Origin of the sequence: Vibrio diazotrophicus (assembly GCF_038452265.1) — a bacterium.
GTDB lineage: Bacteria > Pseudomonadota > Gammaproteobacteria > Enterobacterales > Vibrionaceae > Vibrio > Vibrio diazotrophicus.
Genome location: NZ_CP151842.1, coordinates 2,710,554 through 2,768,224 on the forward strand (window position 1 = coordinate 2,710,554; position 57,671 = coordinate 2,768,224).

Sequence of the window (57,671 nt, forward strand, 5' to 3'; positions counted from 1 at the left end):
ATGGCTCGGTTACAACCCGAGAATTCACCTTTTGCGTTTCGGTAATAGATCAAGTCAGGAGAAGCATCGATGAATGAACGTAACAGAGCCGTCCGTTCAGCCAGTTCAACCTGTGTTTTTTCACGTTGAAAAACCTCGGTTTCCAAATCCACCATGGCTTCTTCACGTGCTTCTTCCGCTTTTATACGCTCTTCAATCTCTTGATTCAGCTTAACAATGTTCTGCTGGAGCTTTTGGTTCAGCTCTTGATCTCGTGAACGCATGTCTTTGAGCTTGGAAACCAGTTTGGAGAGACGCTGACGTGACTCCTCCAACTGATCGACGACCACGGAAAGGAAATACACAGCCCAAGGGGTGATGATCAGACCAAAGAACACCGATCTCAGAATATCGATATCATCAACATAGCCATTAAGGGCAAGTGTGATACCGACCTGAACGACCACAGCCAGAGCAACTAAAGCAAGCGCCAGTAAAATAGAGAAACGCAAAATACCCAGTTTGACTAGCAGATCCACATAGTACTGGGCGAGATTTTTCATCGGTTTCATTCATAACTCCACAGGAATGAATTAGCCGTAGTCTAGCCTGTTTCGATGCCAAGAGTCAGCCAAAGAAGTTACTCGTCGTTGAAGAATTTGAACTAATCAAGGGTTACTGATAAAAGTCCGACTCTTTTCCGCTGTGATGAGGGAAATTAACGGACAGTTTGATAGTGAAAAGGCTGACCAGTAAGAGAACCTTGCGCCCCCTCTTTATCTAATGCTTTACCAATTTCCGTCATTGCGAGCCAGCGATTCTCACACCACAACGGAGATAGCAAGGTTGGTCGGCGTGCTGCGGAAGAAACACGGTGATAAACCACATTAGGCGGTGTTAAACGAATCATTTCGCTGGCAATAGAAACATACTCTTCCAACGTTGGCGCTTCTAATCTTCCGGCGCGCCATGCCTTAGCCATTGTGCTGCCTTCGACAATATGCAAACCATGCAATTTGATGCCGTCAGTACCCACTTCCACAACTTTTTGCAGGGTTTCAATATTGTCGTCACGGGTCTCTTTTGGCAGGCCAACAATTAAATGAGTACAGACTTTAATCCCCAAAGCTCGTGCTCGCTCAGTGATCTGCGCATAGCATTCGAAATCATGACCTCGATTGATGTGTTTCAAGGTTTGGTTATTCGCGGTTTGTAAGCCAAGTTCCAACCAAATTTCATACCCTTGTTGTACATAGCCTGCGAGCAGATCAAGGACAGCATCAGGAACACAATCCGGTCGAGTTCCAACACATAAGCCGACAATATCGGCAGCTTTTAGTGCCTGTTCGTACATGCTCTTCAAGGTCTGAACTTCAGCATAAGTGCTGGTATACGCCTGAAAATAAGCGAGATATTTACGAGCTCTATGGATTTCACCAGCACGGTCTTTCAACTGTTCTTCAATACTTTGGATTTGCGTCTCTTCATCCGCAAACGAGGCCACATTGCAGAATGTACAGCCCCCACGGCCAATGGTGCCATCACGGTTAGGACAACTGAAACCACCATGTAAAGTCAGCTTGTGTACACGCTCTCCGTAACGCCTTTGGAGATCCTGACCGATGGTATTAACTAACTCGTGTAACTGCATATGGGTACCAAAATAGATGCAAATAGTTCTCAATGCGATCTTTGTAATTAAATTACAAAATCACAAAAAAATGGTAGCCAATTGTAAATATCCAGAACTTGCTAAGACCCAATCAAAATCAATAAACATTCACAAAATAAGCATTTAATACACATTGTTATTCATTTGTTAAAATCATTATGCATTTTGCAACAAAAAAATGACCTAGAAAGTAGAGTTTTCGTTGGAATTTCGTGCAACTAAAATGTAGGATATTTACAGTTTTGCGCTGATTTTGTTTATTTTATTACACAAAACCCTGTGAAACATCTGTGATTATCCAAGCCCACCTATATAAATCACTACAAAAGTGATCAAGAAAAATGGATATCACTATGGATTGTTTTTCTCACAAAATTTTTCCGTGAGAGACCGAAAGGATGCGAACCAACTAGCACTGGTTGGTTTAGATTCATTAAATATAAAAGGACTGGACGCAATGCTATGGCATGCCCTAGGGAAATTGCGTCTGCTTGAACTGGAAGGAAGTATCTATGGTAGATAGACAGCAAAATTCGCAAGGTCTCTATACTCCTGAGCTGGAGCATGATGCATGCGGTATCGGTTTTGTTGCTCACCTAAAGAACCGCAAGTCGCATCACGTTGTGACACAAGCTCTGGATATGCTCGCACGTATGGAACACCGCGGCGGCCAAGGTTGTGACCCATGTAGTGGTGACGGTGCCGGTATTTTATTGCAAAAACCACACGAATTTTTACTCGAAGAAGCGGTAAAGCTTGGTATTAAATTGCCATCTTTCGAAAAGTATGGCGTTGGTGTCATGCTGTTCCCGAAAGACGAGTACAAACGTGCACAATGTCGTGACATTCTTGAACGCAACGCTCGCCGTCTAGATCTAGACGTGATTGGCTACCGCGTTCTGCCAACAGACAATTCAATGTTGGGTGCTGATCCGTTAAGCACCGAACCACAGTTTGAACACGTATTTATTTCAGCAGCACCTGGCGTTACTCCTGAAGAACTTGAGCGCAAGCTTTATGTTCTACGTAACTACACAATACGTGTTTGTCTGGAAAGTGTTTCTAACATCAAAGACGAATTCTACATTAACTCAATGTCTTATAAGACATTGGTTTATAAAGGTCAGTTGACCACAGAGCAAGTACCTCAATATTTCTTGGATTTACAAAATCCATCCATGGTTACTGCTTTGGCACTGGTACACTCACGCTTTTCGACCAACACATTCCCAAGATGGCGTCTGGCTCAGCCTTTCCGCTACATTGCCCACAACGGTGAAATCAACACAGTTCGCGGCAACTTGAACTGGATGAAAGCGCGTGAAGCGATTCTTCAGTCAGACCTATTTACTCAAGTTGAAATCGATATGCTGCTGCCTATCTGTCAGGAAGGCATGTCAGACTCAGCAAACTTTGATATGGCGTTAGAACTGCTTGTTCTTTCAGGCCGTAGCTTGCCACATGCTCTAATGATGATGATCCCTGAAGCATGGCAAGAAAACAAAACCATGGATCCAACTCGCCGTGCGTTCTACCGTTACCATGCAAACATCATGGAACCGTGGGATGGCCCAGCGTCTGTTTGTTTCACCGACGGCGTTCAGGTAGGTGCAACTCTTGACCGTAATGGTCTGCGCCCTTCTCGCTACACAGTGACTAAAGATGACTTCCTTGTGATGGCGTCTGAATCAGGTGTGGTAGAAATCGCACCAGAAAACGTGGAATTCCGTGGTCGTTTGCAACCGGGTCGTATCTTTGTTGCTGACCTAGAGCAAGGTCGCATTATTTCTGATGAAGAAGTAAAAGACAGCATCGCGACAGCTCAACCATACGAGAAATGGGTTGAAGACAACCTACTAAGTCTGAAGAAGCTTCCAGAAGCAGACAACGCACACAGCCAACCAAACCCAGAACGTTTACTGCATCGCCAACAGGCATTCGGTGTCAGCACTGAAGAAGTGAACGACATCATCGTGCCTATGGCAGATGATGGAAAAGAACCTCTTTCTGCAATGGGTGCAGACTGGCCGTTAGCGATTCTTTCGCACCAGTCACAGCATTTATCTAACTACTTTAAGCAGTTATTTGCGCAGGTAACCAACCCGCCGATCGACCCGATCCGTGAGCGTATGGTTATGTCACTCAATACCTATATTGGTAAAGATCAAAACCTGCTTGCTGAATCACCTCAGCACTGCCGTAAAGTGGAACTTGAATCGCCAGTGATTTCTAACGCTGAGTTAGAGAAACTACGTGCGATTGATAACGAGCACTTACAAGCAAAAACACTGGATATCGTATTCCAAGCTAGTGAAGATGCTGGCAAGCTTGAGCGCGCACTGAAACGTATCTGCCAATATGCAGAAGACGCAGTGATCGATGGTTACTCCATCATCCTGTTGACTGACCGAGCAGTGAACTCAAACCATGCTGCAATTCCAGCAATGCTCGCTGTGGGCGCAGTTCACCACCACCTAATTCGTAAAGGTCTTCGTGCACGTTGTGGCATCGTGGTCGAAACGGGTGATGCACGTGAAACTCACCACTTCGCAACGCTACTTGGCTATGGTGCAAACGCAGTTAACCCATACCTAGTATCGGAAACACTGGTTGATCTGCAACGCCGCAAGAAACTGAACCCAGAAACGCCGGTTGAAAAGCTGTTCGACAACTACCGTAAAGCAGTAAACGGCGGCTTATTGAAGATTTTCTCTAAGATGGGGATCTCAACACTTCAGTCATACCACGGCGCACAGATCTTTGAAGCTCTGGGTATCCACAAGTCTGTGGTTGATAAGTACTTCACCGGTACCGTTTCACGTATCCAAGGTTTGACTCTGGATGACATCGCCAAAGAAGTGATCGTTCGTCACCGCGTGGGTTACCCAACTCGCGAAGTGCCAATTCGTATGCTTGATGTGGGCGGTGTTTACCAGTGGAAACAGCGTGGTGAAAAACACCTGTTCAACCCAGAAACCATCAGCCTGTTGCAACAATCGACGCGTAATAAAGATTACGCGCAGTTCAAGCAATACGCTGCAGCGGTTGATAAACAGGGCGATGACGCAGTAACACTACGTAGCCAGCTAGAATTCATTAAGAATCCAGCAGGTTCGATACCGATTGAACAGGTGGAACCTATTGAAAGCATAGTTAAACGCTTTGCAACGGGTGCAATGTCATTCGGTTCTATCTCTCATGAAGCGCACTCAACACTTGCGATTGCGATGAACCGCTTAGGTGCGAAATCCAACTCTGGTGAAGGTGGTGAGGATCCAACTCGTTTTGAACGTAAAGAAAACGGTGATTGGGAACGCTCAGCTATCAAGCAGGTCGCATCAGGTCGCTTCGGTGTAACTTCTTACTATCTGACGAACGCAGAAGAGCTTCAAATCAAGATGGCTCAAGGTGCGAAGCCGGGTGAAGGTGGTCAGCTACCGGGCGATAAAGTCGATGACTGGATCGGTGCAACTCGTCACTCTACTCCAGGGGTTGGTTTGATTTCTCCACCGCCACACCACGATATCTACTCAATCGAAGACTTAGCTCAGCTTATCTTCGACCTGAAGAACGCGAACCGCGCGGGCCGTGTCAACGTGAAGCTAGTTTCAGAAGCGGGTGTTGGTACTATCGCATCGGGCGTTGCGAAAGCAAAAGCTGATGTGGTACTTATCGCTGGTTTCGACGGTGGTACAGGTGCTTCACCAATGTCTTCAATTCGCCACACAGGTCTTCCTTGGGAACTTGGCTTGGCGGAAACTCACCAAACGCTACTGAAGAACGGCCTACGTAACCGTATCGTTGTTCAGGCTGATGGTCAGATGAAAACACCTCGTGACCTTGCAATCGCAACGTTACTAGGTGCTGAAGAATGGGGCGTAGCGACAGCAGCTTTGGTTGTTGAAGGCTGTATCATGATGCGTAAGTGTCATAAGAACACCTGTCCTGTTGGTATCGCAACACAGAACAAAACTCTACGTGAACGCTTTGATGGTCGCGTAGAAGACGTTATCACCTTCTTCCAATACATGGCGCAAGGTTTACGTGAAATCATGGCGGAGCTAGGCTTCCGCACTATCGATGCAATGGTTGGTCAAGGTCAGAAATTGAAACCTCGCCAAGACGTTGCACACTGGAAATATAAGAACCTCGATCTGTCGCCTGTTCTTCACATTGAACAAGCACGTGCAGAAGATGGTATCTACAACCAGACACAGCAAAACCACAACTTAGACAACGTGTTAGACCGCACTTTGATCAAGATTGCTGCTCCTGCGCTTGAGCGCGGTGAAGCAATTCATGCAGAGTTGCCAATCATCAACACTGACCGCTCTGTAGGTACTATGCTGTCGAACGAAATTTCGAAAGTCTACAAAGACCAAGGTCTGCCTAAACCTATGAATGTGAAATTCACAGGCTCTGCGGGTCAGTCATTTGGTGCTTTCCTTGCGAAAGGCGTGACATTCGAAGTGGAAGGCGACGCGAACGACTACTGGGGTAAAGGTCTGTCTGGCGGTACGCTGATTCTTTACCCAGATTCGAAATCGACCATAGTTCCAGAAGACAACATTGTTGTTGGTAACGTGTGTTTCTACGGCGCAACCTCTGGTGAATCTTATATTCGCGGTATGGCAGGCGAACGCTTCTGTGTTCGTAACTCAGGCGCGAAAGTGGTTGTAGAAGGCATTGGTGATCACGGTTGTGAGTACATGACTGGCGGTATCGCGGTTGTTCTTGGTTCTACAGGTCGTAACTTTGCTGCCGGTATGAGTGGCGGTATTGCTTACGTTTGGGACAAGTCTGGTGACTTCAAATCCAAACTGAACTCTGAGCTGGTCGACCTTGATCCTATCGAGCAAGAAGACAGAGAGCTACTACTGGATATGTTGACTAAGCATGTTCAATTCACAGGAAGTGAAGTCGCTAAGTCGTTCCTTGACAACTTTGAAGCAAGCCTAACCTCAATGGTTAAGGTTATGCCGCGTGATTACAAAGCGGTACTTCAGAAGCGTAAGGCACTGGCACAACAGACAGAAGCGGAGGCAGTGTAATGGGTAAGCCTACTGGATTTTTAGAGCATGGTCGTGAGCTTCCGAAAAAGCTTGCACCGGCTGAGCGTATCAAGAACAACAAAGAGTTCGTTCTAAACGAAGAGTTTGGCAGCAAAATTAATACCCAAGCTTCTCGTTGTATGGATTGTGGTGTGCCGTTTTGTCATAACGGCTGCCCTATCGGTAACATCATTCCTGAGTTCAACGATGCGGTTTATCGCGATAGTTGGGAAGAAGCGTGGAACATTTTAAGTTCTACTAATAACTTCCCTGAATTTACAGGTCGTGTTTGCCCTGCTCCATGTGAAAGTGCATGTGTACTGGGCATCAACCAAGATCCAATCACCATCTGTAATATTGAGAAAACCATCGTTGAAACTGCGTATCGTGAAGGTTATGCAAAGCCGAAAACACCACGCTCACGCACGGGTAAAAAGATCGCGATTATCGGTTCAGGCCCTGCGGGCTTAGCTGCGGCAGAGCAGTTGAACAGCGCTGGTCACACAGTGACGGTTTACGAACGTGATGAAAAAGTCGGTGGCTTGTTGCGTTTCGGTATTCCTGATTTCAAACTCAGCATGGAAGTGATTGATCGCAAGATCAATTTGATGGCCGAAGCAGGCGTTCAGTTTGAAGTGAACGCGCATGTGGGTGTGGATATTAACGCTCAACAGCTACGCCAAGAATACGATGCGGTACTGCTAACGGGTGGTTCAACGGTTCCTCGTAATCTGCCGATTCCGGGTCGTGAATTGAATGGCGTGTACTTCGCGATGCAATTCCTAGCTCAGAACAACCGCCGTGCAAACGGTATGGATCTTAAAACTGAAGAGATCCATGCAAAAGGTAAGCACGTAGTGGTTATCGGTGGTGGTGATACTGGCTCTGACTGTGTCGGTACTTCTAACCGTCACGGTGCAGCGAGTATCACTCAGGTTGAGATCATGCCTATGCCGGCAGACAAACGACCTGCCAACATGCCTTGGCCGCAATACCCAATGATTCTTCGCACTTCGACTTCTCATGAAGAAGGCTGTGAGCGTCATTGGAATATCCTGACCAAAGAATTTATCGGCAACGATAAAGGCGAAGTAACAGGTTTACGTGTAGCAGACATCGTGTGGAATGATTCTCGTAACTTTACTGAAGTTGCAGGAAGTGAACGTGTCATTCCTTGTGATATGGCATTCTTGGCAATGGGCTTCTTACACCCAGAACCACATGGCGTTTTGGCTCAACTTGATATTGCCTTAGATGAGCGTGGTAATGTAGCAACCAAAGATTTCGCTACTAACCAAGAAGGTGTATTCGCTGCTGGCGATATGCGTACAGGCCAATCTCTGGTTGTACGTTGTATCAACGAAGGCCGCGAGTGTGCTCGTTCAATCGACGAATACCTAATGGGCAATACCAATCTAGAAGCAAAAGCGGATTCATTAATGCTTTCAGCATAATGATTCATAGTAAAAGGTTTTTACAGTTTGATGCTCTAGAAACCTTTTCTATTCAGATTTAAAATTTCTTATAGACCTTCCATTTGGCTAGCATACACTGCTAGCCTTTTTTATTCTTTTCTCATATCTTGAGATTTATATGTTAAATTTTTGTGATAACAAATAATTTATCATATTGAATTTTATAGACTATTTCAGAGTAATCAGTGGTAAATCGCACTCAAAGATGATTTTAGCCCAACAACTTGACCTTTTTCACAATTAGCTATAGGTTGTGAACTCACTGAAAACAAACTGCTCAAAATTGTTAAATTTTTAGTCAATTCTTAGTAATAAATATCCAAATAATAACAACAACAATATCCAAACAACTTGCAGTGGCAAAAAGCGACAAGTGAATGACCTCCTATGCCCATGAAAATCATCAGTTCTCATGAAAAGGAGCCAAATACCTAGTCAGCAAAGCTGTCACTAAAAGCCGGAAGGGTATATAAGAATAGTTAGTCATTTACTGTCTTGTAGACAGAAGCAAAGGGAGAATTGCAATGGCTCTATACGATCCTAGTCTTGAGAAAGACAACTGTGGATTCGGCTTGATTGCGCACATGGAAGGTCAAGCTAGTCATAAATTGGTTCGCACAGCGATTTCTGCACTCGATCGCATGACACACCGCGGCGGCATCGCAGCCGACGGAAAAACCGGTGATGGTTGTGGTCTTCTACTGCAAAAGCCTGACTCTTATCTGCGTTTAATTGCTGAAGAACAAGGTTGGAACCTTGGTAAGCAATACGCGATTGGTATGGTGTTTCTCAGCCAAGATCCGGTCAAAGCCCAAACGGCTCGTGACGTCATCAATAAAGAGCTATCGAAAGAAACACTAACGGTATCAGGTTGGCGCGTTGTTCCGACCAATCCAAAAGTACTGGGACCAATCGCTAACGATTCTGTTCCAGATATCCAACAGATCTTTATCACGGCACCTGCGGGTTGGCGTGAGCGCGATATTGAGCGTCGTCTGTACATTGCTCGCCGCCGTATCGAAAAACAAATTACTGACGATTCAGATTTCTACATCTGTTCTCTTTCTACACAAGTTATTGTTTACAAAGGCTTGTGTATGCCAGCAGATCTACCACGTTTCTATCTGGATCTTGCTGATTTACGTATGGAATCGGCTATCTGTCTGTTCCACCAGCGTTTTTCTACCAATACTCAGCCTCGTTGGCCTCTGGCTCAACCTTTCCGTTATCTTGCACACAATGGTGAGATCAATACGATTGACGGTAACCGCCAATGGGCTCGTGCGCGCGCATACAAATTTGCCTCGCCACTACTACCCGATCTCAGCACAGCAGCACCATTCGTTAACGAAACAGGCTCTGACTCATCAAGCCTAGATAACATGCTGGACCTTTTCCTTGCAGGCGGTATGGACCTGTTCCGTGCTATGCGTATGCTAGTTCCGCCAGCATGGCAAAATCACCCAGATATGGATGAAGATCTGCGCGCATTCTACGACTTCAACTCGAAACATATGGAACCGTGGGATGGTCCGGCAGGTATCGTACTGTCCGATGGTCGCTACGCCGCATGTAACTTAGACCGTAACGGTCTGCGCCCAGCTCGCTATGTGATCACCAAAGACAAACTGATCACTCTTGCGTCTGAAGTGGGTATCTGGAACTACGCACCTGATGAAGTCGCAGAGAAAGGTCGTGTTGGACCGGGTGAGCTACTGGTTATTGACACGCGCAAAGGCAAATTATGGCAATCAAGCGAGATCGATAACGATCTTAAGAGCCGTCACCCTTACAGTGAGTGGATGAAAAACAACGTCTACAAACTGAAATCTTTTGCTGAACTACCCGATGATCAAGTTGGCGAGCGAAACTTCGATGAGACGCTGCTAAAAACTTATCAGAAGCAGTTTGCCATGACCAACGAAGAAGTGGATCAAATCCTTCGTGTCTTAGGTGATATGGGCCAAGAAGCCGTAGGTTCAATGGGTGATGATACCCCTATGGCGGTACTCTCTTCTAAAGAGCGCTTAATCACTGACTACTTCCGTCAAAAATTTGCACAGGTGACTAACCCCCCTATCGACCCATTACGTGAAAAACACGTGATGTCGCTGGCGACCAGTATCGGTCAAGAGATGAACGTGTTTAACGAGACCGATGGTCACGCTTACCGTGTGACTTTCGACTCTCCGGTTCTGCTCTACTCTGACATGCAGCAGCTACTGACACTGAGTGATCAGCACTACCGCAATACCATTCTGGACATTAACTTCGATCCGCAGCAATCAACATTGCAACAAGCGGTGATCGACTTGTGTGACAAAGCGGTAGAAGTGGTTCGAGATGGTACCGTTCTGCTTGTTATTTCTGACCGAGCACTCACTAAAGATAAGCTGCCTATTCCTGCGGCTATGGCTGTGGGCGCTATCCACGCTCGTCTGGTTGAAGAGAACCTACGTTGTGATGCCAATATCATCGTTGAAACCGCAACGGCACGCGACCCACACCAATTTGCTGTATTAATCGGCTTTGGTGCAACAGCCGTTTATCCGTATCTTGCTTATGAAGTTCTGGGCAAGATGGTCGATGAAGGCGCGATTGATAAAAGCTACCGCGATGTAATGCAGAACTACCAATACGGCATCAACAAAGGTCTGTATAAGATCATGTCGAAAATGGGGATTTCTACTGTTGCATCGTACCGCTGTTCACAGTTGTTTGAAGCGGTAGGTCTACACAGTGATGTCGTCGATCTTTGCTTTAAAGGCGTGAAAACACGCATTCAGGGTGCAAGTTTTGAAGACTTCCAACAAGATCTGTTCAACCTATCACGCAAAGCTTGGGCTACTCGCAAATCAATAGAGCACGGTGGCTTACTCAAGTACGTTCATGGTGGTGAATACCATGCTTACAACCCAGATGTGGTAGGTACTCTGCAAAAAGCCGTGAAGTCCGGCGAAAGCACTGACTATCAAAGTTTTGCTAAACAGGTTAACGAAAGACCAGCGGCGATGCTGCGTGACCTGTTGAAGCTGAAAAAATCAGATAAACCACTACCACTTGAGAAGATTGAACCAGCAACTGAGCTATTCAAACGCTTTGACTCAGCCGCGATGTCTATCGGTGCTCTGAGCCCAGAAGCGCACGAAGCGCTAGCAACGGCGATGAACCGCTTAGGTGGTTTCTCGAACTCTGGTGAAGGTGGTGAAGATCCACGTCGTTTTGGTACAGAACGTAACTCTCGTATTAAGCAGGTCGCTTCTGGTCGTTTTGGCGTAACACCGCACTACTTAACCAATGCGGACGTATTGCAGATCAAAGTCGCTCAAGGTGCGAAACCGGGTGAAGGTGGTCAGCTACCGGGTCATAAAGTAACCGCTGAAATAGCCAAACTTCGTCACTCTGTACAAGGTGTAACCCTGATTTCACCACCACCACACCACGATATTTACTCTATCGAAGACTTGGCACAGCTTATCTTCGACTTGAAGCAAGTGAACCCGAAAGCCTTGGTATCGGTAAAACTGGTTTCTGAACCGGGCGTTGGCACTATCGCGACAGGTGTAGCGAAAGCTTACGCTGACTTAATTACTATCTCAGGATATGACGGTGGTACTGCAGCGAGTCCGCTAACATCAGTCAAATACGCGGGTAGCCCATGGGAACTTGGTCTTGCTGAAACGCAGCAAGCGCTGGTTGCCAACGGTCTTCGTCATAAGATCCGCCTACAAGTCGATGGCGGTTTAAAAACTGGTCTGGATGTGATCAAAGGTGCGATCTTAGGTGCTGAAAGCTTTGGTTTTGGTACCGGCCCTATGGTTGCTATGGGTTGTAAGTTCCTGCGTATCTGTCACCTAAATAACTGTGCAACAGGGGTAGCAACCCAAGACGAAACGCTACGTAGAGACTACTTCAAAGGTCTGCCTGAGATGGTGATCAACTACTTCACAGGCATTGCTGAAGAAGTACGTGGATACTTGGCTGAACTCGGTGTTGAGAAACTAACAGATCTGATTGGTCGTACTGACCTGCTAGAAGCGGTTCAGGGTTTAACAGCGAAACAGAGTAAGTTGGATCTATCCGGCATTCTGGAAGCTCCGGTATCTCCTCAAGGGCTGCCACTAAGCTGCACAGAACCAAATACACCGTTTGATAAAGGCGTTCTCAACCAGAAAATCGTTGAAGATGCGATTGAAGCAGTAGAGAAGCAACAATCCATCGAGCTTTACTACGATGTGATCAACACAGACCGCTCTGTGGGTGCTCGTCTGTCGGGTGAAATCGCTAAACGTTACGGTAACGCAGGTCTTGCTGGCTCACCGATTAAGGTGGTACTAGACGGTACTGCGGGTCAATCTTTCGGTGTGTGGAACGCTGGCGGTGTAGAACTGTATCTCACTGGTGATGCGAACGACTACGTGGGTAAAGGCATGGCTGGCGGTAAGATTGTTATCAAACCGCATTTAGGTACTGCATTTAGCTGTAACGAAGCCACTATTATCGGTAACACCTGTTTATACGGCGCGACAGGCGGAAAACTGTTTGCTGCGGGTAAAGCCGGTGAACGTTTCGCAGTACGTAACTCAGGCACCATCAGCGTGATTGAAGGCGCTGGTGACAATGCTTGTGAATATATGACAGGCGGTATCGTCGCGATTCTTGGCGCAACAGGCGTAAACTTTGGCGCAGGTATGACTGGCGGTTTTGCCTACGTTCTTGATGAGAACGGCGATTTCCAAGGTCGTGTCAACGAGGAATCTGTTGAAGCCTTATCACTGAAAGATCTCTATATCCATCAAGAGCATCTGCGTGGACTTATCGCAGAGCACTTAGAAGAGACAGGTTCTGCTCACGCAGAAAACATTTTAGCGAACTTTGATGAATGGATTCCGAAGTTCTACTTAATCAAACCACAGGCAGCGGATCTACAAACCCTATTGGGTCACCAAAGCCGTAGCGCTGCAGAACTACGTGTTCAAGCACAATAATTGGAAGGAGCCAGATTTATGAGCCAGAACGTATACCAATTTATTGATGTTAACCGTGTTGACCCGGCAAAAAAGCCGCTCAACATCCGTAAAATTGAATTCGTAGAAATTTACGAACCTTTCACTAAGCAGCAGGCGACAGCGCAAGCTGACCGCTGCTTGGATTGTGGTAACCCGTACTGTGAGTGGAAATGTCCGGTTCACAACTACATTCCACAATGGCTGAAACTTGCCAATGAAGGTCGTATTTTGGAAGCCGCTGATCTTGCGCACCAAACCAACAGCTTGCCTGAAGTGTGTGGCCGTGTGTGTCCACAAGACCGCTTATGTGAAGGGTCATGCACTCTGAACGACGATTTCGGCGCGGTGACAATCGGTAATATTGAAAAATACATCACCGATACCGCGTTTGAAATGGGCTGGAAACCGGATATGTCGCACGTTGAGTGGACAGACAAAAAAGTAGCCATCATCGGTGCGGGTCCGGCAGGTCTTGCAGCAGCAGATATTTTAGTACGTAACGGCGTGAAACCTGTGGTGTTTGACCGTTACCCTGAAATTGGTGGCTTGCTGACTTTCGGTATCCCTTCTTTCAAGCTGGAAAAAGGGGTAATGGAAAACCGCCGCCGCGTGTTCACTGAAATGGGCGTTGAGTTCCGCATGAACGTGGAAGTAGGCAAAGATGTTCAGTTGCAAGATCTGATCAACGAATACGATGCTGTGTTCCTTGGTGTAGGTACTTACAAATACATGCGTGCAGGCTTAGAAAACGAAGATGCACAAGGTGTATTTGACGCACTGCCTTTCCTAATTTCAAACACTTACAAAGTGATGGACTTGCCAAGCGATCAACCATTCATCGATATGGCTGATAAAAAAGTGGTCGTTCTTGGCGGTGGTGATACAGCGATGGATTGTGTACGAACTTCAATTCGTCAAAATGCTTCACGCGTTATCTGTGCTTACCGTCGTGATGAAGAAAACATGCCTGGCTCTCGCCGCGAAGTGAAAAACGCGAAAGAAGAAGGTGTGGAATTCATGTTCAACCTTCAACCTCTGGGAATTGAAGTTGATGCGTCTGGTAAAGTAACCGGCGTAAAAGTGGTTCAGACCGCTTTAGGTGAACCTGACGAAGCGGGTCGTCGCCGACCTGAACCAGTAGCAGGGAGTGAACATGTGCTTGAAGCTGATGCTGTCATCATGGCATTTGGTTTCCAACCTCATCAAATGAGCTGGTTAGAACCGCACGGCGTAGAACTGGATCAATGGGGTCGAATCAAAGCCCCTTCAGAGCAGTCATTTAAGTTCCAGACAACGAACGAAAAAATCTTTGCGGGCGGAGATGCCGTTCGAGGCTCAGACCTTGTGGTAACCGCAATCGATGAAGGCCGTAAAGCCGCTGATGGCATTCTCGATTACTTGAATATTTAAGTAATTTGGTTTTGAAAAAAGGATCCCTCTCAACATGGATCCTTTTTTATTTATATAATCGCAAATTATTTTCTGTGACCATTCATAATCCTCTAAAACTAAACAGCGTGAATGAGTCTAATATGTAGAATGACTTTCCCCCGAAGAGCTAGGAGAGTACGATCCAGCTATTGGGGATACGACGAATAGGGTTTGCAGATGTATAAGGTTCTAATTGTTATTCTTTCAACAGTACTATTGAGTGCTTGTAGCAAAGGAGTTCCTCCGATGGTCGATCGCACACATTCTCCTTGTGGCAATAAACCCAATTGCGTTTCCACCGCTGAAACAAGAGAAAAATATAAGCTGGCTCCATTTTTATTACGCTCTGGTGTAACACTGGAGCAGGTTGAACGCGTAGCTTTAACGCTTTCTGGCGCCCAAACCGCAGAGAAAACTGATAACTATCTTCGAATCGAATGCACTTCAAGTATTATGCGTTTTGTTGATGACCTTGAGCTGAAGATTGAAGATGGTCATCTGTTGGTGCGTTCTGAATCTCGCGTTGGTTACAGTGATTTCGGGGTAAACCGTCGTAGAGCTGCCGAACTAAGAGAAAACCTTACCCTAGCAGGGCTGATATTTGAGCCATAGATCTTAGCTGAGTGAGTTGAAATCAGAGTTCAATAAGATAAGCAGTCGAATCTCGATAAATTGCCTAATCTCATGATAAACTTCAGGCAATTTTTACACTTAATAACTTTTAAAAGAGATACTCCATGAAAATTGGCATCATCGGCGCGATGCAACAAGAAGTCGCAATTCTAAAAGACGCTCTTGAGCAATGTCAGGAAGTCAGCAAAGGCGGCTGTACTTATTACTCAGGTAGCATTCACGGCGTTGATGTCGTTTTACTTCAATCTGGTATCGGCAAAGTAGCAGCAGCGATTGGTACAACAATTCTTCTAGACGAATACCAACCAGACGTGGTTATCAACACGGGTTCTGCGGGTGGTTTTGACTCAAGCCTAACTATGGGTGATGTGGTTATTTCAACAGAAGTACGCCATCACGACGCAGACGTAACCGCATTTGGTTATGAAATGGGACAGATGGCAGGTCAGCCTGCAGCATTTGCGGCAGACGAAAAACTGATGGCTGTGGCAGAGAAAGCGCTTGAATCTATCTCTAACGAAACCAACACTGAAAAACATGCTGTACGCGGTTTGATTTGTACTGGCGACGCTTTCGTTTGTACTGCTGAACGACAAGACTTCATTCGTAAACACTTCCCTTCTGTTATTGCAGTTGAAATGGAAGCGTCTGCAATTGCTCAGACGTGTCACCAATTCCAAGTACCATTTGTTGTGGTTCGTGCAATCTCTGACGTAGCTGACAAAGAATCGCCAATGTCATTTGATGAGTTCCTTCCGCTAGCAGCGCAAAGCTCATCAGAAATGGTGCTAAAAATGGTTGAGTTGCTAAAGTAACCAACTCATATCCATGAACGAAATCATTTCGACCGTTTATGCTGAAGGTGCGCTCCTCATTATGTGGGGCGCACTTTTGCTGCATTACATTCTGCCGATTCCGAGAGCTTCTCACCCTGCAATTTTGTGGCACAAGTTTGCTGAAGTTCTCGCTGACAAAGTCAATACCAACAACAATTACTCTCAAAGTATCATTTCCGGCACACTAGCTTGGCTGCTAATGATCATCCCTGCACTGCTGTTCTGTATCGCATTAAAACCTCTTGTCTGGCAGCCGCAACTCTATGAATTAGCACTACTGATCTTGGCTTTAGATTGGCGCAATAACGGCCAACTCGCGAACAAATTAGGTAAGGCCTTGGCAAAAGAGGACAAAGTAGGTGCTCGTAAACTGCTTGAACCTTTTGTGAATAGAGAAACCAGCACCCTATCTACTGTAGGACTGGGCAAGGCAGGTGCTGAGACCATTATTGTAGGTTATGGCCGTAACGTTGCTGCCGTGCTTTTTTGGTATGCTTTATTGGGTGCAACAGGGGCATTTATCTATCGATTAATGGCTGAACTTGCTCGCGCTTGGTCGCCTTCTCGTTCTCAGTTCAATCCTTTTGGATTGCCAATTGTTCGCACTATCGCAATATTAGATTATGTACCATTAAGACTGTTTAGTTTGTTCATTACGTTAGGCAATAACTCGGGTAAAGCTCTGCAAACCATCAAAACTCAGAGCCGTTCTTGGCCACTACCTGGCCCCGCTTGGCTACTCTGCGCAATCGGAGGGAAGCTCGAATTGGCTTTGGGTGGCCCTGCAATCTACGGGGAACAAAAAGTAGTGCGAGCTAAGATAGGTGGTCGTATTGTTCCTTCTGCACTGCACTTGTCTCAAATACATAGCTTGATCGCTTGGCGACTCTTTCTATGGATTTTTATCGAAAGCCTTCTGCTTCTCGTCATTCATAAAGGAATATAAATGCGTTTTTGGTCACTCGCCTTCACTGCTTTACTACTTGCATCACCCACTCAAGCAGACCAATCGGTTCAGCGCATTATCAGCCTAGCTCCACATGCAACAGAGTTAGCCTTTGCCGCTGGTTTGGGCAATAAACTTGTCGGCGCAACGGATTACAGTGATTATCCAGAGGAAGCCAAAAGCATAGAGAGAGTTGCGAACTATCAGGGTATTAAGTTAGAGCGGATCATAGCGCTTAAACCTGATCTGATTATCGCTTGGCCGAAAGGTAACCCCGCTAAAGAGATAGCCAAACTTAAGCAGCTCGGTTTCACGTTTTACAATTCCCAAGTCAATACACTTGACGATATTGCCTCCAATATTGAAGCTCTCAGTCAATACGCAGATGACCCACAACAAGGGAAACAGGCAGCTAAAGCATTCCGTGAACGTTTGAATACACTGACGTCTGAGCTCTCAGGAGCCACACCTGTTCGCTATTTTTATCAACTCAGTGAAAAACCAATCATCACTTTGGCACAAGACAGTTGGCCAAGTGAGGTATTTCGTTTTTGCGGTGGCGAAAACATCTTTGAGAACAGTTCGACACCATATCCTCAAGTTGGGATCGAGCAAGTTCTGGTCGCTCAACCAGATGTTATTTTCACCTCTGCACACGCCATTGCTAACGGAAACATGTGGCTAAGTTGGAAAGATGAAATTCCAGCAGTCAAACAGGGGCATGTTTGGTCTCTCAATTCAGACTGGATCAATCGCTCAACGCCTCGCACACTCAACGCGATTGAAGAAGTTTGTCACTACTTTGAGCAAGTAAGAAACAATTAACAGCTCGATAAAAAAGTCTTACAATCCACCACCTTTCGATAAACCTATTTTTGGTAGCGCATAACATTGGATACCTCATTACTTTATTTAATCGATATGTTTGGTACGGCTATTTTCGCTATTTCAGGCGTATTGCTAGCTGGTCGTTTAAAAATGGATCCTTTCGGTGTCACTGTATTGGCGAGTGTTACAGCTATCGGTGGCGGGACTATCCGAGATATGGCTCTTGGTGCGACACCGGTGTTCTGGATAAAAGATACAACTTATATCTGGGTCATTATCGTTACTTGTATTTTAACCATGCTATTAGTGCGCAGGCCAAAACGTATTCCTTGGTGGGTTCTGCCGGTTTGCGATGCTGTTGGCTTGGCTTTTTTCGTTGGTATCGGTGTTGAAAAGGCACTGATGTACCAAGATTCAGCCGTGATCGCCATCATTATGGGGGTAATTACTGGCTGTGGCGGTGGCATTATCCGCGATGTACTGGCAAGAGAAATCCCAATGGTTCTGCGTAGTGAAGTCTACGCAACCGCATGTATTGTGGGCGGTGTATTCCATACAACCGCATTAGCGATGGGTTATAACAACTCTGTCGCGCTTCTTTCAGGCGTCGCGTCAACGCTGATCATCCGTCTTGGTGCTATCCGCTGGCATTTATCACTGCCAACCTTCGCTCTCACTAAATAGAAATAGAGCCACTCGACGTGGCTCTTGTCAGCTCTCATAGGTTTACATCCAAGATAAACGAACCACTGTCCTCATCAATAATATGAGGATAAACTAACTCAATCGATTCCTAATTCTCATTGGACAAAATATGCTGTTGGAAGGCATTGAAACGCTATTGGTTCTTAGCAAGCAGAAAACGATGAGCCGAACTGGCAGCCAACTGTATATCAGCCAGTCAGCCGTCAGTAAAAGAATTGCCAATTTAGAAAACAAGTTAGGAAAAAAGCTTATAGCTCCTGCTGGGCGACATATAAAGCTGACCGCTGAAGGTCAGCAACTCATCGATAATATTGAGCCAACTTTCAATGAACTCAGAGGTATGATCTATGAGAATCAAGCCCTTGAAGACAACACGCTTATCCGTATTGATTGTTCAGAAACACTAGTGGCAGGCTACTTAACGAAAGTAATGGCGGCATATCGTAAGAAAGATCCCCACTTCACCATTACCACCAACCACACTCCACGTATCGTAGAACATGTTCAATCAGGCAAAGCCACCATAGGTTTTTGTGCTGGGTATCTACCCGGTAATCATGGTCTTATGACTTTTCATTTGTATGATGAGCCATTCTGCATTGTCAGTAAGAACCAACTAACCCATTTGCCAAGTGAGATCATTACCAATGATCTCACCAATACCGCTAACACTTATCAGGCTGCATTTCTAGATAAGTTGGGTATTACACCTGTGATGGAAATGGATTCTTATATGGCGTCTGCCCAGCTCGCACTGGAAGGCGTCGCTCCAGCTTTAGTACCACTTTCTATGATCAATACTCTGCAGATAGATGCGCGTTATTGCTTTAACTTTATCGAACTCACACCGCTAATCCGCCCTATTCACATCTGCCTAAGAGCAACCAACTACCGTACAGAGCGGGTTAAAACATTGATAGAAACCATTGTGAGTGCTGTTCCCACAAAAGCTTAAACGCCATCAGCATAGACATAACAATCACAAGTGGGCGTATCCATTTTTGTCCTTTAGATATGACAACTTTGGCACCAACACGAGCACCAATAAACTGCCCGACAGCCATGACCAAACCTAACTTCCAGATAGGTAACCCAGCAATAACGAAGAATAGCAGCGCTGCGATATTTGATGTGAAGTTAAGAACTTTCGTTCTAGCCGTTGCTTCGACTAAAGTAAAATGACCTAAAACGACAAAACACACAGTGAAAATGGAGCCTGTACCCGGTCCAAAAAATCCATCGTAAAAGCCCACACAGCTTCCGACACTGTAGGCAAATGCAGCTTCTGAAAGCGGTTTTTTACCGGAGTCAGCCTTGGTCTGCGGCGCGAATAGAAAGTAGAGAGAAATCGCAACCAATAGAATGGGAATTAAACTCGTCAAGAATGACGTATCAAACTGTTGTACCAGCAAAGCCCCAGTTGCGGCACCAATAAAAGTACACACAATGGCAAGTCGCATCTCTTTAAGATTAACGATACCACTGCGTACGAAATACATACTGGCAGAGAAGCTACCAAAAGAGCTTTGGAGCTTATTTGTCGCCAAAGCATTGGTTGGAGGAACACCTGCAGCCAAAAGTGCTGGAAGTGTTAATAAGCCACCGCCACCAGCCATCGCATCAATAAAACCTGCTGCGCCAGCAACAAAAAACAAAATGACTAATATATCTAACGAGACTTCCATGACATTCCACAACCAATACGACCGAGTGGCTAAAGTATCACTGAGTAAGTGATTGAAATAGTGAAACAACAGAACACAACCTATTCCAATAATTCATCAATGATATAGATAGTCTTTAATCTTCAAACGTTAGCTTTGCCAAAATACAGGCCTAAAAAAGCCCGCTCAAATGAGCGGGCAATGAGGTTGTCAGATAAACCTTAGGTTTATCAATTTATTATTCATTACGCTAAGCTAGCTTTCACTTTAGCGTGAAGTTCTTGTACTGATGTTACTGATGCTTTCGCGTCAGCAGTGTGAGACATACAGGTTGCGAACGCTGCATTTAGCGTTGTTGTGTAGTTCACTTTCTCAGCCAAAGCACCACGACGTAGTACTTTAGAATCTTCAATAGCTTGACGACCTGATGCTGTGTTCACGATGTAGGTGTATTCATTGTTCTTGATACGGTCCAGAATGTGTGGACGGCCTTCATGAACTTTGTTTACCAAGCGTGGGTTGATACCGGCTTCACCTAGAATCACAGCAGTACCGTGAGTTGCATCTAGTTGGTAACCCAGTTTCACTAGCTTAGAAGCTAGGTCAACAACGCGCTCTTTATCACCTTCACGTACTGAAAGTAGTGCACGACCACCTTCTGGGTAAACAGAGCCACAGCCTAGCTCAGCTTTCGCGTATGCTTCAGCAAATGTTGCACCAACACCCATAACCTCACCAGTAGAGCGCATTTCTGGGCCTAATAGTGGGTCAACGCCAGGGAACTTGTTGAACGGCAGTACCACTTCTTTTACTGAGTAGTATGGTGGGATGATCTCTTTCGTGAAACCTTGTTGCTCAAGAGTTTGACCAGCCATAACACGCGCAGCGATTTTCGCTAGTGGTGCGCCAGTTGCTTTAGATACGAATGGTACTGTACGTGCAGCACGTGGGTTTACTTCGATGAGGTAAACTTCGTTATCTTTCACAGCAAACTGAGTGTTCATCAAACCGCGTACACCAAGTTCGAAAGCCAGTTTCTCTACTTGTTCACGCATCTTGTCCTGAATTTCTTGGCTTAGCGTGTATGCTGGAAGCGAACATGCTGAGTCACCTGAGTGAACACCTGCCTGCTCGATGTGCTCCATGATACCGCCGATAACCACACGCTCACCGTCACAGATAGCATCGATATCCACTTCTGTTGCGTCATCTAGGAAACGGTCAAGTAGAACAGGAGACTCGTTTGACACGCTTACCGCTTCGTTAAAGTAACGACGTAGGTCTTGCTCGTCATATACGATTTCCATCGCACGACCACCCAGTACATATGAAGGACGCACAACGAGTGGGAAGCCGATCTCTTTAGATTTATCAATCGCCTGTTCCATTGTTGTTACTGTTGCGTTTTCAGGCTGTAGCAGGCCTAAACGTTCAACAGCAGCTTGGAAGCGTTCACGGTCTTCTGCACGGTCGATAGCATCTGGGCTAGTACCAATGATAGGCACGCCAGCCGCTTCTAAAGCACGCGCTAGTTTCAGTGGAGTTTGACCACCGTACTGAACGATAACGCCTTTTGGCTTTTCAACACGTACGATTGCTAGTACGTCTTCCAGTGTTACTGGTTCGAAGTACAGACGGTCTGAAGTGTCGTAGTCTGTAGAAACTGTCTCAGGGTTACAGTTAACCATGATAGTTTCGTAGCCATCTTCGCGAAGTGCTAGAGATGCGTGTACACAACAGTAGTCAAATTCGATACCTTGACCGATACGGTTTGGACCGCCGCCAAGAACCATGATCTTGTCTTTATCTGTTGGGTTCGCTTCACACTCTTCATCGTAAGATGAGTACATGTATGCGGTATCTGAAGCAAATTCAGCAGCACAAGTATCCACACGTTTGTAAACTGGGTGAATATCGTACTGGTCACGTAGGCGACGAATTTCGCTTTCAGCAACACCTAGCAGTTTAGACAGACGAGCATCAGCGAAGCCTTTACGCTTCATCTGTTTCAGCACATCTTTAGTCAGACCAGCGAAACCGCCCGCTTTCACTTGCTCTTCCAACTTAACCAGTTCTTCGATTTGAACTAGGAACCAACGGTCAATATTGGTTAGATTGAATACGCCATCAACTGACATACCTGCACGGAATGCGTCTGCGATGTACCAAATACGCTCAGCACCAGCTTCTTTTAGCTCGTGACGGATTTTAGTCAAAGCATCTGGTGCATCTAGGTCAACCATTTCATCCAAGCCGTTCGCACCTACTTCTAGGCCACGAAGTGCTTTTTGTAGCGATTCTTGTTGGTTACGACCGATTGCCATTACCTCACCAACAGACTTCATCTGTGTCGTTAGGCGGCTATTTGCGCCAGCAAATTTCTCGAAGTTAAAGCGAGGAATCTTAGTCACAACGTAGTCGATTGTTGGTTCGAATGATGCTGGTGTTGCACCACCAGTGATGTCATTCATTAGCTCATCAAGAGTGAAGCCAACTGCCAGTTTCGCTGCGATTTTCGCGATTGGGAAACCAGTTGCTTTCGAAGCAAGAGCAGAAGAACGAGATACACGTGGGTTCATCTCGATGATAACCATACGGCCATCTTTCGGGTTGATACCAAACTGAACGTTTGAACCACCAGTCTCTACACCGATTTCACGCAGTACTGCTAGCGATGCATTACGCATTAGCTGGTACTCTTTATCCGTTAGCGTTTGAGCTGGTGCTACCGTGATCGAGTCACCTGTGTGAATACCCATTGGGTCAAAGTTTTCAATCGCACAAACGATGATACAGTTGTCGTTCTTATCACGAACAACTTCCATCTCGTACTCTTTCCAACCAATTAGAGATTCATCGATAAGCAGCTCGTTAGTTGGAGAAAGATCCAAACCACGGCGACAGATTTCTTCGAACTCTTCTTTGTTATAAGCGATACCACCACCAGTACCACCCATAGTGAATGAAGGGCGGATAATACATGGGAAACCAACCATATCTAGGACACGGTAAGCATCTTCCATTGTTTTGGCAGTATCAGCGCGTGGACATTCTAAACCGATAGACTTCATTGCTTTATCAAAGCGAGAACGGTCTTCAGCTTTGTCGATTGCATCTGCAGTCGCACCAATCATCTCTACGCCGAACTCTTTAAGAACGCCATTTGCTTCTAGAGCAAGCGCACAGTTAAGAGCCGTTTGACCACCCATTGTTGGAAGAATCGCATCTGGGCGCTCTTTCTCGATGATCTTACGTACAACTTCCCAGTGGATTGGCTCGATGTATGTTGCATCAGCCATTTCTGGGTCAGTCATGATAGTTGCAGGGTTTGAGTTCACAAGAATAACTCGGTAGCCCTCTTCGCGTAGTGCTTTACACGCTTGAGCGCCAGAGTAGTCAAACTCACAAGCCTGACCGATAACAATTGGACCTGCACCTAAAATAAGAATGCTCTGAATGTCAGTACGTTTTGGCATTATCTACTACTCCAAATTAAGCGCGGTGTTGTTTAATCAATTCAATGAAGTGGTCAAATAGCGGTGCAGCATCGTGCGGACCTGGGCTCGCTTCAGGGTGACCCTGGAAGCTGAATGCCGGTTTGTCCGTACGGTGAATACCTTGCAGAGAACCGTCAAATAGAGACTTGTGCGTTGCACGTAGGTTCTCAGGTAGCGTTGCTTCGTCCGCAGCAAAACCGTGGTTTTGAGAAGTAATCATGACCACATCACGGTCAATATCTTTAACCGGGTGGTTTGCACCATGGTGGCCAAACTTCATTTTTACTGTTTTAGCACCTGAAGCCAACGCTAGGATTTGGTGACCTAAACAGATACCAAATACCGGCAGAGCTTTATCAAGGAACACTTTCGTTGCTTCAATCGCGTAAGTACATGGCTCTGGGTCACCAGGGCCATTCGATAGGAATACGCCATCTGGGTTCATCGCTAGTACTTCTTCAGCTGAAGTTTCTGCAGGTACTACAGTTAAACGACAACCGCGGTCAACTAACATACGTAGGATATTGCGTTTCGCACCAAAATCGTAAGCCACTACATGGTATGGCAACTCACTGTCATCTTTAGGTTCAGGTAGACCACCTTCCAGTGTCCACGAACCTTGTTTCCATTCATACGCTTCTTTCGTCGTTACAACTTTCGCCAAGTCCATGCCTTTAAGGCCTGGGAACTCTTTAGCTTTAACCAACGCAAGAGCTTCATCTAGGTTATCGCCTGCCATAATGCAACCGTTCTGAGCGCCTTTCTCACGTAAAATGCGCGTAAGTTTACGCGTATCGATATCAGCAATACCGACGATATTTTGTGATTTAAGGTAATCAGAAAGAGATTTTTCACTACGGAAGTTAGAAGCGATAAGAGGAAGATCGCGAATCACAAGGCCTTGTGCATGAATTGAAGAAGATTCTTCATCTTCGGTATTAGTGCCGGTATTGCCAATGTGAGGATAAGTTAGTGTAACGATTTGTTGAGAATAGGAAGGATCAGTGAGGATTTCTTGGTACCCCGTCATCGAGGTATTAAAAACGACTTCACCAACGGATGAACCATCTGCCCCAATGGACACTCCGCGGAACACTGTCCCATCTTCTAGGACTAACAGTGCTGATTTACTCAAGACAACCTCCAGAATAAAAATGCATAAAATTTAAATTAAATTGCAAATTTGCCTTCCTGTTCGCGTGAAAATCATGCTCTAGGCTAATTTTGACAAATTGGCGGTATTTTAGAGATCGCTGTGACCTATGTCAACGTTAGCAGATAAATTAAACTCAAATTTATTACCTTAGAGCTAAAAAAGAGCTCTAACCCATCAAAAAAGCATGTTTTACTCATTCAAAAACAACATTTATAGGGCTTTGATTTTAAATTAGACAAAAATAGTTTGTTAATAATCGAAATCAGCGCAAAAAAAAATAAGCAAACGTTAATATCATTTTTTTATTGTCAAAAACAGAGGAAAGTTGGAGAAATCAACCTCAACATGACAAAATCACTTAAAAAGTTAAAGGATAAGCTAAATTATAGGAAAGAAAATTTGATTAGAAAATGTTAGAGAAATTCTTATGCGCCAAGCGAACTTGACGCATAATTATGTAATTACAGTTCATTCAAACCTAGTACATCAGTCATGGTGTAAAAACCTGCTGATTTTTGATTCAACCAAACTGCAGCACGAATAGCACCGTTGGCAAATGTCATTCGATCTGTTGCCTTATGAGTGATCTCTACTCGTTCACCAATATCAGCAAACATAGCAGTGTGTTCACCAATGATGTCACCAGCGCGAATGGTCGCAAATCCGATTTCATCTCTAGTTCGTTCCCCAGTGATACCTTCACGCGCGTACACAGCAACATCATTGAGTTTGTTGCCCATTGCTCCAGCAATGGCTTCACCCATACCAATCGCAGTACCCGATGGAGCATCCACTTTGTGTCGATGGTGCGCTTCGATAATTTCGATATCGCAGTAGTCACCCATTACTTTGGCTGCCTTCTCTAGAAGCTTGAATACTAGGTTCACACCTACACTGTAGTTTGGGGCCATCACAATAGGGATAACTTTCGCGGCTTCATTGATCAGCTCACGCTCTTCATCGGTAAAACCCGTAGTACCAATGATCAGCTTTTTGCCATGCTTCTTACACAGTTCAATATTTGCTAGTGTGCTCGCTGGTGCTGTGAAATCCACGATAACATCGAAGTTATCGACCGCTAATTCCAGATTATCCACCAAAGCGACATCAAATCGACCAACACCACATAACTCACCAACATCCACTCCGACTAGAGAAGACTCAGGACGCTCAGATCCTGCACCCACTGTTGATTCTGAATTATGATGTGCTGCTTTGACCAGATTGCGGCCCATACGTCCAGCTGCGCCTGCAATTGCAATTCTTACCATTGCAAATTTCTCCATTTACTCGTGACTACGCAGTCCTGCATAGTGTTATTCCGATTTACGCTTTTTAAACTACCAACTATCGAGGTTGATAGCTAGCACTTAAGAAAACTCTTTAATAACACGTTCGAGGATTGGAACATTGGCTTCTGGAAACTGGTAATTTACGAGTTCTGCAATGTCTACCCAAAGTCCTTCTTGCCCTTCTTTGCCATATGGTTCTTTGTTGAAGTTGCTGATGACGATGAAGTCAAACTTCAGTGATTTTTCTGGGTAATCGTATTCCAGATGCTCAAACAGATACTGCTCCGTCACTTCAATGCCAATTTCTTCTTCAAGCTCACGAGTCATCGCTTGTTCAACGCTTTCACCTTCTTCAACTTTGCCACCCGGAAATTCCCAGAAACCACCTTTGTGCAAATTGTCTGGGCGTTTAGTGATAAAGATTTGCGATTTATCCTGATTGAAGATAATACCCGCCACGATATGAATTCGTTTCATCTGTGTTCCTTTGTCTTTCTTTACTTAAAAAAAGAGCCGCCTAAGCGACTCTTTTCTATTTATTTTTATTAGGCAATTTTGCCATGGCACTGCTTATACTTCTTGCCTGAACCGCAAGGACAAGGTTCATTACGACCCACTTTACGTTCAGCTTGAGATTCAGACTCTTCACCATTCGCATTGGCGTGCTGAGCTTGACTCATACGAGCCGCTTGCTCTGCTTGAGCACGGCGTTGCTCCTCCATACGCTCAACTTCTTCTTGCTGTTGAACACGTACTTTAGAAAGAATCGCGATCACGTCTGACTTCAGTGATTCTAGAAGCTCTTCGAACAGCTCAAACGATTCACGCTTGTACTCTTGTTTCGGGTTCTTCTGTGCATAGCCACGTAAGTGAATACCTTGACGCAGGTGGTCCATAGCAGCAAGGTGCTCTTTCCACAGTGTATCAAGAGTCTGTAGCATTACAGATTTCTCAAAGTTACGCATCACTGAAGCGCCAACCACTTCTTCTTTGTTCTTATAAACCGTTACCGAGTTTTCAAGAATACGTTCGCGAAGTGCTTCTTCATACAGTTTGTCGTCTTCATCCAACCAAGACTGAATAGGCAGATCAAGATCGAAATCGTGCTTCAAGCGATCTTGTAGACCGGCGATATCCCACATGTCATCAAGTGATTGTGGTGGAATGTATTGATCGATCACTGATGTCATAACGTCAGCACGGTTTTGTTCGATCATTTCACTAATATCGTCCGTGCTCATCAACTCATCACGAAGCTCGTAAACGACGCGACGCTGATCATTGGCAACATCATCATATTCAAGAAGCTGTTTACGAATATCGAAGTTACGACCTTCAACTTTACGTTGAGCTTTTTCAATTGAGCGAGAAAGCATCTTAGATTCGATCGCTTCACCTTCTTCCATACCGCTTTGAATCAAGCTTGCCATACGGTCTGAAGTGAAAATACGTAGCAGTGTGTCTTCCATTGACAGATAGAAACGAGAAGAACCCGCATCACCCTGACGACCTGAACGACCACGTAGCTGGTTATCGATACGACGTGATTCGTGACGCTCAGTACCAATGATATGTAAACCACCGGCTTCTAAAACTTGATCGTGAACTTTACGCCATTCCGCTTTAATTGCGTCAATTTGCTCTTGAGTTGGATTGTTTAGCGATTCAACTTGCATCTGCCAGCTACCGCCAAGCACGATATCCGTACCACGACCAGCCATGTTAGTCGCGATAGTAACTGAACCTGGTTTACCCGCTTCAGCAACGATTTCCGCTTCTTTCTCATGGAACTTCGCGTTCAGTACGCTGTGTTTGATCTTTGCTTTCTTCAGTGCATTAGACAGCAATTCAGATTTTTCTATCGAAACCGTACCAACCAGTACAGGCTGACCTTTTTCAACACAAATTTTAATGTCTTCGATGATAGCAGCAAACTTTTCAGCTTCTGTACGGTACACCATATCCGGCATATCGTTACGAATCATAGGCTTGTTAGTTGGAATAACCACTGTTTCCAAACCATAGATTTGTTGGAATTCAAATGCTTCTGTATCTGCTGTACCTGTCATACCTGACAGTTTTTCGTATAAACGGAAGTAGTTCTGGAAAGTAATCGATGCCAGAGTTTGGTTTTCGTTCTGGATCTTAACGCCTTCTTTCGCTTCAACTGCTTGATGCAAACCATCAGACCAACGACGACCAGGCATAGTACGGCCTGTGTGTTCATCAACGATAACGACTTCACCTTCTTCCGTCACAATGTAGTCGACGTTTTTCTCAAACAGAACGTGAGCACGTAGCGCAGCGTTCACATGGTGAAGCAGACTGATATTCGCAGGAGAGTAAAGTGTATCGCCCTCTTGCATTAAACCATTCTTAACCAGCAACTCCTCAACAAATTCCTGACCAGTTTCAGTGAGGTAAACCTGCTTAGATTTCTCGTCTACAGTGTAGTGACCATCACCGCGGTACTCCTCAGAGTCTTCTTTATCTTGAAGCTGCAGAGACGGAATAAGAGTGTTAATGCGAGTATAGAGCTCAGAACTGTCTTCAGCCGGACCTGAGATAATTAATGGTGTACGTGCTTCATCAATAAGAATTGAGTCAACCTCATCGACAACAGCAAAGAAACGTTCACGTTGCACGCGGTCTTCAGGGCGGAATGCCATGTTGTCACGAAGGTAGTCGAAGCCAAACTCGTTGTTTGTTCCGTATAAGATGTCTGCTTGGTAAGCTTCTTTCTTTGCAGGTGGCGACATGTTAGGTACGTTGATACCAACTGTCAGACCTAGAAATTCAAATAGTGGGCGGTTTGTTTCTGCGTCACGCTTCGCTAGGTAGTCATTCACTGTAACAATGTGAACACCTTTGCTTGGCAAAGCATTCAGGTACGCTGGAAGCGTTGCTGTCAGTGTTTTACCTTCACCTGTACGCATCTCTGCAATTTGGCCAGAGTTCAGTACCATACCGCCGATTAGCTGAACGTCAAAATGACGCATGCCAAATACACGCTTCGAAGCTTCACGAACAGTAGCGAATGCCTCAGGTAGTAATTGGTCTAGATTTTCACCTTGCTCAAGACGTTGACGAAACTCTACCGTTTTAGCCTTTAGCTCTTCATCGGACAGAGCTTCAAATGCAGGCTCATAATTATTAATTTCTTTTACAATTTTTCTTAGGCGGCGAAGTGTTCTGTCATTACGACTGCCGACCACTTTTGTCAGTAGCTTAGTTATCATTTCTTGTGAATCTCTCTTTGCTTAGATCGTCCGCGATCTCTAAATGCCTTCAGTCTCTACCTGTTTTCAACTAAGGATACTGAGATAAATCATGTATCTTCTGATATTGTGATGATGACGTTTATTTTCAAGACACTAGTGGCGCATAGTTTAAGTAATTTTTCGTTCAACAACCAATAACATTAGGACTTGTTTGCTTTGAGCTTTGTATTTTGTGCACTAAGCCCAATGTTTTAGGCTATCGGGCACTAAAGAATACATCTTCAATCGCTCATTTCAGTCAGCAAAGAATCGTTATAGAATGCTGCAGAACTTTATAAAAGGAGTGCGGAATGCGAGATCATCGCCCCACATCTACAGACGAATTGATTGAGTCATCTCGGCTGAGTAAGTTACAACAGCACGCGAAAGAGATCATCCAGATCAACCAAATATTAAAAACGCTTTTGCCTAAAGGTATTGAACCACATATAAGAGCGGCAAACGTTCGTGGTGGACATTTAGTTTTGGAAGCCGCTAGTGCATCGATCAAAATGAAAGTGGACTATGAGCGGTTGAATATCCTCAACCAGCTGAGAAATCAGGGCTTTGGAAAACTGATCAGCATTGAAATAAAGATCAACCCAGCGATTTATCGCACCCAAAAAGGTTCAAGCAAGGATCAAAAAGAGGCAATTCCTCGCCCCCCACTTTCAGAAAATGCCGCTTCATCGTTGTTAATGGTTGCTCAAAATGCCAACCCTAAGGTTAAACAACGATTAGAGAACATCGCAAAACTCGCGAAAAAGTAACTTTTAAAATATAAAGTAGTTTTACCAACGATAGACACAAAAAAGCCAGACTTAGTCTGGCTTCTTAAAATCTTGATGTTTTACGCTAGAACCACGTTTGGGTCTGCAAACGCTACTGGTGAACCTACTTCCTCTTCGAAAGTCGCCCACTCCCAAGCTTCTTGATCTGCCAATACTTTACGTAGTAATTGGTTATTCAGACCATGACCTGATTTATAAGCACTGAACTCACCAACAATAGCATGACCACACATGTACAAGTCACCAATTGCATCAAGTACTTTGTGAGTCACAAACTCGTTAGCGAAACGCAGGCCTTCTTCGTTAAGAATGCGGTAATCATCCAAAACGATAGCACAGTCAAAGCTGCCACCTAAACATAGGTTTTGCGATTGCAAGTACTCGATATCACGCATGAAACCGAAAGTACGAGCGCGAGAAATCTCTTTGATAAAGCCTTGAGTTGAAAAATCAAACACTAAGCGTTGATCGTCACCATCGATTGCTGGGTGGTCAAACTCAATTTGGAAATCCATTTTGAAGCCGTTATGTGGACGCATTTCAGCCCACTTATCACCATCTTCAAAACGAACTGGCTTTTTAATACGGATGAATCGCTTAGGCGCGTTTTGAGTCTCGATACCTGCTTGTTGAAGAAGGTATACAAACGGACTCGCACTACCATCCATAATTGGAATTTCTGGTGCATCCACTTCGATAATGACGTTATCAATACCCATACCAGCAAGAGCTGCACTTAAGTGCTCTACAGTAGAGATACGAATGCCTTCATCGTTAACTAATGCAGTACACAGCATAGTGTCGCGTACAGATTCTGGGTCAGCTGGAAAATCAACTGGTGGATTTACGTCAGTACGACGGTAAATAATACCTGTGTTTGCAGCGGCTGGGCGAAGAGTAAGCGTGACTTTACGACCAGAGTGGAGACCCACACCAGTTGTTTTCACTATCTCTTTCAGAGTACGTTGTCTGATCATCTGTTTGCCTCTAAATCAATGCCACAAAGCTCGGCCGGTAACTTTACCGACCGACATATTACCAAAATTTTGAACACTGTCAAATTGTGGCGGTATTTTAATCAGCCTGACGACGTAAAAACGCAGGTATATCCAGATATCCACTCTCTTTTTCTGGCTTCGGAGCAACATTCTGCCCTTGGCTAGAAGAAGAAGAGGTATTTGACGTCGGTGAAGGCTGTACTTTCACTTCTGTCTTTTCATGCAAAGGTTGTGCCGGTTTCTCTTCCACTTTTGCTGCTACCGCAACTTGTGGTTGAGTGACTGGTGCAACTTTCGCTTTACCGCCTGCAACTAAAGTAATATCTGGTTTTCTTTCGTTACCAATACCTGTAGCTACAACCGTTACGCGAATTTCATCAGCCATATCTGGATCTAACGATGTACCGATAACGACAGTTGCATTGTCAGAAGCAAACGCTTTAACAGTGTTACCAACCGTTTCGAACTCATCAAGTCTCATATCCAGACCAGCAGTGATGTTAACCAATACGCCGCGAGCACCAGCAAGATCGATGTCTTCAAGTAGAGGACTTGAAATTGCCATTTCAGCAGCTTCTTCAGCGCGGTCTTCACCTTTGGCAATACCACTACCCATCATAGCGTGACCCATTTCAGACATTACGGTGCGTACGTCTGCAAAGTCCACGTTAATCATGCCAGGGCGAGTGATTAGCTCTGCAATCCCTTGTACTGCATTCTTAAGTACGTCATTCGCGCTAGCAAAGGCTTCAAGTAAAGTGATACCACGACCCAGTACTTTCAACAGTTTTTCATTTGGAATAGTAATCAAAGAGTCAACATGTTTAGAAAGCTCTTCAATTCCTTGTTCAGCAAACGCAAGACGTTTTTTACCTTCAAAGCTAAATGGTTTAGTCACTACAGCAACGGTTAAGATGCCCAGTTCTTTTGCCACTTCAGCAATAACAGGAGCAGCACCAGTACCGGTACCGCCGCCCATACCAGCTGCGATAAACACCATATCGGCACCAGCTAGTAATTCTTTAATTCGATCTCGGCTTTCTAGAGCTGCATCACGTCCCACTTGAGGATTAGCACCTGCGCCCAAACCTTTAGTGATATCACCACCGATTTGAATGACGCTGCTTACGCTGGTTTTGCGAAGTGCTTGTGCATCCGTGTTGATACTGATGAATTCCACGCCTTCAATGGACTCACGCACCATATGTTCTACAGCGTTACCGCCGCCGCCACCAACTCCAACAACTTTAATTACCGCGTCGTCAGACATTTCCATCATCGGTTCAAACATGTGTTATCTCCGTTTTTCCTGCAACTCAGGTTAAAACTCTTTTTGTATCCAATTACGCAAACGACCAAATACACTAGACACTGATTGGCGCTTAGGCTCTTGAAACTCAATGTCGTCATTAATTTGACTGTCTTTCGCGTAATGAAGTAAACCAACTGCCGTAGAATGATACGGCTCTTTAACGTAATCAGTAAGTCCACTCACTTCGAGAGGCTTACCTACCCTAACTTGATTGCGGAATACACGCTCTGCACATTCCACTAAACCTTCAATTTGCGAAGCACCACCAGTTAGAACAACACCTGCAGCTAAATGGTGCTTAATGCCTTCTTTTCGCAAATTCTCTTGGACACTATCGATGGTCTGGTTAACTAAGCCCATTAACTCAGTGTAGCGAGGCTCAATCACTTCCGACAAGGTTTGACGTTGTAAACTTCGTGATGGTCTTCCGCCAACACTTGGTACATTTACCGTATCATCCTTACTCACCAACTCACTTAACGCACAGCCGTACTTAACTTTGATCTCTTCAGCGTCGTTAACTGGGGTGCCGAAAGCAAACGCTATATCGCTTGTAACCGCATTGCCCGCGTACGAGAATACTTCTGTATGTCTTAGCGCACCACCAGTCCAAATAGCGATATCCATCGTACCAGCACCAATGTCAATAACACACACACCAAGCTCTCGCTCGTCTTCAGTGATAACAGCATTACTTGCTGCTAACCCTGAATACACTAACTGCTCAACTTTCAATCCGCAACGTTCAACAGCTTTAATAATGTTTCTTGCCATATCACTATGGCAAGTAATCAAGTGCACGCTGACTTCCATGCGTACTCCCGATAATCCTAGCGGATTTTTTATACCTTCCTGATAATCAATCGTAAATTCTTGAGGAATTACATGCAAAATACGCTGTTCCTCACTAATTTTAATCGACTTCGCGGTATGAATAGCACGATCCATATCCTCTTGAGAAACTTCGCCCTCAGAAATAGTTCCCATGCCTTTTTCAATTCTACTTGTAATATGTCGACCAGAGATCGATAGAAACACATTACTAATTTGGCACTCAGCCATCAATTCAGCTTGGTCAATTGCACGCTGAACAGATTTAACCACCGACTCTAGATCATTTACGCCGCCTTTATCCATTCCTCTGGAAGGGCTGGTACCTGCGCCAATGATATTAATTTGACCGTCAGGAAGTAATTCACCAACTAAGGCTGAAACGGTGGCTGTGCCTATATCGAGACCAACAATTAATTTGTCATCAGCTGTTTTACTCATCTGTGCTCTCTTGCGCTAATTCTTGATCAGGAAACCAACCAACGGCCGCTCCGGTATCGTATCTGAGATCGATATAACTCACACGTTCAGCATCATTACCTAGCTGCTTGTAGAGTAAAAAGAAACGGTTAATTCGCTCTTCTAAAGACTCTTTTCCTAATTCTAAGCGAATTCCATTGTCTAAAATAATTTGCCAAGCTCGACGCTCGTTTAATACCAGAGAGGATATATTTAAACCAATCTGCTGAAATTTAGGGCTGTATTCTTTCCAAATATTTAAAACTTCAGGTGCACTGCCATCTGGTCCATATAGTTTGACATGTTCTTCATTTACTTGAGCAATATCGCCATTAAAGACAATACCTTTATCATCAAGCAACGAATTACCATTCCAAATAGCTTTAACCTGATATTCAGTTAAAAATACTTTTATTGTGTCTGGCCACTGTTTGCGGATTGAAGCATGAGATACCCAAGGAATTGACTGAGCACTGGATTGCAGCTCGTTAATATCCTGCGACATAAATGTGCCAATATGATCAAGTTGACCAAAAGCACGCTGAACATCAAACGCGGATACGTATTGTAAGTCACCTTGCAAAACTATCTTTGAGAGCGGCAGCCTCTCTTCATCCCACATCCAACTGATCGTTGAATACAACAAAACACCAACCAACAACAACACCATAAGTAAAAAGCTGGCACCTACGATGTGCTCTCTGACTAATGGTGAACGGGACATAATACGACCTTGAGAAAATGTACTATTTATCAAAGTTCGTTGTTCCTGTTGACGACTGGCAATTTAATTCCCTATTTCAATGTACAATAGAGGCAAAAGCAATAACTTTAACCTAAGGATTATACTGAGGACACTAAAAGTATCAAACACTCAAATAAATAAAACTGGTAGGAGTACCACCAATATCACGAATGGGACACCCATAAGCAACGAATTTAATATTTTTGCATCTTTTCAATATTCAATTGTAAAGATTGTAAGTGTTTGGCTACTTTGCCCACATCACCAGCGCCTTGAGTCAGAACTAAGTCACCATCTTGTAATACATTGGCTAACACAGCAGGCAAAGTCTTACTATCTGAAACGAAGATAGGGTCAACTTTTCCTCGACTACGAATGGTTCGACAAAGTGAACGACCATCTGCACCTGCAATTGGCTTTTCACCTGCAGAATAAACATCCAGCATAATCAGTACATCGACCTGCTCTAGCACATTAGCAAAATCATCATAGAGATCGCGAGTACGAGTATAACGGTGTGGCTGGAATATCATCACCAGACGCTTATCAGTCCAGCCGCTACGAGCAGCTTTGATGGTAACGTCCACTTCTGTTGGATGGTGACCATAGTCGTCCACCAGCATTGCAACACCATTACCGGTTTCGAATTCACCTAAATGATCAAAGCGACGACCTGTACCTTGTGTACTAATCAATGCTTTTAGAATGGCTTCATCACTGATGTCATCCTCCGTCGCAACTGCTATTGCAGCCGAAGCATTGAGAGCATTGTGGCGGCCTGGAATGTTCAGCGTAATGTCTAAATTCTGTTTTCCTTCACGAACAACCGTGAACTGGCCTTGTTGTCCTTGCTGACGGTAGTTTTCAATACGCACATCCGCATCTTCAGAGAAACCATAAGTGATAACCTGACGGCTAATTCGTGGAATCAGTTCACGAACCACTGGATCATCAATACATAAAATGGCTTGACCGTAAAATGGCAGATTATGCAAGAAGTCGACGAACGTCTGCTTCAACGTTTCGAAGTCACCGCCATAAGTATCCATATGGTCAGCTTCAATGTTGGTCACAATGGTAGCCATTGGCTGCAAGTGAAGAAATGATGCATCACTCTCATCAGCTTCAGCAATCAGTACTCGGCTTGAGCCTAAACGAGCGTTTGTGCCCGCGCTTTTCACTAAACCACCGTTAACAAAAGTCGGGTCCATACCTGCTTCTGAATAGATTTGAGTCACTAGAGCGGTAGTGGTTGTTTTGCCGTGCGTACCCGCAACTGCGATACCATGACGGAAACGCATCAACTCAGCTAACATTTCAGCGCGACGTACAATTGGAATACGCTTTTCACGAGCCGCTTGAATTTCTGGGTTTTGCTCATTAATCGCCGTTGATACAACCACCACACTTGCTTGGTCAATGTTCGACGCTTGATGACCAATGAATACAGACGCACCGATACTTTCTAAACGTTCGGTCACCGCATTAGCCGCGATGTCAGAGCCTGTGATCTGATAACCTTCATTCAGTAACACTTCCGCTATACCGCTCATACCTGCACCACCTATGCCGATAAAGTGTATGCATTTAACTCGGCGCATTTCAGGCACCATTGCTCGGATTTGAGCTAAGTCTTGAGTATGTTTGATCTTCATGAATAGGTTCTCATTTCTCAGTAATAGCGATAATGGCATCAGCAACCACTTGGTCTGCGTCTAATTTTGCTGCTTGACGAGCTTTGTTAGCCATATCTAATAATTGGGTGCGTTCGAGTTGAGCAATAGTTTGACTGAGCTTTTCAACCGTCAATTGCGGCTGTTCTATCATTTTGGCTGCGCCACATTCTACTAAATGATCGGCATTCAGTGCTTGTTGCCTATCTTTGTGCATAAATGGGATGAAAATAGCAGCAACGCCTGCTGCTGAAATTTCTGAAACCGTTAACGCACCAGAGCGACAAACTAACAAATCCGCCCATGCGTAAGCTTGCGCAATATCATCAATAAATTCGGTTACCTGAAAGTTCTTAGCACCAGCCACTTGGTAAGCTTGCTCAACTTCCGCTTTATTGTCTTTACCAGCCTGATGACGCACTTCATAGCATTCGCCTAATTTTGCCATCACTTCTGGTAATGTTTGATTGAGAATTCTTGCACCTTGGCTACCGCCCATGACCAACACACGGATAGGACCACTGCGTTCAGCAAGACGTTGATTCGGTTCGGGCAGTTCAACGACGTCCGTACGAACAGGGTTTCCGACCACGGGCGCATTCGGAAACGCACCATTGAAAGCCTGAAACACTCGCGATGCAATTTTCGATAACCACTGATTGGTTAAGCCGGCTACCGCATTTTGCTCATGCAGAATAACGGGAATACCTTGCAACCAAGCAGCGATACCACCAGGTCCGCTGACGTATCCGCCCATACCAAGTACCGCATCAGGTTGCCAAGCTTTCATGTGGCGTCTGGCTTGCAAAATGGCATTAATGATTTGAAAAGGCGCTTTAATCAAACGAGCAATACCTTGCCCACGCAGCCCTTTTACACGAATAAAATCAATCTCAATACCATGCTTAGGTACTAAGTCGGCTTCCATACGGTCAGCCGTGCCTAACCAGCGAATTTCCCAGCCTTGCTGTTGAAGCTTCTTCGCCACTGCCAATCCCGGGAAAACGTGACCGCCAGTACCACCAGCCATCACCATTAAACGTTTCTTATTCTTCATCCGTATTTTCTTCTATCTGTCGAACTCGTTCTACTCGGCATTCATGATCAATACGAAGCAAAATAGATACTGCTACCGACATAACAATTAAACTGGAACCACCGTAACTAATCAGGGGTAAAGTAAGACCTTTGGTTGGCACCATACCAGCAGCGGCACCAACGTTAACCAGCGTTTGAAAAGCAAACCAGATACCGATACTGAGTGCCAAATAGCCACCAAACTGGTGGTCATGTTCAAATGCCTTTTTACCGATAAAAGCAGCCTTGAGAACCAGACTAAATATCAGCATTAAAATCAGTACTACACCAACGAAGCCAAGTTCTTCACCTACGACTGCAAATACGAAGTCTGTATGTGCTTCAGGCAAATATTCTAGCTTTTGAATGGAATTACCTAACCCCTGACCAAACCACTCACCACGGCCAAACGCCATCAGTGATTGAGTTAGCTGATAACCGCTTCCGAACGGGTCATCCCAAGGGTCAAGAAAAGAAGTTACACGGCGTATACGATAAGGTTCTGCGGCAATGAGTCCGACAATCACCAAAATACCGGCCACCATTAAGGCGAGGAACTGAGAGAGCTTCGCACCAGCAATAAACAACATGCCGAACAAAGTCACCAGCATCACAACCACAGTACCTAAGTCCGGCTGCAACAGCAGCAATACCGCTAACGCCATAAACACCAAGATAGGTTTGATGAATCCGCCAAAGAAAGTCTCCCGAACTTCATCCTGTTTACGAACCAAGTAACCCGACATAAAGATGAACAGTGACAGCTTTGCGACCTCTGCTGGCTGCAAGTTAAATAGCCCCAAAGGAATCCAGCGAGATGCACCGTTAACCGATTTACCGCCGATCAGTACCACAACTAACAGAAAAAAGGATATAGCGAGTAATGCAGAGCTATATTGAGACCAACGCTGAATAGGTATTTGCAAAATGACCGATGAGGTAATGATTGCTAATAACAAGAACAGAGCATGGCGAAACATAAAGTGGAACGGTTGATCCGTTAGCCTTGAACTGATCGGAAACGATGCGGATGTCACCATCACAAGACCAATCAACATTAAACCCAATGCTATCCAGACGAGCTGACGATCAAACAAAGCCTCTGGGGAGGGTGTTCGTAGCCACTTATGAATAGAATTTATTGGTTTAAATCGTCCCAAAACATTACCTTTCGATTACTTGACTCTTAGGCTCAAGTTACTTATCTGCAAATTGTTTAGCTAGAGCGGCAAACTGCTCGCCTCGGTCCATAAAGTTCTTAAACTGATCCATGCTGGCACAAGCAGGTGACAGTAACACCATATCGCCTTGTTTTAGCTCAGGATGAATGGTTTTAACTACCTGTTCCATTGTCTCAAATCGACGTGCAGACGAGTGAAGAGGCATAAACTGATCGCCATCTGCGCCAAAACAACAAAGTTTCAGAGGTAAAGTTGCGAATACAGGCTTGAGCGAAGAGAAATCTGCGCCTTTACCGAGTCCGCCAACCATCAAATACAAACGCCCTTCCAGAGATAAACCTGATAGCGCCGCTAGCGTGCTTGCTACGTTTGTGGCTTTCGAGTCATTTACCCACTTAACACCATTTTTGTCTTCAACCACCTGACAACGATGCGTCAATCCGGTGTAAGACTTCAATGCACTGAGCAGTGAGTCACTGTAATCAATACCAGCCGCTTTAAGTAACGCCAGAACAGTTAATACATTGGCTACATTGTGACGCCCGACTAAGCTCAGCTCTGCCGATGGTAATACAGCTTCATCAACAGCCATTAACCACTCTTGCCCTTGGTTCTCTTTAGTGTAGAAATCCGCAGGATTATCTAAGCCAAAACTCACCAGATTAGCGCTGTTTGAATCTGGATAGGTTTGACGATCATCGGCGTTCACAACTAAGGTTTCAGCATGTTCAAAGATGCGTAATTTAGCTTGGCGGTAAGATTCCATACCGTCATAGCGATCCATATGATCTTCAGAAAGATTTAAAAATGCTGCCGCTTTAAGCTTTAGGCTGGAAGTCGTTTCAAGTTGAAAACTCGACAGTTCAAGAACATAAAGATCAGAATCTTCAGAGAGCAAATCGAGCGCTGGAACACCGATATTGCCACCAATCGAAGTTTTAATCCCAGCCGCGTTGCCTAGCACACCCATGAGGTCGGTAACTGTACTTTTACCATTGGAGCCCGTAATTGCGACTACTGGTTTTTGCACTTGCCAAGCAAACAGTTCGATATCACCTACTACAGGAATATTGGCGGCAATCGCTTGCTGAACCTGCGGTGTCGCTAACGCAATCCCCGGATTTGCCACGATCAAATCTGCGGCCAACAACCAATCCATATTCCAGCCGCCGCTATGTAAAGCGACGTCTGCTGGAAGCTGTTCTTTGCTCGGCGGATTTTCGCGAGTATCAATCACTTTCACCTCAATTTGAGGATGAAACTTTCTAAGATAATTAACGACAGAGAGCCCGGTAATACCGAGCCCTACGACCACAACATGCTGAATGCCTTGCCAACGGTCCATTTTAAATCCATATCCTTTGGGGATGTTCCCCAATCATTATTTCTGTTTAGCTCGTAACTAACGTACTTTAGCTATTAACGTACTTTAAGTGTTGCTAAGCCAATTAAAACTAACACAATCGAGATGATCCAAAAACGAACGATTACGCGCGGCTCTGGCCAACCTTTTAGTTCATAGTGGTGATGAATTGGCGCCATACGGAAAATACGTTGACCACGGAGTTTGTATGAACCAACCTGTAGGATCACTGAAATGGTTTCCATGACGAATACACCTCCCATGATAACCAACACAAATTCTTGTCGAACCAGTACCGCGATGGTACCTAAAGCACCACCAAGAGCCAACGAACCGACATCGCCCATAAACACTTGTGCTGGGTAAGTGTTAAACCATAAGAAACCTAAGCCAGCACCAACAATGGCAGTACACACTACCACCAACTCTGAAGTGTAAGGGATGTATGGAATATGAAGGTAACTTGCAAAGTTAACGTTACCTGTTGCCCATGCAATCACACCGAACCCAGCCGATACAAGCACAGTTGGCATAATCGCAAGACCGTCTAAACCATCTGTAAGGTTTACGGCGTTGCTGGTACCTACAATGACAAAATAAGTCAGAACAATGTAGAGCATTCCCAACTGAGGCATGATGTCTTTGAAGAAAGGCACAACCAGTTGAGTCGCAGCTGTATCTTTACCATGTGCATACAAGGCAAAAGCGACAACCAGAGCAATGGCTGATTGCCAGAAGTATTTCCAGCGCGCGATCAAACCATCGGTGTTCTTACGCACGACTTTACGATAGTCATCAACAAATCCGACGGCACCATAACCACCAAGAACCGCTAATACAGCCCATACGTACGGGTTGGAAAGATCCGCCCAAAGCAGAACCGTGGCAAAAATAGACGCTAAGATCATCACACCGCCCATAGTCGGTGTACCACGCTTACTAAAGTGAGATTCAGGTCCGTCATTACGAACGACTTGACCAATTTGCAGAAGTTGTAAGCGCTTAATTAAGTGAGGCCCCATCCATAACGACAGTGCAAGTGCCGTCAAAATGCTCACAATTGCTCGAAATGATAGGTATTCGAACAAACGAAAAAACGAAAAATATGGCTGGAGTAACTCCGCTAGCCAAATAATCATGAGTAATTCTCCTTAAGAGCAGCAGCAATCTTACTCATACCTGCACTATTAGCGCCTTTGACTAACAGCACATGAGAACGATTCTGTTGTTGTTCTAGAACCTGCTCGATGAAACTGATCATCTCTTGATGACTTTCAAAATGCTTACCATGACAAACATCGCTAATCACTTTCGCATCAGCGCCATAGGTCAAGACAAATTCAAAATTGAATGGTGCAGCATGTTCTCCGACTTGTTGGTGAAGTGCAAGACTTTCATCACCCAACTCCGCCATATTGCCTAAAATTAACCAACGGCTGTCAGAAAAACTCGCCAACAAGTCAACCGCAGCTTTCATAGCCGGAACGCTTGCGTTGTAGCTGTCATCAATTAAGGTGATGTTGTCGGTTAACTTTTGCACATCTACTCTGCCTTTCACCTTAGGTAAATGAGACAAACCAAGTTGAATTTCGTTTAACGTCGCGCCCATTTCAATTGCCAGAGCTGATGCCGCTAGCGCATTAGACACGTTGTGCTGACCAACAATGTTTAAAGAAATATTGACCTCACCGACTGGTGTCACCATATCAAATGAAGCTTGACCGGCTAAATCCAGTTGAACGTTCTTCGCATGAAAATCTGCACTCGCGTTCAGGGTTGAAAAGGTTTTCACCGTTTTGTCTGCCAATACAGATTGCCACAGTTCGCCACCATTGCTATCAAGATTGACTATCGCTGTACTTGCTGCTTTTAAACCTTGATAAATTTCACCTTTGGCTCGTTTCACACCATCAATAGAGCCAAAACCTTCCAAGTGTGCAGCAGCCACATTGTTCACTAAGGCAACATCTGGTTGAACAAGTTCGGTGGTATAAGCGATTTCACCAATGTGGTTTGCACCTAGTTCGATGACCGCATAATCATCTTGCTCTGTCGAACGAAGCAGAGTCAGAGGTACACCAATATCATTGTTAAAGTTACCCGAAGTGAAAAGCACCTGTCCTTTGGAAGACAAAATACTCGCTACCATCTCTTTAACGGTGGTTTTACCGCAACTGCCAGTAATCGCAACTGTCGGGGTAGCGCATACTTGGTGAACCCATGCACCGAGCTTACCCAATGCTAATTTGCTATTGGCAACAATTAACTGCGGTAAAGCAATATCTAACTCTCGTTCCACCAAAAGCGCACAAGCGCCATTATCCAAAGCTTGTTGGGCAAAGTCGTGCGCATCAAAACGCTCACCGACCAAAGCAACAAATAGCGCCTTCTCTGGCACCTGACGAGTATCAGTAGTCACCGCTTCGATATTGCAGTCTTGACCGACTAAACGCGCACTTAAAACTTCACTTAACTGGGATAAAGATGTCTTAATCATAATGCTAACCCCAATAAGGTTTGAGCAGACTCTCGGTCTGAATAATGAACGGTTTCATGCGCCATCACTTGGTAATCTTCATGACCTTTTCCGGCCAACAGGATGATGTCATCCGCTTCAGCATTATCAACCGCAAATTTTGCTGCCAAATAACGGCTGTGCTCAATCTGAGCTTCATCCGGTTTGTCTAAGCCTGCCAGCATATCTTGTACAATTGCGGCCGGATCTTCGCTACGCGGATTGTCATCGGTGAGGATGACACGATCGGCAAACTTTTCAGCAATTGAAGCCATCATAGGGCGTTTGCCTTTATCACGGTCACCGCCACAGCCAACAATTGCCCAAAGCTTACCGCTGCAATGCACTCGAAGCGCCAGCAGCGCTTTCTCTAATGCGTCTGGAGTATGAGCATAATCCACAACGATTTTTGCTTTATTCGGCACTTGGAACAGTTCCATGCGGCCAAGCACTGGTTTTAGTTGTGGCGCGGTTTTGATTAGTTCTTCTTTCGCAAAACCCAGCGATAACATTGTCGCAAAAGCTTGCATGACGTTCGACGCGTTAAATTCACCAATCAAAGGAACGTGCAGTTCGCCAATGCCCCAACTACCGTCAAAACTAAGGGTAATCCCCGTTTCTGCATAATTAACTTGTATTGCCCAAAGCGCTCGCTCTGTATTAGGTTTTGATTTCAAAGAAATGCCAACAGCGTGAGGCAGCTTAGCGCTCCACTCCAAGCCTACTGCATCATCAACATTGATAATCGCATTTTTACATTGGTGTTCGGTAAATAGAGAGAATTTAGCTTTCGCATACTCTTCCATGGTGCCGTGATAATCCAGATGATCACGACTTAGGTTCGAAAATACGCCAACATCAAAATTGAGCTTTTTCACTCGCCCTTGCACCAAACCATGGGAAGAAACTTCTAAAGCGGTGAAATCTGCACCCAGCTTAGCTAGCTGATGCAACTGAGCCTGAATCTCAATCGCGCTACCAGTGGTGTTTGCTGCAGGAGCTAAATTAGCAAGGAAACCATTACCTGTTGTTCCCATCACCGCCGCTTTTTGCCCCAATAAATCAATCCATTGTGCGATGAGCTGAGTGATGGTGGTTTTACCGTTGGTTCCGGTAACGCCCACTAAACGACTCTGGTGAGATCCATATAGATTTCCAGCCAGTTGCGACAAATGCTGATCAAGCTGATCAATATAGATAACTGGAACATCCGATTTCCATTCAACATGGCCGTGATTGTTAAGAGAACACGCTTGAGCTAACACCGCATTCGCGCCACGTTTTATGGCAGTATCTATAAATTTTCTGCCATCAACAGCATGCCCAACGATGGCAACAAAAGTATCACCAGCCTGAATTTTACGGCTGTCGAGATCTAAACGCGTAACGGAGATATTGGCCCAAGCAGGATTTGCTTGAAGCCAAGGAGAGATAAGTTCAGATAAAGACTTACTAGTGTTCATACGGATTCTCACACTAATTGTTATTCTTGAAATTTGTTTTCGTCAGGGACAATGTTCAGAATTTGCAATGCCCCTTTCATGATCTCTGAGAAAACAGGACCCGCTACTGCGCCGCCGTAGTAGGAATCACCTTGCGGTTCGTTGACCATCACCACCAGCGAAATTCTCGGATCGCTAACTGGAGCAACACCAGCTGTGTAAGCAAAGTATTCATCACTATACCCACCAGCAATAGCTTTACGCGATGTTCCTGATTTTGCTGCAATACGATACCCAGGAACCGCAGCTTTAACCGCCGTACCACCTGGTTGAGTCACGGTTTCTAACATTTCCAGTACTTGTTTTGCGTACTTAGCGTCCACCACGCGATGCGACAGATCCTGTTGATTGTTCTCGATAATATGAATAGGTTGATAAACCCCGAAATTACCTAAAGTGGCATAAGCATGTGCTAATTGGATTGGAGTAATTGCCAAGCCGTATCCAAAAGCGAGTGTGGCAATTTCAAATTGAGACCAGCGGTTGCGGCTTGGGAAAATACCCGCGGTTTCACCGACTAGGTTAAGCCCAGACATTTCTCCCAAACCAACAGAGTTATACATACCCAACAGCGCTTCGAGAGGCATTTGAAGAGCAAGTTTCGTCACACCAACGTTGCTCGACTTTTTCAAAATCATTTGCAGATTAGCTTTGCCGACTTTCGATGTGTCGCGCACACGGCTACCACCGATCTGCAACACGCCATCACCGGTATCAATAATTGTGTTTTTATCTGCTATACCATTAGCTAAAGCAGCAAGGACGACAAAAGGCTTCACTGTTGAACCCGGTTCAAACGCGTCCGTAATAACACGGTTACGCATTTTGAAACTTTGCCAGTCGTTACGGTTATTCGGGTTGTAAGACGGCGCGTTAACCATCGCCAGTACAGCGCCTGTTTTTACATCTAACATCACAGCAGAAGCGGACGTTGCTCGATAATCGGCCATCGCCTGCTTTACCGCGCGAAAAGCAATTGCTTGCAGACGTTGGTCAATTGTCAGTTGCAGTGGTTTACCTTCCTCACTCTCTTCCAGTGAAATGTTTTCCACAACACGACCATATCTGTCTTTACGAATAATGCTTTTACCTGACTCACCAGTCAGCCACTTATCGTAACTGCGCTCCGCGCCTTCCAAACCATGACCATCGATCCCTGTTACACCGATGAGATGAGCACTCACTTCACCCGCCGGATAGTAGCGACGAGATTCGGCTTTTAGGCCAACACCATTGAGTTTTAACTCGCGAATATATTTCGCCATCGCTGGACTCACTTGGCGTTGAAGGTAGATAAAACGACGCGTGCTGTTGTCTGAGATTTTTTTCAATAGCGCATTGCGGTCTAACCCCAACACATCAGCAAGAGCATGCCAGCGATCTTTTTCCTGCAATCCGCCATTTTTAAAAATGGCTACCGGATCTGCCCAGACTGCTTCCACGGGAACACTAACGGCGATCGCTTCACCATTTCTGTCTGAGATAATACCGCGCGCCGAATGCAGTTCTTTTGCACGAATAGATCGCATATCCCCTTCGCGGATTAAGTTGTCAGGCTCGATAACTTGGATAAAAGCGACACGCCCGATAAGCGCAGCCATAGCGACCAGAAGAAAGAAAATAAGCAGATAGAAACGCCAGCGGATGAAAACTGGAGCTGGCATCGCTTCTTTGGATGGAGCAGATTTAGTGGCGGATTTGTTAGATTTCGCTTTTGCTTGAACTGGCTTTTTTTTCATTTCAGGTTAACCACAACTTCCTTATCCGCATCCGGACGTTTCATTTCCAGATCTTTTTGAGCAAGTTCTTGAACTCGGCTGTGTTCAGCAAGAGCAGTTTCTTCGAGAATCAAATTGCGCCATTCATTATCCAATCTATCCCTTTCCATAAAAGCCTGATCTTTTTCAGAAATAGCTTGGCGAGTGTGATGGGTGGTAAATACCACGCCCATTGCACTCGCAAAGATCAAGATTAATAACACTAACGGCACCCGACCCACAGTAAACAGGTCAACGACGATCAGTTTGGCAAGGTTAGTTTTAGATTGAGGCATAAATAAATCAAAGTTTCTCAGCAATACGCAGAACCGAACTGCGTGAGCGTGGATTCATTTCAACTTCTTCTTTCGAAGGCATAATCGCTTTGCCTATCGCTTTTAAATTGGCGCTACCCAAAGCTTTGATTTGGTCTTGAGTAAGAGGAATACCATGAGGAACTTCCGGACCTTTACTCTCTTTACGAATAAAGCGTTTCACCATGCGATCTTCTAACGAGTGAAAGCTGATCACCGATAGACGACCTTCAGGAGCCAGAATTGATGCCGCACCTTTTAATGCCGTATCAATTTCTTCCAGTTCACTGTTGATGTAGATGCGGAATGCTTGGAAAGCACGAGTTGCTGGGTGCTTTTTCTCTTTAAAACTTTTTGGTGCTGCATCAGAAATTAACTTCGCTAACTGACTGGTACGTGTTAGCGGCTCGTTCTCTTCGTCTTCACGATAAGCAACAATGGCTTTAGCGATGCGGCGAGCGTGTTTGTCTTCACCAAACTCACGAATCACCCAAGTAATGTCATCAAGGTCAGCTTCCATCAACCACTGAGAAACGGGGATACCTGACGTTGGATCCATACGCATATCCAGAGGGCCATCTTTCATAAAACTGAAGCCTCGTTCTGCGTCATCAAGTTGTGGTGACGACACGCCTAAATCAAACAGAACACCATCGACTTTTCCAACTAAATCATAACGTTCAGCGTACTCAGCGATACCAGAGAATGGGCCATGTACGATAGTGAAACGAGGATCATCAATCTTCTGTGCTTCTGCGATTGCTTGTGGATCGCGGTCAATACTGTATAGACGACCGTTTTCACCCAGTTTGGACAGAATGGTACGACTGTGACCACCACGGCCAAAAGTTCCATCAATATAGATACCATCAGGTTTGATCGCTAAGCCATCAATTGATTCATGAAGAAGTACAGAAATATGTTGGAAAGTGTCAGTCATAAGTTTCTCGTTCTGCGGGCCAGCCCGTACATAATCATCCTGTAGTGTACCGAATTCTTACACTACTGCTACCCATAAGCGCTTACAGGGCGTGACATTGTACTAAGTTTAGTGGTTTTGCTATCAACTAAGTCAATATAAAGCAAAAAACCCATCATAACGAGGTAGTTATGATGGGTCTGAAATAGGTGGAGTCGACGTATAAGCCGGGTTCTGTTCCGCTTGCGCGGCAGTAGCCATTCGTCTAGGCCAGCAATCACTCACTGGCTCAAGCAACCTACCCGCCTCCTTACGCGAGCAACGCAATGTGGAGGCCTATTTGGTCTTGCTCCGGGTGGAGTTTACCTTGCTACGAACTGTTGCCAGACGCACGGTGCGCTCTTACCGCACCCTTTCACCCTTACCTGATCCCTTACGGGCCATCGGCGGTCTTCTCTCTGCTGCACTTGTCGTAGGCTTGCGCCCCCCAGGCGTTACCTGGCACCCTGCTCTATGGAGCCCGGACTTTCCTCCCCTTTGTCAGTCTCCCGAAGGACGTCAACGTCAGTCTCCCAAAGGACTTCAACGCCAGTCTCCCGAAGGACATCAACAAAGCAGCGACTACCCAGTCAACTCCGAGCGCGAATTCTATAGATAACTCAACTCAGTGTCTAGGAAGAATGCCTTCCAAGCGCCAATTAACCCTTAGATGCTTAAAATACAGACGATTAATTCAGATTTTCCAATCCCCACTTATAAAGCGCATTTTTCTTCAGGTTGTAAATTTCTGCAGCTAATGCCGCCGCTTTCTTAAGTGGCAATTCTTTAGTCAAGATAGCTAGTGTACGCAATGCTTCATCAGGAAGAGCCTCGTCTGCTTGCTCTCTGTGCCCATGGATAAGCAGCACCATTTCACCGCGTTTGCGGTTTTCGTCTTCTTCAATCCATTCAATCAACTCGCCAAGCGGCATACCTTGAATCGTTTCAAAAGTTTTCGTCAACTCACGAGCCAATACCACTTCTCGCTCTGGACCAAGGACAGACAGCATATCTTGCAGCGATTCCGTAATACGATGTGGAGATTCATAGAAGATACAAGTGCGTTCAACTTTTGCAATTTCCATAAATTTATCTTTACGACCCTTGCTTTTAGCAGGCAAGAAGCCTTCAAAACTAAAGCGGTCTGACGGCAGACCAGAGGCACTTAACGCTGTAATTACCGCACACGCACCTGGAAGTGGCACAACTTTAACTCCAGCCTGACGACATTGTGTCACCAAGTGGTATCCTGGATCACTGATAAGTGGTGTTCCAGCATCTGAAACCAATGCAATTGATTCTCCAGCTAACAATTTTTCAACTAATACTTGAGCTTTTTGTTGTTCGTTGTGATCATGCAAAGCGAAGGTTTTGGTTTGGATATTAAAGTGAGAAAGTAATTTGCCAGTATGGCGAGTATCTTCTGCTGCGATAACGTCAACACTTGAGAGCACGTCTAAGGCGCGCTGGGTAATATCCCCTAAATTGCCTATCGGAGTAGGAACAATGTATAAAGTTGGGACCTCTGCCGGCAAGGTTTTGTTATCTGTCATTTGTTTACCATCACTTCAACGATTAATATAGAGACAATTTCACTCGGGATAATGAAAAGAACTCATGGCTATAAATAACCATCAGAGAATCAGTGTACCACGCTTACTCGCTCCAGTTGCATTAGCAATCACGTTAGCAGCTTGTTCGTCTAAACCTTCAGCACCTCAATATGTTGATATCACCGCTGAAGCGAACCAGCCGACGCAAAATTATCTTATGAAAGCTGATAGTAGTCAGGGTAGCTTGCAGAATGACTGGTTAATTATGGCCATGAAAGCCGCTATCGCGAGTAACAACACAGAGCAAGCTCAATTACTCATTTATCGACTGTCAAAACAGAATCTTAGTGACGTTCAACAAGCCGAATGGCAAATGGGCAAAGCTCAGCTTTCGATGAATGCTGAACAGTACAGCCAAGCGTTAAATCAGCTTAATTTTAACACTCAATGGGCTTTAGCTGATTCGCAATGGGTTCAATACCATCAAATGAGAGCAGATATTTTCACCGCGCTTGATCGCCCTTTTGACACGAGCCGCGAGTTGTCTGCACTGTATGGTCTGCTCCCGAACGATCAAGAAGAAGCCATTTCTGATCAAATCTGGGCTAATTTACAACGTTATTCAGGTCAAACTATCACTCAACTGACAGCGCAACCGGAAGAAGAAATTTTAGACGGCTGGTTACAACTGGCTATCTACGTGAAGACGTTCGGCAACGATATCCCACAACTGAAGAACACCCTTGAGAAATGGCTGGCAGAAAATGCCGATCATCCGGCTGCAAAATATACGCCTAAATCGATTACCGACATCTTAAATCTCACTATCATCCAACCTGTAAACACTGCGCTATTGCTGCCGCTAACAGGGAAGTTTGATAAGCAAGCTCAGTTAATTCGTGACGGCTTCATCATGGCAATGATGAATGACGAAAAGCGTGAAGATAACGCGACACTTACCATCATCGATACCAACTCAGAGTCTTTAGAAACAATAAAAGCAAAAGTCCAAGAGAAACAGATTGATTTCATCGTTGGTCCTCTGCTTAAAGAAAATATCGCACAGATGCAGCAGCAACACGGAACTGAAGATCGCATGATCCCAAGTCTTGCATTGAACATTCCAGATGAATTGATCGAAGGCACGGATATTTGTTACCTCGCACTGTCTCCGGAGCAGGAAGTGGCACAAGCGGCTAAACACCTCGCGGCTGAAGGTGCGCAATATCCTTTGATTCTTGCACCTCAAAGCAGTTATGGCGAACGCGTTGTTGAAGCTTTCAATGATGAATGGCGTAAATACAGTAACAACAAAGTGGCTGTGAACCTGTTTGGTGACAAACGCCAGCTTCAACGCAATATAAACAATGTATTTGGTTTGCAAGATAGTCAGCAGAACATCGCTCAGATGGAAGGCTTACTCAACATTAAACTTGAGAGTCAGCCTCGTAGCCGTCGCGATATCGATGCAGTATACATAGTTGCAAGCAGTGATGAACTCACTCTGATTAAGCCATTTATTGAAGTAGCGATTAACCCGGACACTCGTCCACCAAAACTTTACTCGAATTCGAAAAGTAACGGCGGTGGTCGTCAGTATGAAGACTTAACTGGCGTCAGCTACAGTGATATTCCACTTCTTATTCATCCTCAGGCAGAAATCTCTGAGCAGATGGAGCGTTTGTGGCCTAAAGATTCAAACGCAGAGCGACGATTACAAGCTCTGGGTATGGATGCTTATCGTTTAATGGTTGAACTTCCACAAATGAAAACCGTCGAAGGATATACTATTGATGGTCAGACAGGTGTACTCAGCATTGATGGCCAATGTGTAGTACAACGCGAAATCAGTTGGGCAGAGCATGGCGCTACTTCTGAGCAAGCGCAGTAAAGGCCAACAGTTTGAACAGATGGCGGCAGAATATCTACGCCGCCAAGGTTTATCTCTAATAGATAAGAACTTCCTTGCCCGAGGTGGTGAGTTAGACCTAATAATGAGAGAAAACAACACCATAGTTTTTGTCGAAGTTAAGTATCGCAACAGTCAGGCTTATGGTCACGCAGCGGAAAGTGTGACCCGACAGAAACAGCACCGCTTGATCAAAGCGGCCAATTGGTGGATGCTCAAGCAAGGCTTAAACGCCGACGCTACAGATTTTAGATTTGATGTGGTCGCCATCCATAGTAATGGTAGTCATATCGAGTGGATAAAAAACGCAATTACCGAAGGATAATCAATGCTAGAAAGCATTAAAGACAGTTTCACTGAAAGTATTCAGATTCAAATCGCAGCAGCAGAAGCACTACCAGATGCTATTTTACATGCCTCACAGGCGATTGTTGCTAGCCTGTTGAACGGAAGCAAAATTCTCTGTTGTGGTAATGGTGGTTCATCTTCTAACGCTCAACAGTTTGTCTCCTGTTTACTTAACCGTTTTGAAACTGAGCGTCCTAGCTTACCTGCCATGGCTTTAACGGCAGATATCACTACTCTTACAGCAGTGGCTAATGACTACCACTACCAAGAAGTGTTCTCTAAACAAGTTCGCGCATTCGGTCAGCCGGGCGATATCTTACTAGCTATTTCAACTAGTGGTAACAGTAAAAACATCATCAAAGCAATGGAAGCAGCGGTAACTCGTGATATGACGATCATAGCCCTCACTGGCAAAGATGGTGGTGAAATGGCTGGGTTACTAGGTGAGAATGATGTGGAAATTCGTATCCCATCTCATCGCACTGCACGAATTCACGAAGTCCATATGCTGACGCTGCATTGCTTGTGTGATTTGGTTGATCAAGTGCTATTCCCATCCCACGAAGAATAACAGTAGAAGGTTTGTTATGAAGTCTCTCCGCCTAGCTTTAATGTTAAGTGCCACAATGAGTTTGTCAGGGTGTGCCGGGTTATTTATCGCAGGCGCTGCTACAACCGCGAATTTGGTCACAGATCCTCGAACGACACAGCAGATTTGGAACGATAACCAAATTGAGTTTGAAGTAGCAGGTCTTGGTAACAAACCCCCTTACAGAGGCGCAGCTCGATTTGTCGCTAGTTCATATCAAGGAACCGTCGTTCTTCTCGGCCAAGCGAGAAACACCGAACTGCTAGACCAATTTATTACCCAAGCACAGAAAGTCAAAGGCGTTAAAGAGCTGCATAATCAGGTCAAAATTGCTGAGCCTTTGTCTGTGAGTGCAATAAGTAACGACAGTTGGATAACAACCAAAGTAAAATCAGCACTACTCGCAGATTCCGACCTTAACGGTACAAAGATTAAAGTGATTACAGAAGCCAAAGAAGTGTATTTGTTTGGCTATGTCTCTCATGAGCATGCGGATAAAGCGACAGAAATAGCCCGTAACATCTCTGGCGTAAAACAGGTCATCAGAGCCTTCGAATATGGCACTGAGTAAGAGCAAATAAATCTCATAAAGAAAAAGCAGCTCATTGAGCTGCTTTTTAGTATTACTTCACGACTTGTTACTTCACAACACGCAAACTTGGTTTGCCTTTTGGACGAGGTGGCTCATCATCTGAAGGGCCATCATCAACAGAAGTTTCAACTTCGATGTTTTCGTCTGTCACATCTTCCACAATCATATCTGAATCAAGTTCTTGCTCGTAAGCAGGCTCTGGATCAAACATGGTTCCGGCACCGTTTTCACGAGCATATATTGCTTGTACGGCATACAACGGAACAACAACAACTTGTGGTCGGCCGCCAAAACGAGCATTAAACGTAACTTCATCGTTACCCAGCTCTAAGTTACCGACAGCACGAGGTGCCACATTGAGGATGATTTGCCCATCTTGTACGTATTCCATTGGAACTCGAACGCCACGCATCGTCGCGTCTACAACAAGATGAGGAGTCAAATCGTTTTCTAGCAACCAATCATAAAATGCTCGCAGCATATATGGTCGGCGAGGTGTCATTTGATCAATATCCATCAAATACAACCATTAACGAGCAAGACGCATCTCGCGTTCTGCTTCAGTTAGAGAAGCTAGGAATGAATCGCGTTCAAATACACGGTTCATATAAACTTTAAGCTCTTTTGAACCTGGGCCAACTAGTTCGATGCCCAGAACTGGTAGACGCCATAATAGCGGTGCTAAGTAACAATCAATTAGGCTGAACTCTTCACTCATGAAGTATTCATATTCAGCAAACACTGGTGCTAGAGTTAGCAAGTCGTTACGTAGTTTGTTACGTGCAGATTCCGCTTCTTCACCCTTGCCATTTACGACTTTCTCAGCAAGTGAATACCAGTTTCTTTCGATACGATAGATCATCAAACGGCTATTACCACGAGCAACCGGATATACAGGCATTAGTGGTGGATGCGGAAAACGTTCATCAAGGTATTCCATGATGATTTTTGAATCATAAAGCGCAAGCTCACGATCGACTAAAGTAGGTACCGTTTTGTATGGGTTAAGCTCAACTAGATCAGCTGGTAGGTTATCTTCATCAACCAACTCAACCTCAACACTGACACCTTTTTCAGCCAGCACAATACGAACCTGATGGCTATACATATCAGATGCACTTGAAAATAGAGTCATCACAGAACGTTTATTGGCAGCTACAGCCATGGAGCCCTCCAGCACACTTACACAGACACAAAAAACAATGGAGGCTAAGCCCCCATTGCAGAATTAAATACTAGGATTTAGCGCGGTATAATAGCACAATTAGTGCACATCACGCCAATATTCTTTCTTAAGTGCTACGACTACGATAGTGAACACAACTAAGAATGCGAATACCCACCAACCCATAGCTTGGCGTTCCAATTTAACAGGTTCACCCGAGTACTCTAAGAAGTTAACCAAATCCAGAACGGCTTGGTCAAACTCGCCAGTACTTAGCTCACCGTTACCTTGAGACTTAGTACCAACCACAACCTTAACTTCTTCACCATCGACTACATGAGTATCGAAGATAGGTTCCGGTGTACCTTGCAGCTCTTCAAGCACATGTGGCATACCAACGCTTGGGAAAACTATATTGTTTACACCAAATGGGCGACTTGGGTCCGCATAGAATGAACGCAAATAGGTATACAGCCAATCAGCACCACGTACACGTGCGACTAATGTCAAATCTGGCGGTGGAGCACCAAACCATTTCGCAGCGGATTTGTCAGGAATCGCATTCTCCATCAACTCACCAATCTTAGAGGTAGGGTTGAAAATAAGATTCTCTTTCATTAAATCTGCTGGAATACCTAGGTCATTAGCAACACGCTCATAACGTTGGTATTGCGTTGAGTGACAACCAAAGCAGTAGTTCATGAATAACTTGGCACCACGTTGCAATGACGCCTGATCAGATAAATCATTCTCTGCTTTATCTAAATGTACATTTCCACCTGCTGCCATCACCATCGAAGGCAACAATGCAAACAAAATTACAATCCATTTCTTCATTTGAATGTCACCCTCTTTGGTAGTGGCTTGGTTGCTTCATTTTTGCTGTAGAAGAACAGCAATACGAAGAACATGAAGTAACCTAAACTAAAGATTCGAGCTAGTAAGGTATAAGTTGGCGTCGCTGGTAGCGCCCCAAGGATACCTAAAGCAATGAAACAAATGGTGAATTGAATAATGTTGATTAAATGCAACTTACTGCGGTAGCGGTAAGAACGAACTTTACAACGATCCAACCAAGGCAATAGGAATAGCACGACAATCGATGCACCCATCGCAACAACACCAATTAGCTTATCCGGAACTGCACGCAAAATCGCATAGAACGGAGTGAAGTACCAAACTGGCGCGATGTGCGCTGGTGTTTTCAGTGGGTTTGCTGCTTCAAAGTTAGGCGGCTCAAGGAAGTATCCACCCATTTCTGGGTTGAAGAACAACACATAGCTGAACAAGAACAAGAAGCCAGCAACACCTACCATATCTTTTACCGTTCCATAAGGATGGAAAGGAATAGAATCGATAATGTCGTATTTCTTCGAGTAGTAATCGTGGAACTTGAACTGTGATTGGTAATCGTCACCCATAGAGCCTTTTGGCAGTTTAGTTTCGATACCATCAGGGTTGTTTGAACCCACTTCATGCAGAGCAAGAATGTGCAGCACAATCAACAGGAGTAACACGATTGGTAAAGCGATTACGTGTAGGGCGAAGAAACGGTTCAACGTTGCACCAGAGATAACGTAGTCACCACGAATCCATAGTGTTAAGTCATCACCGATTACAGGAATCGCACCAAACAGAGAAATGATTACCTGTGCACCCCAGTAAGACATTTGTCCCCAAGGTAGCAAGTAACCCATAAACGCTTCAGCCATCAGCACTAAGAAAATTAGCATGCCGAACAACCAAAGAAGTTCACGAGGCTTTTGGTATGAACCGTAGATTAGGCCACGGAACATATGCAGATACACAACCACGAAGAATGCAGAAGCGCCCGTTGAGTGCATATAACGTAGCAACCAACCGAACTCCACATCACGCATGATGTATTCAACAGAAGCAAAGGCACCTTCACCAGAAGGAACGTAGTTCATCGTCAACCAAATGCCCGTTAGGATCTGGTTTACAAGCACCAGCATCGCCAAGGAACCAAAAAGGTACCAAAAGTTGAAGTTCTTCGGCATTGGATATTCAGAAAGGTGCTTTTTATACGCGTTCATCGCGGGTAGACGTTTTTCTACCCAATCAAGTAGAGCTTGCATTATGCCTCCCCTGTTTCATCGAGACCGATGACAATTCTTGTATCGCTTAAATACATATGCTTCGGAATGACCAGGTTCAGTGGTGCAGGAACGCCCTGGAACACTCGTCCAGCCATATCAAACTTCGAACCGTGGCAAGGACAGAAGAAACCTGACTTAACGCCTTGGACTTGCTCGCTGAAAGAATCTGGCAAATAGCTTGGTGAACAACCTAAGTGCGTACAGATACCCACAGCGATGAAATATTCAGGCTTAATTGAGCGATAAGTGTTTTGAGCGTAATCCGGCTGCTGCTCTTCACCAGAGTTCGGATCACGTAATTGATTGTCGTGCTCTTTAAGAGCGTCAACGATTACTTGCGAACGACGAACAACCCATACAGGTTTACCTCGCCACTCAACGCGAACCATTTGCCCTTCCTCGAGTTTGCTTACATCAACCTCGACAGGGGCGCCGGCCGCTTTTGCTTTCGCACTTGGGTTCCAAGATTTTATAAAAGGTACAGCAACTGCCGCCGCTCCTAACCCACCGACAACCGCAGTTGTCGCAGTTAAGAAACGTCTGCGACTGTTGTTCAAAGGCGCATTGCTCATCCAGACATTCTCCCATTTGCTCCTTGTGGATTGCTTTTATTCCGCTTAAGAGCATGGCTAACAAAATACTAATTTAGTTGTATTTATTTGACGGCAAATGATAAATAAAACCCTACTTTTTGACAAGATAAAGCTACCTTTTTGTAACATTCGTGAAGCAAACCCTAAGTTGCGTCACAAAAGGGAGTAAGGCTGTAAAAGTTTCGGAAGTGATTATTGATAAATGAAATTTTTCATAAGAGAAGAAAAACAAAAAGCCCGGCGTAAGCCGAGCTTTTTTTTGTCCCAATCCAGTAAAACTGGACCAACGAACATCTTCCAATAAAGAAAGATTAACGTTTTGAGAACTGTGGACGACGACGTGCTTTACGTAGACCAACTTTCTTACGTTCAACGCAACGAGCGTCACGAGTAACGTAGCCAGCCGCACGTAGTGCAGGACGTAGTGATTCATCGTATTCCATAAGAGCGCGAGTGATACCGTGACGGATAGCACCTGCTTGACCAGAAATACCGCCACCTTTAACAGTGATGTATAGATCTAGTTTCTCTACCATCTCAACTAGCTCAAGAGGTTGTTTAACAACCATGCGAGAAGTTGGACGACCGAAGTATTCATCAAGGCTACGCTTGTTGATTACGATGTTGCCGCTGCCTGGTTTAATAAAAACGCGTGCAGCTGAGCTTTTGCGACGGCCAGTGCCGTAGTATTGATTCTCTGCCATTTCCGATATCCCCAATTAGATGTCTAGTACTTTAGGTTGTTGAGCAGCGTGGTTGTGCTCAGCGCCTGCGTAAACTTTAAGCTTACGGTACATAGCACGGCCTAGAGGACCTTTTGGAAGCATACCTTTAACCGCTAGCTCAAGTACCATCTCAGGCTTACGCTCGATCAGCTTCTCGAAGCTGAAAGATTTTAGGCCACCTGGGAATTCAGTGTGACGGTAGTACATTTTGTCTTTAGCTTTGTTACCAGTTACAGCAACTTTCTCCGCGTTAACAACGATGATGTAATCACCAGTGTCTACGTGTGGAGTGTATTCAGCTTTGTGCTTGCCACGTAGGCGAGATGCAATTTCACTTGCTAGACGGCCTAGAGTTTTACCTTCAGCGTCTACAACATACCAGTCGCGTTTTACAGTTTCTGGTTTAGCAACGAATGTTTTCATGCTAATAATAACCCGTTAATTAAAATTTACACTTAAAGGAGCAAATTGCTCCCACTGTCTAAGAGCCCAGACAACACCCCTTCGAGTGGGTGGTACTCCCGGCCTAAAAAGACCTGCAGTAACGGTGGGTCGCAGGATTATAAAGAAGAGTGAAGGAAAAATCACCTCTTTTTATACAAAAAAGTCATTTTTCCTTATCAATTTGGTAAGGCTTACGCTAAGTGTTCCTGAGCTAGGTAATCATGGCTTTGCATCTCGATTAAACGAGACTGACAACGCTTAAATTCAAACTCCAACTGACCTTGTGTATAGAGCTGTTCTAACGGTACTTCAGCTGAAATAATAAGCTTCACATTCCGCTCATAAAACTCATCAACCAACGCAATAAAGCGTCTCGCCGCATCTTCAATGGTACGATCCATCTGTTTAACTTCAGCGAGTAAAACCGTGTGGTAGAGTTTTGACAGCTCAATATAATCATTCTGACTCCGAGCCGTCTGACACAGTTGCTCAAATGACGCATAGAGTAAACCGTCGTTAGCTTCAATCACATCAATAGTGCGGTGGTTAATCTCTATCTGATGCTGTTTCGGTTTTTCGCTTCCAGCAAGTTGTTCATAGTATTTGTTCAAGTTCTCAGAAGCTTTAGCATCGAGCGGATAATGATAAATTTCCGCTTGTTGCAATGTTCTTAGACGGTAATCCACACCACTATCAACATTTAAGATATGACAGTATTTTTCA

Annotated in this window: 46 protein-coding genes and 1 other RNA gene (2 of these 47 cut by a window edge); 15 read left to right on the forward strand and 32 right to left on the reverse strand. The window is 44.9% G+C overall.

The window, feature by feature from the left end:
- Together arcB and AAGA51_RS12475 are read right to left on the reverse strand one after the other, a co-directional pair.
- Positions 1-551 carry the start of an aerobic respiration two-component sensor histidine kinase ArcB gene (arcB, locus tag AAGA51_RS12470; protein WP_042480381.1) on the reverse strand. It extends 1,795 nt beyond the left edge of the window, so 551 of the gene's 2,346 nt are visible here — the first part of the coding sequence; it begins with the start codon at positions 549-551; its stop codon lies beyond the left edge, outside the window.
- Positions 552-697: 146 nt separating this feature from the next.
- Positions 698-1,630: a TIGR01212 family radical SAM protein gene (locus AAGA51_RS12475; RefSeq protein WP_042480383.1), complete on the reverse strand. Its 933-nt coding sequence runs from the start codon at positions 1,628-1,630 to the stop codon at positions 698-700.
- Positions 1,631-2,163: 533 nt separating this feature from the next.
- Between AAGA51_RS12475 and gltB (AAGA51_RS12480) the strand changes: the two genes are divergently transcribed.
- The 10 genes from gltB (AAGA51_RS12480) to AAGA51_RS12525 all read left to right on the forward strand — a co-directional run bounded on the left by gltB (AAGA51_RS12480) (position 2,164) and on the right by AAGA51_RS12525 (position 19,520).
- Positions 2,164-6,702, forward strand: coding sequence for a glutamate synthase large subunit (gene gltB, locus AAGA51_RS12480; RefSeq protein WP_042480385.1), 4,539 nt, complete (start codon positions 2,164-2,166; stop codon positions 6,700-6,702).
- Positions 6,702-8,156: a glutamate synthase subunit beta gene (locus AAGA51_RS12485; protein WP_042480387.1), complete on the forward strand. Its 1,455-nt coding sequence runs from the start codon at positions 6,702-6,704 to the stop codon at positions 8,154-8,156. The genes gltB (AAGA51_RS12480) and AAGA51_RS12485 overlap by 1 nt, the downstream gene beginning before the upstream one ends.
- Before the next feature lie 545 nt (positions 8,157-8,701).
- Positions 8,702-13,165: a glutamate synthase large subunit gene (gene gltB, locus AAGA51_RS12490; RefSeq protein WP_042480390.1), complete on the forward strand. Its 4,464-nt coding sequence runs from the start codon at positions 8,702-8,704 to the stop codon at positions 13,163-13,165.
- A gap of 18 nt (positions 13,166-13,183) precedes the next feature.
- Positions 13,184-14,596 (forward strand): FAD-dependent oxidoreductase, encoded by a 1,413-nt coding sequence (locus AAGA51_RS12495; protein ID WP_042480392.1) that lies wholly within the window; start codon positions 13,184-13,186, stop codon positions 14,594-14,596.
- A 267-nt stretch (positions 14,597-14,863) separates the two neighbouring features.
- Positions 14,864-15,229 carry a DUF1499 domain-containing protein gene (locus tag AAGA51_RS12500; protein WP_042480395.1) on the forward strand — a complete coding sequence of 122 codons (366 nt, stop codon included), beginning with the start codon at positions 14,864-14,866 and terminating at the stop codon, positions 15,227-15,229.
- A gap of 125 nt (positions 15,230-15,354) precedes the next feature.
- Complete coding sequence (gene mtnN, locus AAGA51_RS12505) at positions 15,355-16,065, forward strand: 5'-methylthioadenosine/S-adenosylhomocysteine nucleosidase (RefSeq protein WP_042480398.1); 711 nt, start codon at positions 15,355-15,357, stop codon at positions 16,063-16,065.
- 13 nt (positions 16,066-16,078) lie between these two features.
- On the forward strand, positions 16,079-17,032 hold the full coding sequence (locus AAGA51_RS12510) for a cobalamin biosynthesis family protein (protein WP_042480401.1): 954 nt from the start codon (positions 16,079-16,081) through the stop codon (positions 17,030-17,032).
- Positions 17,033-17,857 (forward strand): vitamin B12 ABC transporter substrate-binding protein BtuF, encoded by an 825-nt coding sequence (gene btuF, locus AAGA51_RS12515; RefSeq protein WP_042480404.1) that lies wholly within the window; start codon positions 17,033-17,035, stop codon positions 17,855-17,857.
- A gap of 66 nt (positions 17,858-17,923) precedes the next feature.
- On the forward strand, positions 17,924-18,544 hold the full coding sequence (locus AAGA51_RS12520; protein WP_042480407.1) for a TRIC cation channel family protein: 621 nt from the start codon (positions 17,924-17,926) through the stop codon (positions 18,542-18,544).
- A 130-nt stretch (positions 18,545-18,674) separates the two neighbouring features.
- Positions 18,675-19,520 carry a LysR family transcriptional regulator gene (locus tag AAGA51_RS12525; RefSeq protein WP_042480409.1) on the forward strand — a complete coding sequence of 282 codons (846 nt, stop codon included), beginning with the start codon at positions 18,675-18,677 and terminating at the stop codon, positions 19,518-19,520.
- On the opposite strand, the gene AAGA51_RS12530 is transcribed toward AAGA51_RS12525, so the two are convergent.
- The 6 genes from AAGA51_RS12530 to secA form a co-directional block, all read right to left on the reverse strand.
- Positions 19,471-20,250 (reverse strand): TSUP family transporter, encoded by a 780-nt coding sequence (locus AAGA51_RS12530; protein ID WP_042480413.1) that lies wholly within the window; start codon positions 20,248-20,250, stop codon positions 19,471-19,473. The genes AAGA51_RS12525 and AAGA51_RS12530 overlap by 50 nt on opposite strands.
- 224 nt (positions 20,251-20,474) lie before the next feature.
- Positions 20,475-23,705 carry a carbamoyl-phosphate synthase large subunit gene (gene carB, locus AAGA51_RS12535; RefSeq protein ID WP_042480417.1) on the reverse strand — a complete coding sequence of 1,077 codons (3,231 nt, stop codon included), beginning with the start codon at positions 23,703-23,705 and terminating at the stop codon, positions 20,475-20,477.
- A gap of 16 nt (positions 23,706-23,721) precedes the next feature.
- Positions 23,722-24,861, reverse strand: a complete 1,140-nt coding sequence (carA, locus tag AAGA51_RS12540; RefSeq protein ID WP_042480420.1) for a glutamine-hydrolyzing carbamoyl-phosphate synthase small subunit — start codon at positions 24,859-24,861, stop codon at positions 23,722-23,724.
- 482 nt (positions 24,862-25,343) lie between these two features.
- Positions 25,344-26,153: a 4-hydroxy-tetrahydrodipicolinate reductase gene (gene dapB, locus AAGA51_RS12545; protein WP_042480423.1), complete on the reverse strand. Its 810-nt coding sequence runs from the start codon at positions 26,151-26,153 to the stop codon at positions 25,344-25,346.
- Positions 26,154-26,252: 99 nt separating this feature from the next.
- The gene (mutT, locus tag AAGA51_RS12550) at positions 26,253-26,651 is read right to left on the reverse strand and encodes an 8-oxo-dGTP diphosphatase MutT (protein WP_042480425.1); all 399 of its coding nucleotides are present in this window, start codon (positions 26,649-26,651) and stop codon (positions 26,253-26,255) included.
- Between the two features lie 68 nt (positions 26,652-26,719).
- The gene (gene secA / locus AAGA51_RS12555; protein ID WP_042480427.1) at positions 26,720-29,413 is read right to left on the reverse strand and encodes a preprotein translocase subunit SecA; all 2,694 of its coding nucleotides are present in this window, start codon (positions 29,411-29,413) and stop codon (positions 26,720-26,722) included.
- Between the two features lie 332 nt (positions 29,414-29,745).
- Here secA and AAGA51_RS12560 point away from each other — a divergent pair, with 332 nt between their 5' ends.
- Entirely contained in the window at positions 29,746-30,204 is a 459-nt protein-coding gene (locus AAGA51_RS12560; RefSeq protein ID WP_042480431.1) for a DUF721 domain-containing protein, read from the forward strand.
- 80 nt (positions 30,205-30,284) lie between these two features.
- Here AAGA51_RS12560 and lpxC read toward each other — a convergent pair whose 3' ends face one another.
- The 16 genes from lpxC to rsmI form a co-directional block, all read right to left on the reverse strand.
- Entirely contained in the window at positions 30,285-31,202 is a 918-nt protein-coding gene (lpxC, locus tag AAGA51_RS12565; protein ID WP_042480433.1) for a UDP-3-O-acyl-N-acetylglucosamine deacetylase, read from the reverse strand.
- 97 nt (positions 31,203-31,299) lie between these two features.
- A complete protein-coding gene (gene ftsZ, locus AAGA51_RS12570) occupies positions 31,300-32,514 on the reverse strand; it encodes a cell division protein FtsZ (RefSeq protein WP_042480436.1) in 1,215 nt (404 codons plus the stop codon).
- A gap of 30 nt (positions 32,515-32,544) precedes the next feature.
- Positions 32,545-33,807 (reverse strand): cell division protein FtsA, encoded by a 1,263-nt coding sequence (ftsA, locus tag AAGA51_RS12575; RefSeq protein ID WP_042480439.1) that lies wholly within the window; start codon positions 33,805-33,807, stop codon positions 32,545-32,547.
- Positions 33,800-34,549, reverse strand: a complete 750-nt coding sequence (locus tag AAGA51_RS12580) for a cell division protein FtsQ/DivIB (protein WP_102954427.1) — start codon at positions 34,547-34,549, stop codon at positions 33,800-33,802. The genes ftsA and AAGA51_RS12580 overlap by 8 nt, the downstream gene beginning before the upstream one ends.
- A 215-nt stretch (positions 34,550-34,764) precedes the next feature.
- Positions 34,765-36,225 (reverse strand): UDP-N-acetylmuramate--L-alanine ligase, encoded by a 1,461-nt coding sequence (murC, locus tag AAGA51_RS12585; protein ID WP_042480444.1) that lies wholly within the window; start codon positions 36,223-36,225, stop codon positions 34,765-34,767.
- 10 nt (positions 36,226-36,235) lie between these two features.
- On the reverse strand, positions 36,236-37,300 hold the full coding sequence (gene murG / locus AAGA51_RS12590) for an undecaprenyldiphospho-muramoylpentapeptide beta-N-acetylglucosaminyltransferase (protein ID WP_042480446.1): 1,065 nt from the start codon (positions 37,298-37,300) through the stop codon (positions 36,236-36,238).
- Positions 37,290-38,480 (reverse strand): cell division protein FtsW, encoded by a 1,191-nt coding sequence (gene ftsW / locus AAGA51_RS12595; RefSeq protein WP_042480449.1) that lies wholly within the window; start codon positions 38,478-38,480, stop codon positions 37,290-37,292. The genes murG and ftsW overlap by 11 nt, the downstream gene beginning before the upstream one ends.
- A 37-nt stretch (positions 38,481-38,517) precedes the next feature.
- A complete protein-coding gene (gene murD / locus AAGA51_RS12600; RefSeq protein ID WP_042480452.1) occupies positions 38,518-39,846 on the reverse strand; it encodes a UDP-N-acetylmuramoyl-L-alanine--D-glutamate ligase in 1,329 nt (442 codons plus the stop codon).
- A 74-nt stretch (positions 39,847-39,920) separates the two neighbouring features.
- Complete coding sequence (gene mraY, locus AAGA51_RS12605; protein WP_042480455.1) at positions 39,921-41,003, reverse strand: phospho-N-acetylmuramoyl-pentapeptide-transferase; 1,083 nt, start codon at positions 41,001-41,003, stop codon at positions 39,921-39,923.
- The gene (locus tag AAGA51_RS12610) at positions 41,000-42,361 is read right to left on the reverse strand and encodes a UDP-N-acetylmuramoyl-tripeptide--D-alanyl-D-alanine ligase (protein WP_042480458.1); all 1,362 of its coding nucleotides are present in this window, start codon (positions 42,359-42,361) and stop codon (positions 41,000-41,002) included. The genes mraY and AAGA51_RS12610 overlap by 4 nt, the downstream gene beginning before the upstream one ends.
- Positions 42,358-43,842, reverse strand: a complete 1,485-nt coding sequence (gene murE, locus AAGA51_RS12615; RefSeq protein ID WP_042480461.1) for a UDP-N-acetylmuramoyl-L-alanyl-D-glutamate--2,6-diaminopimelate ligase — start codon at positions 43,840-43,842, stop codon at positions 42,358-42,360. Before murE ends, AAGA51_RS12610 begins: the two co-directional genes overlap by 4 nt.
- 20 nt (positions 43,843-43,862) lie before the next feature.
- Positions 43,863-45,620 (reverse strand): penicillin-binding transpeptidase domain-containing protein, encoded by a 1,758-nt coding sequence (locus AAGA51_RS12620; RefSeq protein WP_042480464.1) that lies wholly within the window; start codon positions 45,618-45,620, stop codon positions 43,863-43,865.
- Positions 45,617-45,934 carry a cell division protein FtsL gene (gene ftsL / locus AAGA51_RS12625; protein ID WP_042480467.1) on the reverse strand — a complete coding sequence of 106 codons (318 nt, stop codon included), beginning with the start codon at positions 45,932-45,934 and terminating at the stop codon, positions 45,617-45,619. Before ftsL ends, AAGA51_RS12620 begins: the two co-directional genes overlap by 4 nt.
- 7 nt (positions 45,935-45,941) lie before the next feature.
- Positions 45,942-46,892 (reverse strand): 16S rRNA (cytosine(1402)-N(4))-methyltransferase RsmH, encoded by a 951-nt coding sequence (rsmH, locus tag AAGA51_RS12630; RefSeq protein ID WP_042480470.1) that lies wholly within the window; start codon positions 46,890-46,892, stop codon positions 45,942-45,944.
- Positions 46,893-47,078: 186 nt separating this feature from the next.
- Positions 47,079-47,508: RNase P RNA component class A (gene rnpB, locus AAGA51_RS12635), an RNA gene on the reverse strand.
- Positions 47,509-47,599: 91 nt separating this feature from the next.
- Complete coding sequence (rsmI, locus tag AAGA51_RS12640) at positions 47,600-48,463, reverse strand: 16S rRNA (cytidine(1402)-2'-O)-methyltransferase (RefSeq protein ID WP_042480473.1); 864 nt, start codon at positions 48,461-48,463, stop codon at positions 47,600-47,602.
- 70 nt (positions 48,464-48,533) lie between these two features.
- Here rsmI and AAGA51_RS12645 point away from each other — a divergent pair, with 70 nt between their 5' ends.
- Genes AAGA51_RS12645 through AAGA51_RS12660 form a run of 4 tightly spaced genes read left to right on the forward strand, consistent with a single transcriptional unit; the run spans position 48,534 to position 51,880 of the window.
- Positions 48,534-50,354: a penicillin-binding protein activator gene (locus AAGA51_RS12645; protein WP_042480788.1), complete on the forward strand. Its 1,821-nt coding sequence runs from the start codon at positions 48,534-48,536 to the stop codon at positions 50,352-50,354.
- Entirely contained in the window at positions 50,326-50,697 is a 372-nt protein-coding gene (locus AAGA51_RS12650) for a YraN family protein (protein WP_042480476.1), read from the forward strand. The genes AAGA51_RS12645 and AAGA51_RS12650 overlap by 29 nt, the downstream gene beginning before the upstream one ends.
- Before the next feature lie 3 nt (positions 50,698-50,700).
- Positions 50,701-51,291: a phosphoheptose isomerase gene (locus AAGA51_RS12655; RefSeq protein WP_042480478.1), complete on the forward strand. Its 591-nt coding sequence runs from the start codon at positions 50,701-50,703 to the stop codon at positions 51,289-51,291.
- A gap of 16 nt (positions 51,292-51,307) precedes the next feature.
- The gene (locus AAGA51_RS12660; RefSeq protein ID WP_042480480.1) at positions 51,308-51,880 is read left to right on the forward strand and encodes a BON domain-containing protein; all 573 of its coding nucleotides are present in this window, start codon (positions 51,308-51,310) and stop codon (positions 51,878-51,880) included.
- Between the two features lie 67 nt (positions 51,881-51,947).
- Here the strand turns inward: AAGA51_RS12660 and sspB are convergent, their stop codons facing one another.
- The 8 genes from sspB to zapE all read right to left on the reverse strand — a co-directional run.
- Positions 51,948-52,418, reverse strand: a complete 471-nt coding sequence (sspB, locus tag AAGA51_RS12665) for a ClpXP protease specificity-enhancing factor (RefSeq protein ID WP_042480483.1) — start codon at positions 52,416-52,418, stop codon at positions 51,948-51,950.
- Between the two features lie 12 nt (positions 52,419-52,430).
- Entirely contained in the window at positions 52,431-53,066 is a 636-nt protein-coding gene (sspA, locus tag AAGA51_RS12670; protein ID WP_042480488.1) for a stringent starvation protein SspA, read from the reverse strand.
- A gap of 99 nt (positions 53,067-53,165) precedes the next feature.
- On the reverse strand, positions 53,166-53,903 hold the full coding sequence (locus AAGA51_RS12675) for a cytochrome c1 (protein ID WP_042480491.1): 738 nt from the start codon (positions 53,901-53,903) through the stop codon (positions 53,166-53,168).
- Complete coding sequence (locus AAGA51_RS12680; protein ID WP_042480494.1) at positions 53,900-55,165, reverse strand: cytochrome b; 1,266 nt, start codon at positions 55,163-55,165, stop codon at positions 53,900-53,902. The genes AAGA51_RS12675 and AAGA51_RS12680 overlap by 4 nt, the downstream gene beginning before the upstream one ends.
- Positions 55,165-55,758, reverse strand: coding sequence for a ubiquinol-cytochrome c reductase iron-sulfur subunit (gene petA, locus AAGA51_RS12685; RefSeq protein WP_042480497.1), 594 nt, complete (start codon positions 55,756-55,758; stop codon positions 55,165-55,167). The genes AAGA51_RS12680 and petA overlap by 1 nt, the downstream gene beginning before the upstream one ends.
- A gap of 332 nt (positions 55,759-56,090) precedes the next feature.
- On the reverse strand, positions 56,091-56,483 hold the full coding sequence (gene rpsI / locus AAGA51_RS12690) for a 30S ribosomal protein S9 (protein WP_042480501.1): 393 nt from the start codon (positions 56,481-56,483) through the stop codon (positions 56,091-56,093).
- 15 nt (positions 56,484-56,498) lie between these two features.
- Positions 56,499-56,927 (reverse strand): 50S ribosomal protein L13, encoded by a 429-nt coding sequence (rplM, locus tag AAGA51_RS12695; RefSeq protein ID WP_042480504.1) that lies wholly within the window; start codon positions 56,925-56,927, stop codon positions 56,499-56,501.
- A 212-nt stretch (positions 56,928-57,139) separates the two neighbouring features.
- On the reverse strand, positions 57,140-57,671 hold the 3' end of the coding sequence (gene zapE, locus AAGA51_RS12700; protein WP_042480506.1) for a cell division protein ZapE. The gene runs 572 nt beyond the window's last position; 532 of the gene's 1,104 nt are visible here — the last part of the coding sequence; the start codon falls outside the window, past its right edge — the gene reads right to left on this strand; it ends in the stop codon at positions 57,140-57,142.

Coding starts and splice junctions, on each gene's coding strand:
- AAGA51_RS12475 (WP_042480383.1), bottom strand. CDS start 1,630: ATGCAGTTACACGAGTTAGTTAATACCATCGGTCAGGATCTCCAAAGG.
- gltB (WP_042480385.1), top strand. CDS start 2,164: ATGGTAGATAGACAGCAAAATTCGCAAGGTCTCTATACTCCTGAGCTG.
- AAGA51_RS12485 (WP_042480387.1), top strand. CDS start 6,702: ATGGGTAAGCCTACTGGATTTTTAGAGCATGGTCGTGAGCTTCCGAAA.
- gltB (WP_042480390.1), top strand. CDS start 8,702: ATGGCTCTATACGATCCTAGTCTTGAGAAAGACAACTGTGGATTCGGC.
- AAGA51_RS12495 (WP_042480392.1), top strand. CDS start 13,184: ATGAGCCAGAACGTATACCAATTTATTGATGTTAACCGTGTTGACCCG.
- AAGA51_RS12500 (WP_042480395.1), top strand. CDS start 14,864: ATGGTCGATCGCACACATTCTCCTTGTGGCAATAAACCCAATTGCGTT.
- mtnN (WP_042480398.1), top strand. CDS start 15,355: ATGAAAATTGGCATCATCGGCGCGATGCAACAAGAAGTCGCAATTCTA.
- AAGA51_RS12510 (WP_042480401.1), top strand. CDS start 16,079: ATGAACGAAATCATTTCGACCGTTTATGCTGAAGGTGCGCTCCTCATT.
- btuF (WP_042480404.1), top strand. CDS start 17,033: ATGCGTTTTTGGTCACTCGCCTTCACTGCTTTACTACTTGCATCACCC.
- AAGA51_RS12525 (WP_042480409.1), top strand. CDS start 18,675: ATGCTGTTGGAAGGCATTGAAACGCTATTGGTTCTTAGCAAGCAGAAA.
- AAGA51_RS12530 (WP_042480413.1), bottom strand. CDS start 20,250: ATGGAAGTCTCGTTAGATATATTAGTCATTTTGTTTTTTGTTGCTGGC.
- carB (WP_042480417.1), bottom strand. CDS start 23,705: ATGCCAAAACGTACTGACATTCAGAGCATTCTTATTTTAGGTGCAGGT.
- dapB (WP_042480423.1), bottom strand. CDS start 26,153: ATGGTAAGAATTGCAATTGCAGGCGCAGCTGGACGTATGGGCCGCAAT.
- mutT (WP_042480425.1), bottom strand. CDS start 26,651: ATGAAACGAATTCATATCGTGGCGGGTATTATCTTCAATCAGGATAAA.
- secA (WP_042480427.1), bottom strand. CDS start 29,413: ATGATAACTAAGCTACTGACAAAAGTGGTCGGCAGTCGTAATGACAGA.
- AAGA51_RS12560 (WP_042480431.1), top strand. CDS start 29,746: ATGCGAGATCATCGCCCCACATCTACAGACGAATTGATTGAGTCATCT.
- lpxC (WP_042480433.1), bottom strand. CDS start 31,202: ATGATCAGACAACGTACTCTGAAAGAGATAGTGAAAACAACTGGTGTG.
- ftsZ (WP_042480436.1), bottom strand. CDS start 32,514: ATGTTTGAACCGATGATGGAAATGTCTGACGACGCGGTAATTAAAGTT.
- ftsA (WP_042480439.1), bottom strand. CDS start 33,807: ATGAGTAAAACAGCTGATGACAAATTAATTGTTGGTCTCGATATAGGC.
- AAGA51_RS12580 (WP_102954427.1), bottom strand. CDS start 34,549: ATGTCCCGTTCACCATTAGTCAGAGAGCACATCGTAGGTGCCAGCTTT.
- murC (WP_042480444.1), bottom strand. CDS start 36,225: ATGAAGATCAAACATACTCAAGACTTAGCTCAAATCCGAGCAATGGTG.
- murG (WP_042480446.1), bottom strand. CDS start 37,300: ATGAAGAATAAGAAACGTTTAATGGTGATGGCTGGTGGTACTGGCGGT.
- murD (WP_042480452.1), bottom strand. CDS start 39,846: ATGGACCGTTGGCAAGGCATTCAGCATGTTGTGGTCGTAGGGCTCGGT.
- mraY (WP_042480455.1), bottom strand. CDS start 41,003: ATGATTATTTGGCTAGCGGAGTTACTCCAGCCATATTTTTCGTTTTTT.
- AAGA51_RS12610 (WP_042480458.1), bottom strand. CDS start 42,361: ATGATTAAGACATCTTTATCCCAGTTAAGTGAAGTTTTAAGTGCGCGT.
- murE (WP_042480461.1), bottom strand. CDS start 43,842: ATGAACACTAGTAAGTCTTTATCTGAACTTATCTCTCCTTGGCTTCAA.
- AAGA51_RS12620 (WP_042480464.1), bottom strand. CDS start 45,620: ATGAAAAAAAAGCCAGTTCAAGCAAAAGCGAAATCTAACAAATCCGCC.
- ftsL (WP_042480467.1), bottom strand. CDS start 45,934: ATGCCTCAATCTAAAACTAACCTTGCCAAACTGATCGTCGTTGACCTG.
- rsmH (WP_042480470.1), bottom strand. CDS start 46,892: ATGACTGACACTTTCCAACATATTTCTGTACTTCTTCATGAATCAATT.
- rsmI (WP_042480473.1), bottom strand. CDS start 48,463: ATGACAGATAACAAAACCTTGCCGGCAGAGGTCCCAACTTTATACATT.
- AAGA51_RS12650 (WP_042480476.1), top strand. CDS start 50,326: ATGGCGCTACTTCTGAGCAAGCGCAGTAAAGGCCAACAGTTTGAACAG.
- AAGA51_RS12655 (WP_042480478.1), top strand. CDS start 50,701: ATGCTAGAAAGCATTAAAGACAGTTTCACTGAAAGTATTCAGATTCAA.
- AAGA51_RS12660 (WP_042480480.1), top strand. CDS start 51,308: ATGAAGTCTCTCCGCCTAGCTTTAATGTTAAGTGCCACAATGAGTTTG.
- sspB (WP_042480483.1), bottom strand. CDS start 52,418: ATGGATATTGATCAAATGACACCTCGCCGACCATATATGCTGCGAGCA.
- sspA (WP_042480488.1), bottom strand. CDS start 53,066: ATGGCTGTAGCTGCCAATAAACGTTCTGTGATGACTCTATTTTCAAGT.
- AAGA51_RS12675 (WP_042480491.1), bottom strand. CDS start 53,903: ATGAAGAAATGGATTGTAATTTTGTTTGCATTGTTGCCTTCGATGGTG.
- AAGA51_RS12680 (WP_042480494.1), bottom strand. CDS start 55,165: ATGCAAGCTCTACTTGATTGGGTAGAAAAACGTCTACCCGCGATGAAC.
- petA (WP_042480497.1), bottom strand. CDS start 55,758: ATGAGCAATGCGCCTTTGAACAACAGTCGCAGACGTTTCTTAACTGCG.
- rpsI (WP_042480501.1), bottom strand. CDS start 56,483: ATGGCAGAGAATCAATACTACGGCACTGGCCGTCGCAAAAGCTCAGCT.
- rplM (WP_042480504.1), bottom strand. CDS start 56,927: ATGAAAACATTCGTTGCTAAACCAGAAACTGTAAAACGCGACTGGTAT.